Source organism: Limnohabitans sp. (assembly GCF_017848645.1).
In the GTDB taxonomy this organism is placed as follows: Bacteria; Pseudomonadota; Gammaproteobacteria; order Burkholderiales; family Burkholderiaceae_C; genus Limnohabitans_A.
This window is the reverse complement of the sequence record NZ_JAFEIF010000073.1, coordinates 1-49,166: the sequence shown is the minus strand read 5'-3', so window position 1 is coordinate 49,166 and position 49,166 is coordinate 1. Positions and strand designations below refer to the sequence as shown.

The 49,166-nt window shown below is 60.5% G+C and carries 44 protein-coding genes and 2 tRNA genes; 29 read left to right on the top strand and 17 right to left on the bottom strand.

All coding sequences use genetic code 11. The features are described from left to right. Nucleotides 1-142: 142 nt before the first annotated feature. From hemP to QZ190_RS15540, 8 genes are all read right to left on the bottom strand, one after another. The gene (gene hemP / locus QZ190_RS15575) at nt 143-376 is read right to left on the bottom strand and encodes a hemin uptake protein HemP (protein WP_291918098.1); all 234 of its coding nucleotides are present in this window, start codon (nt 374-376) and stop codon (nt 143-145) included. Further along, complete coding sequence (locus tag QZ190_RS15570) at nt 373-786, bottom strand: biopolymer transporter ExbD (protein WP_291918095.1); 414 nt, start codon at nt 784-786, stop codon at nt 373-375. The genes hemP and QZ190_RS15570 overlap by 4 nt, the downstream gene beginning before the upstream one ends. A 29-nt stretch (nt 787-815) precedes the next feature. Continuing rightward, nucleotides 816-1,544 carry a MotA/TolQ/ExbB proton channel family protein gene (locus QZ190_RS15565; protein ID WP_291918093.1) on the bottom strand — a complete coding sequence of 243 codons (729 nt, stop codon included), beginning with the start codon at nt 1,542-1,544 and terminating at the stop codon, nt 816-818. Between the two features lie 64 nt (nt 1,545-1,608). Further along, nucleotides 1,609-2,304, bottom strand: a complete 696-nt coding sequence (locus QZ190_RS15560) for an energy transducer TonB (protein ID WP_291918090.1) — start codon at nt 2,302-2,304, stop codon at nt 1,609-1,611. 55 nt (nt 2,305-2,359) lie between these two features. Next, entirely contained in the window at nt 2,360-3,460 is a 1,101-nt protein-coding gene (locus QZ190_RS15555) for an alpha-hydroxy acid oxidase (RefSeq protein ID WP_291918087.1), read from the bottom strand. A gap of 25 nt (nt 3,461-3,485) precedes the next feature. After that, nucleotides 3,486-4,175: a Fe2+-dependent dioxygenase gene (locus QZ190_RS15550; protein ID WP_291918085.1), complete on the bottom strand. Its 690-nt coding sequence runs from the start codon at nt 4,173-4,175 to the stop codon at nt 3,486-3,488. Nucleotides 4,176-4,188: 13 nt separating this feature from the next. Next, complete coding sequence (locus tag QZ190_RS15545) at nt 4,189-6,480, bottom strand: TonB-dependent siderophore receptor (RefSeq protein ID WP_291918081.1); 2,292 nt, start codon at nt 6,478-6,480, stop codon at nt 4,189-4,191. Between the two features lie 147 nt (nt 6,481-6,627). Beyond that, entirely contained in the window at nt 6,628-7,671 is a 1,044-nt protein-coding gene (locus QZ190_RS15540; RefSeq protein ID WP_291918080.1) for an extracellular solute-binding protein, read from the bottom strand. A 77-nt stretch (nt 7,672-7,748) separates the two neighbouring features. Here QZ190_RS15540 and QZ190_RS15535 point away from each other — a divergent pair, with 77 nt between their 5' ends. Then, the gene (locus tag QZ190_RS15535) at nt 7,749-8,726 is read left to right on the top strand and encodes a patatin-like phospholipase family protein (RefSeq protein ID WP_291918077.1); all 978 of its coding nucleotides are present in this window, start codon (nt 7,749-7,751) and stop codon (nt 8,724-8,726) included. 187 nt (nt 8,727-8,913) lie between these two features. Here the strand turns inward: QZ190_RS15535 and phaP are convergent, their stop codons facing one another. After that, nucleotides 8,914-9,447, bottom strand: coding sequence for a phasin family protein (phaP, locus tag QZ190_RS15530; RefSeq protein WP_291918074.1), 534 nt, complete (start codon nt 9,445-9,447; stop codon nt 8,914-8,916). Between the two features lie 186 nt (nt 9,448-9,633). Between phaP and QZ190_RS15525 the strand changes: the two genes are divergently transcribed. The 13 genes from QZ190_RS15525 to QZ190_RS15465 all read left to right on the top strand — a co-directional run bounded on the left by QZ190_RS15525 (nt 9,634) and on the right by QZ190_RS15465 (nt 26,475). Continuing rightward, nucleotides 9,634-10,563, top strand: coding sequence for a histone deacetylase (locus QZ190_RS15525; protein WP_291918071.1), 930 nt, complete (start codon nt 9,634-9,636; stop codon nt 10,561-10,563). Continuing rightward, nucleotides 10,560-11,000, top strand: coding sequence for a thioesterase family protein (locus QZ190_RS15520; protein WP_291918070.1), 441 nt, complete (start codon nt 10,560-10,562; stop codon nt 10,998-11,000). Before QZ190_RS15525 ends, QZ190_RS15520 begins: the two co-directional genes overlap by 4 nt. Beyond that, complete coding sequence (locus tag QZ190_RS15515; protein ID WP_291918067.1) at nt 10,997-11,734, top strand: nitroreductase; 738 nt, start codon at nt 10,997-10,999, stop codon at nt 11,732-11,734. The genes QZ190_RS15520 and QZ190_RS15515 overlap by 4 nt, the downstream gene beginning before the upstream one ends. Before the next feature lie 257 nt (nt 11,735-11,991). Then, the gene (locus QZ190_RS15510) at nt 11,992-13,791 is read left to right on the top strand and encodes a site-specific DNA-methyltransferase (protein WP_291918064.1); all 1,800 of its coding nucleotides are present in this window, start codon (nt 11,992-11,994) and stop codon (nt 13,789-13,791) included. Between the two features lie 5 nt (nt 13,792-13,796). After that, the gene (locus QZ190_RS15505; RefSeq protein WP_291918061.1) at nt 13,797-16,772 is read left to right on the top strand and encodes a DEAD/DEAH box helicase family protein; all 2,976 of its coding nucleotides are present in this window, start codon (nt 13,797-13,799) and stop codon (nt 16,770-16,772) included. A 15-nt stretch (nt 16,773-16,787) separates the two neighbouring features. Beyond that, on the top strand, nt 16,788-18,656 hold the full coding sequence (locus QZ190_RS15500; RefSeq protein WP_291918058.1) for an ABC transporter permease: 1,869 nt from the start codon (nt 16,788-16,790) through the stop codon (nt 18,654-18,656). Beyond that, nucleotides 18,653-19,480, top strand: coding sequence for an ABC transporter ATP-binding protein (locus QZ190_RS15495; RefSeq protein ID WP_291918056.1), 828 nt, complete (start codon nt 18,653-18,655; stop codon nt 19,478-19,480). Before QZ190_RS15500 ends, QZ190_RS15495 begins: the two co-directional genes overlap by 4 nt. After that, entirely contained in the window at nt 19,473-20,123 is a 651-nt protein-coding gene (locus QZ190_RS15490; protein WP_291918054.1) for an ABC transporter ATP-binding protein, read from the top strand. The genes QZ190_RS15495 and QZ190_RS15490 overlap by 8 nt, the downstream gene beginning before the upstream one ends. 78 nt (nt 20,124-20,201) lie before the next feature. Further along, on the top strand, nt 20,202-21,386 hold the full coding sequence (gene pncB / locus QZ190_RS15485; protein ID WP_291918051.1) for a nicotinate phosphoribosyltransferase: 1,185 nt from the start codon (nt 20,202-20,204) through the stop codon (nt 21,384-21,386). Between the two features lie 52 nt (nt 21,387-21,438). Then, nucleotides 21,439-22,860, top strand: a complete 1,422-nt coding sequence (locus tag QZ190_RS15480; RefSeq protein ID WP_291918048.1) for a sodium:proton antiporter — start codon at nt 21,439-21,441, stop codon at nt 22,858-22,860. Beyond that, nucleotides 22,860-23,846 carry a D-glycerate dehydrogenase gene (locus tag QZ190_RS15475; protein ID WP_291918045.1) on the top strand — a complete coding sequence of 329 codons (987 nt, stop codon included), beginning with the start codon at nt 22,860-22,862 and terminating at the stop codon, nt 23,844-23,846. The genes QZ190_RS15480 and QZ190_RS15475 overlap by 1 nt, the downstream gene beginning before the upstream one ends. Further along, nucleotides 23,843-25,264, top strand: coding sequence for a DNA recombination protein RmuC (locus tag QZ190_RS15470; RefSeq protein ID WP_291918042.1), 1,422 nt, complete (start codon nt 23,843-23,845; stop codon nt 25,262-25,264). Before QZ190_RS15475 ends, QZ190_RS15470 begins: the two co-directional genes overlap by 4 nt. A 47-nt stretch (nt 25,265-25,311) precedes the next feature. Then, nucleotides 25,312-26,475 (top strand): MFS transporter, encoded by a 1,164-nt coding sequence (locus QZ190_RS15465; RefSeq protein WP_291918040.1) that lies wholly within the window; start codon nt 25,312-25,314, stop codon nt 26,473-26,475. Here the strand turns inward: QZ190_RS15465 and QZ190_RS15460 are convergent. The 4 genes from QZ190_RS15460 to QZ190_RS15445 form a co-directional block, all read right to left on the bottom strand. Next, entirely contained in the window at nt 26,472-27,344 is an 873-nt protein-coding gene (locus tag QZ190_RS15460) for a TIGR00730 family Rossman fold protein (protein ID WP_291918038.1), read from the bottom strand. The two genes, QZ190_RS15465 and QZ190_RS15460, sit on opposite strands and share 4 nt — an antisense overlap. An 89-nt stretch (nt 27,345-27,433) precedes the next feature. Continuing rightward, nucleotides 27,434-27,988 (bottom strand): elongation factor P, encoded by a 555-nt coding sequence (gene efp / locus QZ190_RS15455; protein WP_062404128.1) that lies wholly within the window; start codon nt 27,986-27,988, stop codon nt 27,434-27,436. 94 nt (nt 27,989-28,082) lie between these two features. Beyond that, nucleotides 28,083-28,517, bottom strand: a complete 435-nt coding sequence (locus QZ190_RS15450; protein ID WP_291918031.1) for a DUF6691 family protein — start codon at nt 28,515-28,517, stop codon at nt 28,083-28,085. Further along, nucleotides 28,514-28,996 carry a YeeE/YedE thiosulfate transporter family protein gene (locus QZ190_RS15445; RefSeq protein WP_291918029.1) on the bottom strand — a complete coding sequence of 161 codons (483 nt, stop codon included), beginning with the start codon at nt 28,994-28,996 and terminating at the stop codon, nt 28,514-28,516. The genes QZ190_RS15450 and QZ190_RS15445 overlap by 4 nt, the downstream gene beginning before the upstream one ends. Nucleotides 28,997-29,355: 359 nt before the next feature. On the opposite strand from QZ190_RS15445, the gene QZ190_RS15440 reads away from it, so the two are divergent. The 3 genes from QZ190_RS15440 to QZ190_RS15430 all read left to right on the top strand — a co-directional run bounded on the left by QZ190_RS15440 (nt 29,356) and on the right by QZ190_RS15430 (nt 32,108). Then, complete coding sequence (locus QZ190_RS15440) at nt 29,356-30,141, top strand: DUF5677 domain-containing protein (protein WP_291918026.1); 786 nt, start codon at nt 29,356-29,358, stop codon at nt 30,139-30,141. Then, nucleotides 30,125-30,802: a hypothetical protein gene (locus tag QZ190_RS15435; RefSeq protein WP_291918023.1), complete on the top strand. Its 678-nt coding sequence runs from the start codon at nt 30,125-30,127 to the stop codon at nt 30,800-30,802. Before QZ190_RS15440 ends, QZ190_RS15435 begins: the two co-directional genes overlap by 17 nt. 169 nt (nt 30,803-30,971) lie before the next feature. Further along, nucleotides 30,972-32,108: a hypothetical protein gene (locus tag QZ190_RS15430; protein ID WP_291918020.1), complete on the top strand. Its 1,137-nt coding sequence runs from the start codon at nt 30,972-30,974 to the stop codon at nt 32,106-32,108. On the opposite strand, the gene earP is transcribed toward QZ190_RS15430, so the two are convergent. After that, complete coding sequence (gene earP, locus QZ190_RS15425) at nt 32,015-33,133, bottom strand: elongation factor P maturation arginine rhamnosyltransferase EarP (protein ID WP_291918017.1); 1,119 nt, start codon at nt 33,131-33,133, stop codon at nt 32,015-32,017. The genes QZ190_RS15430 and earP overlap by 94 nt on opposite strands. A gap of 54 nt (nt 33,134-33,187) precedes the next feature. On the opposite strand from earP, the gene uvrC reads away from it, so the two are divergent. The 8 genes from uvrC to QZ190_RS15385 all read left to right on the top strand — a co-directional run bounded on the left by uvrC (nt 33,188) and on the right by QZ190_RS15385 (nt 40,522). Next, entirely contained in the window at nt 33,188-35,128 is a 1,941-nt protein-coding gene (gene uvrC / locus QZ190_RS15420) for an excinuclease ABC subunit UvrC (RefSeq protein ID WP_291918014.1), read from the top strand. 53 nt (nt 35,129-35,181) lie between these two features. After that, nucleotides 35,182-35,751 (top strand): CDP-diacylglycerol--glycerol-3-phosphate 3-phosphatidyltransferase, encoded by a 570-nt coding sequence (pgsA, locus tag QZ190_RS15415; protein WP_291918011.1) that lies wholly within the window; start codon nt 35,182-35,184, stop codon nt 35,749-35,751. Beyond that, complete coding sequence (locus QZ190_RS15410; RefSeq protein WP_291918009.1) at nt 35,748-36,656, top strand: DMT family transporter; 909 nt, start codon at nt 35,748-35,750, stop codon at nt 36,654-36,656. Before pgsA ends, QZ190_RS15410 begins: the two co-directional genes overlap by 4 nt. An 81-nt stretch (nt 36,657-36,737) precedes the next feature. Then, on the top strand, nt 36,738-37,823 hold the full coding sequence (locus tag QZ190_RS15405) for a tartrate dehydrogenase (protein WP_291918006.1): 1,086 nt from the start codon (nt 36,738-36,740) through the stop codon (nt 37,821-37,823). Between the two features lie 227 nt (nt 37,824-38,050). Then, nucleotides 38,051-38,323 (top strand): HU family DNA-binding protein, encoded by a 273-nt coding sequence (locus tag QZ190_RS15400; RefSeq protein WP_108363140.1) that lies wholly within the window; start codon nt 38,051-38,053, stop codon nt 38,321-38,323. Nucleotides 38,324-38,337: 14 nt separating this feature from the next. Then, nucleotides 38,338-38,413: transfer RNA gene (locus tag QZ190_RS15395), tRNA-Val, on the top strand. 61 nt (nt 38,414-38,474) lie between these two features. Beyond that, nucleotides 38,475-40,391 (top strand): SurA N-terminal domain-containing protein, encoded by a 1,917-nt coding sequence (locus tag QZ190_RS15390; RefSeq protein ID WP_291918002.1) that lies wholly within the window; start codon nt 38,475-38,477, stop codon nt 40,389-40,391. A 55-nt stretch (nt 40,392-40,446) separates the two neighbouring features. After that, nucleotides 40,447-40,522: transfer RNA gene (locus QZ190_RS15385), tRNA-His, on the top strand. A gap of 117 nt (nt 40,523-40,639) precedes the next feature. Here the strand turns inward: QZ190_RS15385 and mfd are convergent. Beyond that, on the bottom strand, nt 40,640-44,131 hold the full coding sequence (mfd, locus tag QZ190_RS15380) for a transcription-repair coupling factor (RefSeq protein WP_291918000.1): 3,492 nt from the start codon (nt 44,129-44,131) through the stop codon (nt 40,640-40,642). A gap of 157 nt (nt 44,132-44,288) precedes the next feature. On the opposite strand from mfd, the gene ispD reads away from it, so the two are divergent. Then, complete coding sequence (gene ispD, locus QZ190_RS15375; RefSeq protein ID WP_291917997.1) at nt 44,289-45,014, top strand: 2-C-methyl-D-erythritol 4-phosphate cytidylyltransferase; 726 nt, start codon at nt 44,289-44,291, stop codon at nt 45,012-45,014. Beyond that, nucleotides 45,011-45,493 (top strand): 2-C-methyl-D-erythritol 2,4-cyclodiphosphate synthase, encoded by a 483-nt coding sequence (gene ispF / locus QZ190_RS15370; RefSeq protein ID WP_291917992.1) that lies wholly within the window; start codon nt 45,011-45,013, stop codon nt 45,491-45,493. Before ispD ends, ispF begins: the two co-directional genes overlap by 4 nt. 26 nt (nt 45,494-45,519) lie before the next feature. On the opposite strand, the gene mog is transcribed toward ispF, so the two are convergent. Together mog and yjgA are read right to left on the bottom strand one after the other, a co-directional pair. Then, a complete protein-coding gene (gene mog / locus QZ190_RS15365) occupies nt 45,520-46,128 on the bottom strand; it encodes a molybdopterin adenylyltransferase (RefSeq protein ID WP_291917988.1) in 609 nt (202 codons plus the stop codon). After that, nucleotides 46,121-46,780: a ribosome biogenesis factor YjgA gene (yjgA, locus tag QZ190_RS15360; protein WP_291917985.1), complete on the bottom strand. Its 660-nt coding sequence runs from the start codon at nt 46,778-46,780 to the stop codon at nt 46,121-46,123. Before yjgA ends, mog begins: the two co-directional genes overlap by 8 nt. A gap of 23 nt (nt 46,781-46,803) precedes the next feature. Between yjgA and pmbA the strand changes: the two genes are divergently transcribed. Together pmbA and QZ190_RS15350 are read left to right on the top strand one after the other, a co-directional pair. Continuing rightward, entirely contained in the window at nt 46,804-48,294 is a 1,491-nt protein-coding gene (gene pmbA, locus QZ190_RS15355) for a metalloprotease PmbA (protein WP_291917982.1), read from the top strand. 13 nt (nt 48,295-48,307) lie between these two features. Continuing rightward, nucleotides 48,308-49,166: DMT family transporter (locus QZ190_RS15350; RefSeq protein ID WP_291917979.1), on the top strand; the 859-nt coding region annotated here is incomplete at its 3' end.

Below are 49,166 nucleotides of genomic sequence, written 5' to 3'. Positions count from 1 at the left end.
GGCTGGTGTGTCTGCCCCGCAAGTGACGCTGCAGGCCTTGCAGGGTCGGGTCAAGTTTTTGTGAACTGCTATGGCTACGGCTGCCAGCGGGGATTTCCCGCTGGGTCTTGAGAACTTCACGCCCGGCATGCTTGCCGGGTTTTTATTTGGTCAGGATCAATTTGCCTTGCCGTGTGGTTTGCAGGCGATAGATTTCGCCCAAGTGGCGAATGAGCACCAGGGCCTGCTCGCCCAAGAGCTCATGGCTGTCCAGGGTGCGCGGACGGGTTGACCGGCTTGCGCTGCGGGTGTCAGTCGGCACCGACCTGGGCGTTCCTGGCGCGATGGTCGAATTGGCGGGGTCGGTCGGCGCAGTCTCAGGCGGTTTCAAGGTCATGGTTTTTGGCCCTCGGTCACAAAACCTATTTTTGCCAGACCCGCACGCTGCGCAGCGCTCATGGCCTGGGCCACATGTTCATAAGCGACTTTTTTGTCGCCCCGGATGTAGAGCTGGGGTTGCGGGTCTTTGGCTGCGTGTTTGCGCAGCGCATCTTCCAGCGCATCAGCCCCTACAGGCTGTTGGCCTAAAAAGAACTGGCCTTGGCTGTCCACGGTCAGTTGAAGGTTCTCGGGCGGTGTTTTGTCTTGGCTGCTGCTGGAGCGGGGCAGTTCCACTTTCACGGCGTGTTGCACCACCGGGATGGTGATGATGAAGATGATGAGCAGCACCAGCATGACGTCTACCAGGGGCGTCATGTTGATTTCATTCATCACGTCATCGTTGTTGTCGTTGATTTCAAAGGACATGCGGGTTTCCTGGTGGGCGGGTCAGCTGCTCACTGGCCAACATGCGCTGCAGCAAGGTGGGATGGGAGATTGGCCTGCGCCGAAGGGCTCACGCGGGCACCGGTCACGTAATAGGCGTGCAGGTCATGCGCAAAACGGTTCATGCGGGCGATGATGAATTTGTTGCCACGCACCAGGGCGTTGTAGCCCAGCACCGCTGGAATGGCCACGGCCAGGCCCAGCGCGGTCATGATCAGGGTTTCGCCAATCGGGCCGGCCACCGCGTCGATGCTGGCGTTGCCGGTGGCGCCGATGGCCACCAGCGCGTGGTAGATGCCCCAGACGGTGCCAAACAAACCGACGAACGGGGCGGTGGAGCCAATCGACGCCAGGATGGCCAAGCCGTTTTGCAGACGGCTGGTGTGGTCGTCAATGCAGTTGCTTAGGCTGCGCGTGACCCAGTCGCTCACGTCCAGACGGTCATGCAACTGTTTTTGTGCCGCCTGGTGGTGTTCTGTGGCCTCTTGCCCCACTTGGGCCAGCGTGTGGAACATGTTGTCCGGGCGGTGGCTGAGCACGGCCAAGCCTTCGGCCAGACTGGTGGTGTGCCAGAACTGTTCGCTGCTCAAGGCACTTTGTTTATGTTTCCAAACGTCCAGCGCCTTGAGCACGATGACGACCCAGCTGGTGACCGACATGCCGATCAGTGCGATGAGGATCAGACGGGTGACGGCGTCCCCTTGGGTCCAGATGTGTGTGAGGCCAAATGATTCGGGCATGAAAAAACTCCTGTGAATGGGATCGGGCAAAAAAATGGTGGGCAGTCGGGCCGTTGGGGGCGGATCAGTCCAGCACAAAGCGGATGGGCACGTTGAACCACATGGCCTCGGGCGCGCCGTTGCGTTGGCCGGGCACAAAGCGCCAACGCTGCACGGTGGAAAGGGCGGTCTCGTCCAGGCGCAAGTAACCGCTGGAAGTTCGGATTTCGGCCTTTTCGGCGCGGCCCTCGGGCGTGATCAAAACGCGAATGATGACGGTGCCTTGCTCGCCCAGGCGTTTGCTCTGGCGCGGGTAGGGTGGGGCCGGGTTGTTCAGGTAGTCGGCGCTGGTGGACGGCAGCACCACGGCTGCCGCTGTGGCGTTGTTGGCAGGGCGCTGGTTGCCAGCTTGCGGTGCGGCTGGTGTGGCCGGGGCAGGCGCAGGGCTTGGCACGATGGGCGCGGCATCGCTGGGGGCTGTGGGTGACAGCACAGGCGTGGGTTGCACGGGAGGGCTGACGGGCTTGGCCTGAGGCTGCCGCTCGGGTTGGGGTTTTGTTTTGGCCTGTATTTGGGGTCTCGCCGGTTCAGGCTTGGGTGCGGCCGGAGCTGGGGCATCCATGACCACGCTGGCCATGATCACCTTGTCGGGTGCGCCTGCGGGGACCACGCGGGTCCATAAACCGCTGCCGAGCAAGTAAGCCACGCCAACGTGGCCCAGCATCACCGCACCGGTCACGCGCCAGGTACGGCTTGGATGCGTGCGGTGGGGTCGATGCATCGGTTCTTCTAAATGGGCTGCTTGCATAAAGTGGCTCAATAAAAATCAAGGGGCGTCAAACGGGCTGCAGAGGCCACAAGCGGTCTTTGTCAATATCTTGAAGGTGCGCGCAACCCGTCAGAGCCATGGTGGCCTCGAACTCGTCGCGCATCAGGCGCAGCACATGCGCTGCACCACGGGCCCCCGCATGGGCCAGGCCATACAGGGCAGGGCGGCCAATCAGCGCGGCATCGGCCCCCAAGGCCAGCGCCTTGAACAAGTCGGTGCCGCGCCGAATGCCGCCATCGACCAGCACCAGCGCTTGCGGGTGTTGATGGCGAACGGCTTGAACGATGCGCGGCAGCAACTCGGCCGTGGCAGGCAGGGTGTCGAGCACACGGCCACCGTGGTTGCTGACGATCACCCCTGCTGCCCCCAGATTCAGCGCTTGCACAGCGTCTTGCGGGTGGGTGATGCCCTTAAGCAGCACGGGCAAACGGGTTTGCCCCATGAGCCACTGCACATCGGCCCAAGTGGGCACGGCATCGGCCAAGCCAGCGCACAGGCCTTGGGCGTGGTTTTTTGCAGGGCCGTTGTCGGGGGCCGTCCAATGCGCCGCCTTCACGCCCTCGGGCAAATGTATGCCGTGGCGGCGTTCGCGGTCTCGCACACCGTGTACCGGGGCGTCCACCGTGAGTACCAGGGCTTCAAAGCCGGCCGTTTCGATGTGTGCCAACAATTCGCGCAGGGCACCCCGGTCAGCCAGCCAGTAGAGCTGAAACCACAAGGGGCCACGTTCGGCGTCTGAAGCCACCAGCGCCGCCACGTCGTGCAAAGGCGTGCTGGTTTGGTGCGACAGCACCATGCCGCAGCCTTGCGCAGCAGCGGCCAAAGCCATGCCCGATTCCCCATCGGCATGGGCCCAGCGCTGGTAGGCCATGGGGGCCACCAGCAGCGGCATGGGCCATTCGCGCCCCAGCAGGTTGCATCGGGTGTGGCCGCCGCGCAGGTCTTGCAACACGCGGGGCGACAAGCGCAGGTTTTGCCAAGCGGCCACGTTGTGGCGCAGTGTGATTTCGTCTGCTGCGCCACCGCTGAAATAGGCCCACGCAGCATTGCCCAGCGCCGCTTGTGCGGCGTGTTCGTGGTCTTGCAGGGTGACGATGGGCGTGGTCATGGTGTGTGCGGGTTCAAAGAGCAGATCAGGTGTTGGCCCACTGGCGAAGCAGCTGGTGATACACCCCGGTCAAAGCCGTGGTTTCGGTCGTTTCGCCGTGTTGTTCGCGCAGCTTGAGCAGGTTCATGTCCAGATCGAACAGGATGCGGCGCTGCTCGTCGCTGCGCACCATGCTCTCGACCCAGAAAAAGCAAGCCAGCCGCTGGCCGCGTGTGACGGGTGTGACTTCGTGCAAGGTGTTGCCGGGGTACAGCACGGCGTGGCCTGCGGGCAGCTTCACGCGGTGGACGGCCTCTTGGTCCTGCACGCTCAGCTCGCCGCCCTCGTAGTCGTCGGAGTCGTTCAAAAAGACGGTGCATGACAAGTCTGTGCGCACGCGTTGGCCATCGGCACGCAGGCGAATGGCGTTGTCGATGTGCCAGCCGTAATGGGGGAATTCGGGGGTGTAGCGGTTGATGCGCGGTGTGAAAATTTTCAGCGGCAAAGCGGCTGAAAAGAAGGTGCTCGACTGGTCCAACCCACCGAGCACCGCGTGGCGGATTTGCGCCGCCACCGGATGGTCATGTGGCAGTTGCAGGTTGTCTTTGACCGCGCGGGCTTGGGGGCCCGCACTGCCTCGCCCGTCGGCCCAGTCGGATTCGGGCAAGGCCAGCAACTGGTCGCGGGCCTGGCGCACGGTGTCCGGGCTGAGCAATTCGGGCAGGAAACGGACCATGTGGGTGGCGTCCTCAGAATTTGTAGGACGCGGTGATTTGCGTCAAACGGCCTGCACCCGGTATGTAGTGGCCGGGGTACAACTGATCGGCATACAGCTTGTTGGTGACGTTGCTCACATTGGCTTTGAAGCTCAGGGCATCGCTGTAGGCGTATTCGGCCATCACATCGCCCACCACAAACGAGGGCACTTCAAATGCGGCACGCGTGGGGGTCTGGCGTCCCCGGAAAGTCAGACCAACGCCTGCACGCCATTGCCCGTTGATTTGGTATGTCGTCCAGGCGCTGCCGCTGTGCACCGGGGTCAGGGCCGGGCGGTCGCCCACGCGTTCACCTGCCGCGCCTTGGCTGCATGAGCCTGTGGCAGGGCAGGGGGCAGCCTTGCTGACTTTGGCATCCGGCATCCAGGTGAAGGACCCAAACACTTCCCAGTTTGGGGTCAAGCGACCGGCTACATCGATTTCCAGGCCAGAGGCATAACGGCTGCCCGTCAGCGTGACCACGGGCAACAAGGGGTCGGTGTTGCGCTCGTTTTTCTTGGTGGCGCGGAACAGGGCCAGGCGGGTGGTGAAGCGTTTGTCGGCCGAGTCGAGCTTGGCCCCCAACTCCCAGTTTTCCGATTGCTCGGGCGGCGTGTCCACGTTGGAGGCGCCCAGCGAGTAGGTGTCGCCCGAAGTGTTGAACGAGGTGCCGTAAGACAAATGGAAGGACTGCAAATCGTTCGGCTGGAACAGCACGCCTGCGCGTTTGCTCCACTCGCCCACCCTCATTTGGTAACTGGTTTTGGTGCCGTTGTCGGTGGCGTTCGTGGGGTTGCCGAATTGGTCGTAGTCACCTTTCAGGCTGTCGTAGCGCAAGCCGCCCAGCACTTTCCAGTGCGGTGCCACTTGCACCAGGTCTTGCAGGTAGGCCCCCCAGCCGGTGCTGCTGTACTGGTTGTTCACACGCAGCACGCGGGTGCTTTCGTCCACCCAGGCCCCATCGTTCGGGGTGCCAATGGTGGTGGTGGGCTTGTTGATGGTCACGCCACCTTGCACACCTGCTGTACGGGCGGCGTACACAGTTTTGTCTTCGGTGGCCAGGTCGACCCCGGCCAGCAATTCGTGTTTCAGGCCCAGCGCCTGGAATTTTTTGCTGAAATCACTTTGCACATGCAGCGTGTCCATGTCCTGAATCTTCAGGTTGTTACCCCGGTTGATGACCGTATTGGGGCCGAAGGTGGCCAAACTGACGGCTTGGCCCCCCGGTTGGCTGGCGGCATTGGCAAACCGCACAGTGCCAGCCCTTTGATCGCGTTCGTACTGACCCTTGCGGATTTGCGTTTTGAGTTCACTGTCGGCCGAGAAACGGTGGGTGTGGCTGGCCGTCAAATGTGTGGCGCTCCCCGCGTTGTAGTCGCTGGCTGCGCCGTAATAGGCCTTGGGGTCCAGCGGCAAGACGGTGGACTCCAGCGGGGAGGCGGAGGTGCTTGGGCGAATCCAGGGCAAACCATAGTTCATGCCATTGTTGTTGTTCAGGTGGTACAAGCCAAGTTGGAACTCGTCCTTCTCGCCAATGCCCCAGCGGTAAGCCCCGGCGATGCCTTCTTTGTCCAAAGAACTGCCCGAGCCGTTGTTGTCGGCTTGGGTTTTCATCACGTTCAGGCGCAGCGCAGCGCTCTCACCCGTTTGCTTGTTGAAATCGCCCACCAGCCGCACATGCTTGTGCGAGCCCAAGGTCAAGTCCACCTGGCTTTCATCCATGAGGCGGGGTGTTTTGCTGACCTGGTTGACCGCGCCGCCCGTGGAGCCCCGGCCAAACAGCATCGAGGCCGAGCCGCGCAGCACTTCCAGGCGGTCAAGGTTGTACGTGTCGCGCTCATAAAAAGCCGGGTCGCGCACGCCATCGACAAACACATCGCCTGTGGCTTGCAAAGAAAAGCCGCGCAAACGGATGTCTTCTTCGCCACCTTCGGCCGCCAAAAAGCTGATGCCAGCCGTGTTTTTCAGGGCCTCTTTGAAGGTGTCCAAGTTGCGGTCATCCATGAGCTTTTCGGTCACCACCGTCACCGATTGCGGGATGTTGCGTAGCGCCTGTTGGCCTTTGCCCATGCGTGTCTCGGTGGCGCGGACGCTGTTTTTGCCTTCGGCCATGTCTGTTTCGGCCTTGTCCTTGACGGTCACCGTTTTGAGGGTGCTCTCTTCAGGCTTGTTCTGGGCCATGGCAGCAGGCGCGGCTGAGAGCGAACCCGCCAACATGAGGGCGGCCAGCGGCAGCAATTTGGCCGGTGGCAGATTGTTTTGGACGTGATTGTGTCTTTGAGTCATGGTGATGCGAGTCATTGATGGGGTGAAAAAGGCAAAACGGGTTTGCCGACAAGTTCAATGGCTGGCTATCACCACCCGGGTGTCCGGTGTGAATGGCTGGCTGATGGAGACAAAGTGGGTCGCCCACGGCGACCACCGGGTGATGCCTTACTTGAAGCCAACCCTGTCCAACATTTGCTGCACCTTGATTTGGTTCATGCCCACGGCGCTGATCGGGAGCAATTCGCTTTTGAAGTTGCCGCCCGTCATGGCCTTGAGGGCCGGATTGTCAAAGCTCACGCCTTTGGCCGCGGGCCACTCGTTGTTGCCGTTGGCAAAGTGGTTTTGCGCCGAGGGGCTGGCCAGGTATTCGAGGAACTTGACCGCGTTGTCGGTGTTTTTGGCATGGCGGGCCACGGCACCACCGGCCACGTTCATGTGGGTACCCCAGTTGCTTTGGTTGGGGAAGACCACACCGATTTTTTCGCTCACCGCTTTGTCGGCCGGGTTGCTTGACCGCATCATGCGGGCCAAGTAATAGGTGTTGGTCACGGCCACGCCGCATTCGCCCGAGGCCACGCCTTTGATCTGGTCGGTGTCACCGCCCTTTGGGCTGCGGGCCATGTTGTCCACCAAGCCTTTGAGCCAGACCTCGGTTTTTTGTGGGCCCAGGTGCTCGGTCATGGCGCCAAACAGGCTCAGGTTGTAGGGGTGCGAGCCGGAGCGGATGCACAAGGTGCCCTTGAATTTGGCGTCGGCCAGCTTCTCGTAGCTGTCCAAGTCGGTTTTGCTGAACTTGAGCTTGTCATACACGATCACACGCGCCCGGGTGGACAGACCAAACCACGCAGTGCCACCGTTGTCGGTGGGTTTGGCGCGCAAATTGGCGGGAATGGCTTCTTCGAGCTTGGCAGACTTGATGGGCAAAAAGAGTCCATCCACTTCGGCACGCCAAAGGCGGGCGGCGTCCACCAGCAAAATCACGTCGGCGGGGGAGGCCGCACCCTCGGCTTTGAGGCGGGCGAGAATACCGGCATCATCGGCATCGACCCGGTTGATCTTGATGCCGGTCGCTTTGGTGAAGTCGCTGTACATGACCTCATCAGTGGGGTAGTGGCGTGCCGAGTAGATGTTCAGCACTTTGTCTTGCGCCATGGCCGATGCGGTGCTCAGGAGGCAGACGATGCTCAACAGGGATTTGGTCAATGTCATGGTTATTTGTCCTGCGTGAAGTGTTGGGACAAGTTTAAACCAAATGAGAATGGTTATCAATAAGATTTGAGGAATACATGCATAAAGTGCAAGGGATTGGTCAAGCGCAGGGCGGCATAGCAGCAGAACAAGCCGTGTCAGGTGGGGGGCTCCAGCGCGCTTTGCAGTTGCTGGGCTCGTTGTTGATCGGGGTGGTCTTGACGGCCTGTGGCAGCTTGCAGTCCACCAAGCCGCAAGAACCCAGTTCGGCGCCCACGGCCGAGCGGCGTGAGGTGCGGTTGGGGCTGGCGCTGGGCGGTGGTGCAGCGCGCGGTTTTGCCCATGTGGGCGTGATCCAGGTGCTGGAAGAGGCGGGGCTCAGGCCCAGCCATGTGGCGGGCACCTCGGCGGGCAGTTTGGTGGCGGCCTTGTACGCCAGCGGCAAAAACCCGGCGGAGTTGGTGCGCGTGGCCGAGTCCATGCAGGAGGCCGAGATCACCGACTGGATGCTGCCCATTTTGAACCGGGGCGCATTGCGTGGCGAGGCCTTGGCCAAGTACGTCAACACCCAAGTGGGCGGCAAGACGCTCGAGCAAATGCCCATCGCCTTGGGCATCGTGGCCACCGATCTGGGCAGCGGGCAGGCCATCACCTTCCGGCGCGGCAACACGGGCGCAGCGGTGCGGGCCTCGAGTGCGGTGCCAGCGGTGTTTCAGCCGGTGCGTTTGGGTGACCGGGAGTACGTGGACGGTGGCCTGGTCTCCCCGGTGCCGGTGCGTCAGACGCGTGAGATGGGGGCCAACTTTGTGGTAGCGGTGGACATTTCCAGCGACCCGGAGGGCAACCCCTATGGCGACACCTTCCAGATCCTGATGCAGACCTTTGCCATCATGGGCAAAAGCATCAACACCTTGGCACTCAAAGAGGCCGATGTGGTGATCCGGCCCGCTTTGTCGGGTGTCAAAAGCGCCGATTTCAGCGCCCGTTTGCGCGCGATTGAAGCGGGGCGGGTGGCGATGCGGGCTGCCTTGCCCGCATTGAAAGCGCGCATGGCCCAGTTTGAAGAGGGACGTTGATTTGAAGAGACCCCGGATCAAGTCGGGGGGCAAGGCCCACCGATGTCGGTGCGCAGCCAAAAAAAAGGGCTGATCTTGCGATCAGCCCTGGAAGGGATCCCTGTTTCCAGATGAAATTCAAAGAGATCCGAGGAGACAACTTGCAAAACGACAGGCTGGAACTTGCAATACCAGCCTGCCGGGAAAATCACTTCTTCTTGGCGGCCTTGGGAGCAGCGGTTTGGGTCACGGCAGCCAGGTTGGTCTCGGCCAGGTCAGTGGCTTGCTTGACGGCTTTTTGCACGGATTCAAAAGCCGTGTTGGCAGCGGTCACGGCACCCTTCATCATGGCCACGGCTTGCTCGGAACCGGCAGGCGCGTTTTGGGCGGCGCTGTCCACCAAGTTGGAGAACTGCTTTTGTGCAGCAGCGGTTTGGGCTTCAAAAGCTTTGGTGAACTCGCTGTTGGTGCCCGAAGCGATGTCGTACAGGTGGCGGCTGTAAGCGGCGGTTTTTTCAGCCAATGGCTGGAACAGGTTGGCTTGCATGGCCAGCAGTTCCTGGGCGTCTTTCACGCTCAAAGCGGCTTGGGTGTTATTGGCGGATTCGTCCAAGGCGGCCTTGGCCACGCTCAGGTTCAGTTCAACCATTTTTTCCACGCCTTCGAAGGCTTTGGCGGTCAGGCCAAACAGGGTTTCCACATTGGCTTTGTGCGAGGCAACGATTTGTTCGGGTGTCATCATGAGGGGCTCCAGAGATAAGTTCGGTTTCAAGAAGACTGCGCCGTAACTGGCCGGGACCGTACAACTTTGTTGCAGTGCAGCATGGGTTGGATTTTAGGGTTTCTACGGGGTATTGCAAGGGGATGGGCCCACACGTGGCTCAGTTTAGAGAGGGTTTTCTAGAATCACCTTGCTCAGAATCAAAACATGCACGCCTACTACGCCGACCACTTTGTCCTGCCCCTGCCCGAAGGCCACCGCTTTCCGATGCGCAAATACAGCCGTTTGCGCGACCGCTTGTCGCAAGAGTTGCCCGGCGTGCGCATGCGCGAGGCCCCAGCCGCGAGCGACGGTGAGCTGGCGTTGGTGCACACGCCCACCTACATCCAGGGCGTGGCCACGGGCAGCCTCGAGGCGGCTTTACAGCGCGAAATCGGTTTCCCCTGGAGCCCGGCTATGGCGGAGCGGGCGCGCCGTTCGGTGGGTGCTACGGTGGCCGCGGCCCGCGATGCTTTGTCGCAAGGTGTGGCGGGCAACCTGGCGGGCGGCACGCACCATGCCTATGCACACAAGGGCGGGGGTTTTTGTGTGTTCAACGACATCGCCGTGACGGCCCGCCTGATGCAGGCCGAGGCCTGGCGGCACCACCGCCAGCAGATGAAGGTGGCGGTGATCGATCTGGACGTGCACCAGGGCAATGGCACCGCGCATGTGTTTGCCAACGACCCCAGCGTGTTCACCCTGTCGATGCATGGCGAAAAGAACTTTCCTTTCCGCAAGGAGCCGAGCGATCTGGATGTGGGCCTGCCGGACGGCTGCACCGACGAACCTTATTTGCAAGCCCTGCACCAGGCGCTGCAGACCCTGCAGGACCGCTTTGACCCACATTTGGTGATTTACCTGGCCGGGGCCGACCCGCACGAGGGCGACAGGCTTGGACGGCTCAAATTGACGATGGACGGCATGCAGTCACGGGACCGCGTGGTGATGGACTGGGCCTGGCAGCGCAGGCTGCCGGTGGTGCTGTGCATGGGCGGGGGCTACGGCCACGACATCGAGACCACGGTGCAGGTGCAAATGCAGACCTGGGATGTGGCTTTGGGCTATTGGCAACGCTGGCACAATCTTGGGCGATGAACACGCCTGCCAAACCCCAAGCCGACGCCCGCAGCAGCTACAAGGCGTTTCGCCCCATCAGCACCCGCTGGATGGACAACGATGTGTATGGCCATGTGAACAACGTGGTCTATTACAGCTGGTTCGACACCGCCGTGAACGCCACCCTGATCGAGCAGGGCGTGCTCGATATCCACGCAGGCACCACCATCGGTTTGGTGGTGGAAACCCAGTGTTTTTACTTCGCGCCGCTGGCTTTTCCGCAAACCGTTGACGCGGGCATCCGCGTGGCCAAGCTGGGCACGTCCAGTGTGCGCTACGAGGTGGGCCTGTTCGCGCAAGGCGAAGACCTCACCGCCGCCCGGGGCCACTTTGTGCATGTGTACGTGGACCGCGAGACCCGCCGCCCCGTGCCCCTGCCTGCCGCACTCAAAAATTTTCTGGAGACTTTGACATGAGCATTTCCCCCATCGGCCCGCAGGTCAGCACCCGCGTGAACGACCCGGCCAGCGTGGATGCGGCCATCTTGAGCCGCTTTTCGGCCCGCGCTTATCTGCCCCAAGCGGTGGAGCGCAGCGTTTTGCAAGAAGTGCTGAGCGTGGCGGCCCGCTCGCCCAGCGGCACCAACACCCAGCCCTGGAAGGTCTATGTGCTGCAGGGTGCCAAGCGCGACGAGCTGGTGGCCAAGACCTGCGCCGCGCACGACGCCATCAGCGCCAACCCCGCATTGGCTTCTGAATACGCCGAGGCCTACGATTACTACCCCGAAAAATGGGTCAGCCCCTACATCGACCGCCGCCGCGAGTGCGGTTTTGGCCTGTACGGCGTGCTGGGCATTGGCAAGGGCGACAAGGCGCGCATGCACCAGCAACACCAGCAGAACTTCCGTTTCTTTGACGCGCCTGTGGGCCTGGTCTTCACCATCGACAAGGTGATGGGCCGGGGCAGTTTGCTCGATTACGGCATGTTCTTGCAAAGCATCATGGTAGCCGCCCGCTCGCGGGGTCTGCACACCTGCCCGCAGGCGGCCTGGAACGGGTTTTCCAAAATCATCCTGCCCCATGTGGGCGCGGGCGAAAACGAGATGGTGGTCTGCGGCATGGCCCTGGGCTATGCCGACGAAGCAGCGTTGGTCAACACCTTCCAGACCACCCGCGTGCCGGCCCAAGACTTCACGCACTGGGTGGATTGACGCACGGCTTTTGACAACCCGGCGCAGGCTTGCCGCTGCGCCATGTTCCTTTTTGAGTCCCCATGAGCCAACCCTTCTTTAACGCCCCAAGCCCTGCCGCTCAAAAACTGGAACTGTTGCGAGAACTGTTCCCGCAAGCCATCGAGACAGCCCCCGATGGCAGCGTGCGTGTGAACGCCGCCGCCATCCAGCAAGCGCTGGACCCGGTCAACCCCGAGGGCATTCGGGTCGAAGAAGACGGCTATGAACTGCGCTGGGTGGGCAAGCGCGAGGCGTACCACACCGCCTTTGTGCCACCGCAGAAAATCCTGAAGCCCTTGCAGGCTGACAGCAAAGACTGGGACACCACCGGCAACCTGCTCATCAAAGGCGACAACCTTGATGCACTGCGCCTGCTGCGCCAGAGCTACTTTGGTAAAGTCAAACTTATCTACATTGACCCGCCCTACAACACCCAAAGCGACGCCTTCATTTACCGCGACGACTTCAGCGCCCGGCAAGGCGAGGTGCTCAAACAATTGGGCTACAGCGCCGACAACATCGACTACATCAAAAACATTTACGGTGCCCGCACGCACAGCGGTTGGCTGAGCTTCATGTACCCGCGTTTGCTGTTGGCCAAAGACCTGCTGCGCGACGATGGTGTCATCTTTATCAGTATTGACGACAACGAGCAGGCTCAACTGAAGCTGTTGTGTGATGAGGTTTTTGGGGTAGAAAATTTTGTCGCAGAACTTGTCTGGGAAGGAGCCAACAAGAACGATGCTCGACAAATTGGAACCGTTCACGAATATGTTTTGGTCTACGCTCAAAACCGCAATGAATTGCCTCGAGAGTGGAGCCTAAAAAAAGAAGGCGCTGCCCCAGTGTTTGCGGAGGTCAAACGATTAAAAAAATTGCACGGCTCGGACTTTGAAACCATTTCTAAAGAGCTTGCTGGTTGGTTCAGAGCAATGAAAGCTAAACCATCATTTGCGCTGCGCCGTTTCCGCTATGTTGATGAAAGAGGCGCATACAAAGAGGATGACCCGACGGCACCTGGCGGACGAAAGTTTGATCTGATTAACCCCAAAAATGGGCAAGTATTGCCGCTTAGAAGAAATCGTGGCTGGGGGTTTGATCAAACCGAGTTCAATCGGTTGGTTGACGAAGGCCGTGTCTCGTTTGTTACCGATTCGAGTGTCATGATTCGTCGCTATCTGCACGAAACCGACACTATTACACCGCCCAGTGTGTACTACCAACCTGCACGCTCAGCTTCCGAGAGGTTGACACGCATGATGGACGGAAATGTTTTCGACTTTCCCAAAGACGAAACAGTGCTCAACAAGTTTGTCGAAATGGCAACCGATCCTGACGATGCCAATTGCATAGTTCTGGATTTTTTTGCAGGTTCAGGGACCACTGCACATGCGGTAATGCTGCAAAACGTTCTGGACAACGGCACCCGCCGCTTTATCCTCGTCCAGATTCCTCAGCCCATCGACCCTAAGAAACAAAAGGATGCCCACACCTTCGTGAGGGACACGCTGGGCAAGCTCGAGGCCACGATTTTTGAGATCACTGCCGAGCGCATCCGCCGCGCCGGGGGCAAGCTCAAGGCCAACAAGCCTGAGCTGGATACGGGTTTTCGCGTGTTTGATCTTGCCGACGACCCCGATGCCCTGATCTTGCAAAAACCGCTGGCCGAGGCTACTCAGGCCGACCTGGCTCTGCTGCAAACAACCATCGCCACACCCCAACCCGACCAACTGCCGCGCATTCTTTACAACCTGCTGCTGGCCGAAGGCTTGCCTTTGTCCACCCGCATCGAACCCGTGCAAGCCGACCAGCACCCGCAAGCGCTGTACCGCGCAGCCGATGTGCTCATCATCTTGCAGGCGCTGGACACCGAAGACCTGCGCCAAGCACTGGCTCAACTCAAAACTGCTGGCACCCCGGTACAACACCTGAGCGTGTATGCCCCCTGGGTGCAAGACAACAATTTTCTGTTGGGCCTGAAAACCTTGCTCGAAACGCTGGGCCTGTCGGAAGACAAGCTGCGCTTGCGGGGTTGATGCGCATGGCCGCGCAATTCCAATACACCCGCCTGGCCTACCAGGCCCAGGCGGTGAACAGCATTTTTGAGGTGTTCGCCGATGTGCGTTTTGTCGCGCCCACGGGTGTGCACGCCAATCCGACGTATGTGGCGCACGAAGCGCAAAAAACCATCCGGGCCAATATTGAGCGCATCCGTGCTGAAAACCAGGTTCAGGCGGGTGAGGTGGAGGTGGCTGGATCGCTCACACCTGCTTTGTCGCTCGATGTGCTGATGGAGACGGGCACGGGCAAGACCTTCACCTTCATCGAGACGATTCACCGGCTGCACCAGAAGTACCAGCTTTCCAAGTTCATTGTCTTGGTGCCCAGCAATGCGATCCGGCAGGGCACGGTCAAGACATTGCAGTCCACGGCCGACTTTTTTGCCAAGGAATACAACAACCAGAAGATCAACGTCTTCAACTACTCGGACAAGACGGTCAAGGGCTTCATTCACGCGGCCAATGCAGGCATTTCGGTCATGGTGGCCACTTACCAGTCGTTTGCGGGCGACGGCAAGATCATCAACAAGCGCGGCGTGGAGTCCAACTTGTTTGGCCAGGCCAAGAGCTACATGGAAGCTCTGGCCGCCATTCGGCCCGTGCTGATCATTGACGAGCCGCACCGCTTTGATGGCAAGGTGGTCAAGGAGTATTTGCCCAAGTTCAACCCGCTGCTGACCATTCGGTTTGGGGCGACCTACAAGCGGGACGAGTTCAAAAACCTGGTCTACACACTGGACAGCCTGGAAGCTTTTCGACAGCGGCTGGTCAAAGGCATCACGGTGGACACTGTGGGCACCAGTTCTTCGATGGCGCAGACTTTGCAGCTTTTGCAAGTCACAGGAACGGCCAAAGAGCGCTTGGCGCAAGTGAGCTACCAGACGAGCGCAGGCAAAACAGCCACGACAGAGCTCAAAGCCAAAGACAACTTGGGTGAAAAAACCGGTCTGGCCTATCTGGACGGCCATGTGGTCGAGAGTGTGACGACCAAGGAGCTGGTTTTTACCAATGGATTTGCCTTGCCTTTGGGCGAGGCCACGGCCTACGGCATGTTGGCCGATGAGGTGCAGTCGCTGTTGATTCAGTGCACGGTGGCTAACCATTTTGAGCGGGAGCAGGCGCTGTTCAAGCGTGGCATTAAGGCCATCAGCCTGTTTTTCATTGATGCCGTGGCCAAGTATTTGCCCGATGGAACCAAACCAGCCGTTCTGTGTGAGACATTCGAGCGCCATTACAAAACTGAGTTGGCCAGGGTGCTGGCCGATGCCGATCTGGATCCGGGTTACCGCGCTTATTTGGAGCGCACTGCAGCGGACGTGAGCAAGGTTCACAAAGGCTACTTTGCCCGCTCACACAGTGAAAAGGGCGAAGAGGAGGCCATCAAGCTGATCTTGCAGGAGAAGGAAAAGCTGCTGTCTTTCGATACGGACTTGCGTTTTATTTTTTCCATGTGGGCGCTGCAAGAGGGTTGGGACAACCCCAACGTGTTCACCTTGTGCAAGTTGGCTCCCAGCAATTCAAAGATCACCAAGCTGCAACAAATTGGGCGTGGCCTGCGGCTGGCGGTCAACCAGCAACTGGAGCGGGTGCATTCGGATGACGCGGCCTTTGACGAAATCAACGATTTGGTGGTGGTTGTCCCTGCCAGCGAGGGTGATTTTGTGCGGGCCATTCAAAGTGAAATCACCGCGCACAGCGTCAAGCGTGTGGCGGGTGTGTTTGATGATGCTGTCTTGGCCGAGTTCGGTGTGGCAGCCAGCACGCGCCAAGCCAATAAGGTTTTGGATGCCTTGGCCGCGTTGGGCGTGATCGAGCTGGATGATTTGTCCGGCCAGGCCACCATTCTTTGGCAGCGGCCGCAATACCAAGCGCAGCGTGAATCCATTGTGTTTTCGCTGAACCAAGTGACGGGCATGACGCCTGACAATGTGCAGAACATGCTGCGTTATCTGGACTTGTTCTTTGATGGGGCGGGCCAAGTCAAAGCCAAAAAGAACAAACAAACCCCTGTGTTGACGGTCAACCCTGGGCAGTATCAGAAGTTCAAACACCTGTGGCAGAACCTGAACCGCCATGCGGTGCTGCGCTACGAGCTGGACACTGAGCAGCTCAAATTGAATGTGCTGACCAACATTGAGCGTAACTTCGATGTGCGCCCTTTGTCTGTCACCGTGACCACAACTTCAGGGGTGCAAAACATGCACCAAGCGACCGCAACGCAAGGCCAGTACACGATCAAGCCACATTCGGTTTACACGTTGGCGCAGTTTGTGCGGGAACTGGCCAATATGACGCGCTTGTCCATCCACACGGTCAGTGACATTTTGTGCCGCATGCCTGCTGACAAGTTTGCTCAGATCAAACACAACGAGAACCGGGCATTGCTCAGTCTGCGGGATTTGATTCAACGCTGCATTCATGAGTTGGTCGTCAACAAAGTTTGTTATGACTTGCGAGAAATCCGGGTTGAAACGTCTTTGACCGACAAAACTGGGCAGCTGCTTAAAACGATTCCGCTGTCGCTTTGCGGAGTGGAGTCGCATGATGTTGGCAATCCAGCACTGCGAGAGCGCTCTTTATACGAAGACGCGCTCATGCCTGTGGACAGCCAAATTGAGCGCGACACCGTCGATGAGTCGAACCACAAGACGATCACGGTGTTTGCAAAGCTGCCCAAAATCAACATTCCTACGCCTTTGGGCAACTACAACCCGGATTTTGGTTATGTCATCAGTCAAGAGGGTCGGGCTCAGGCGCTGTATTTGGTGGTGGAAACCAAGGGGTACGACAACCAGCAAGACATCCCAGAGCGGGAGCGCTGGAAGATAGCGAGCGCCAAGCATTTTTTCGCGGCCTTGAAAGACAAAGGCGTTGAGGTGCATTACAAAACCAAGATCAATCACGATGCGCTGACGCAACTGATGCAGGAAATTGATCCTGTCATCGGCATTGCTTGAGGTCATTCCAAAGCTATGGGATTCGAAGCACTGGCGCTGCAACTGCTCAATGGCCTGAGCCACGCCACCACTTTGTTTTTGATGGCCTCCGGGTTGACGCTGATTTTTGGCGTGACCCGGATCGTCAATTTCGCGCACGGCAGCTTCTTCATGCTGGGCGCGTTGTGGTCGGCGCACGCGGTGACGAACTGGTGGCCCGACATGGCGGACACCGCTTGGGGCTATGGCGCGGTGATCTTGATGGGCGCTTGCGTGGCCGCCTTGCTGGGGGCCGTGACCGAAGTCTTGCTGCTCAAGCGCATGCGCCACGCGCCGCAGCTCTACCAACTGGTGGCCACCTTCGGCCTGACGCTGGCGCTGCACGACGCGATGCGCTGGTTTTTTGGCCCTGAAGAGGTGTTTGCGCCGCGCTTTCCGGGCCTCAAGGGCGCCATTCAGTTGGGCGAGTCGTATTTCCCGACCTGGCAATTGTTTACTTTGGCGCTGGGCCCCTTGGTCTGGCTGGGCTTGCACCTCTTGCTCACGCGCACGCTGTGGGGCCAGCGCGTGAAAGCCGCCACGCAAGACCGCGAGATGCTGGGCGCCCTGGGCGTGAACCCCGCGCCGCTCATGCTGGGCGTGGTGATGCTGGGCTGCGGCTTGGCGGGCTTGGCCGGGGCGCTGCAATTGCCGCGCGAGCCTGCGCACTTGCAGATGGACGTGAACGTGGTGGTCGAGACCTTTGTGGTGGTGGTCACAGGGGGCTTGGGCAGCATTGGCGGAGCGTTCGCAGCGGCGGTGCTCATTGGCGTGATCCACGCTTTGGGCCTGAGTTTTTTCCCGCAAGCGACTTTGGTGCTGGTGTTTTTGACCATGGCCGTGGTGTTGGTCTGGCGGCCGCAGGGTTTGGCCGGGTCGGCGGTGCATGCCGAGCAGCGCGAAAGCGTGCCGGTGTTTGCGCTGTGGCCTGTGGCGGGCTGGGGCCGGGCCCTGTTTGTGGCGGTCTTTGTGGGCTTGACGCTGCTGGCCTGGGGGCAGGGCGATTACGGCCGCAGCCTGGCCGAAGACGTGATGGTGATGATGCTGTTTGGCCTGAGCCTGCAGTGGATGATGGCTTTGGGCGGCCTGGTCAGTTTTGGCCATGCGGCGTTTTTTGCGCTGGGCGCTTATGGCGCGGCGCTGTCGCACCTGCATTGGGGTGTAGGCCTGTTCGGCGCTTTGGCCTCGGGCATGGCGCTGGCATTGGCCGTGGCTTTGGTCTTTGGCGCTTTGGTGGTGCGCAGCAGCGGGGTGTACCTGGCCATGCTGTCGCTGGCACTGGCGCAAATGATTTGGGCAGGAGCCACGCAGTGGGTGGGGCTCACGGGGGGCGACAACGGCCTGATCGGCCTGCGTTTGATCGCCCCCGAGTCGCGTGCACTGTGGGACGCGGCGCTGGGTGTCTTCATGCTTTGGGCTTTGGCGGGCATGGCCCGCGTGGCCCGCTCCAGCCGAGGCGCGGCTTTGCAGGCTGTGCGGGACGCGCCGTTGCGCGCAGCGGCCAGCGGTTTGCCAGTGCAGGCTTTGCGCTACCAGGTGTTTGTGGCCAGCGCCACTTTGGCAGGCCTGGCCGGGGGCTTGTGGGCCGCGTTCAAAGGCGCGGTGTTTCCGTCGGTGGCCTCCGTCGCCATGTCGGTCGATGCCTTGCTGGTCATCTTGCTGGGCGGCGTGCACCAGCTGTGGGGCTCGGCCGTGGGCAGTGCGCTCTTGGTCTGGGGCGGGGCCGAGCTGGGGCAGGGCCTGGATTATTGGCGCGGTGTTTTGGGCCTGGTGATCATGCTCGTGATGGTGCTGGCCCCCAGTGGCATGCTGGGTGGGCTGCAGATGCTGTTGGCCCGCTTTGCTTCCAAGAGGGGCCGCGCATGAGCCTTCAAACAGTTTTGCAGGTCAGCGGTCTGGCCAAACATTTTGGCGGCGTGCGGGCGCTGGACGGCGTGGACTTCTCTGTGCCTGCGGGCCAGTGTGTGGCCCTGATCGGCCCCAACGGCGCGGGCAAGTCGACCTGTTTTGCCTGTCTGGCTGGCCAGCAGGTGCCCACCGCGGGTGAGGTGCTGTGGCAAGGCCAGTCGCTGTTGGGCAAGCCGCCCGCAGAGCGTCAGCGCCTGGGCGTGGCCCGCACCTTTCAGGTGGCGCAAACCTTTGAGGCGCTCACGGTGCTGCAAAACATCCAGCTGGTGCTGCGCGGTGCAGCGCCACTGGCCTGGTGGGACCGGCTGGACCGCCGTCAGCCCGAGCGGGCGCTGCGGCTGGCCGTGCAAGCGGGCTTGCAAGCCCAGGCCCACGCCACCGTGGCCGATTTGCCTTACGGCGCCAAAAAACGCCTTGAGCTGGCCATGGCGCTGGCGGGTTTGCCCGAAACCATGCCCGGTCAGGACGCCCATGCAGCGCAGTCATTGCTGCTGCTGGACGAGCCCGCTGCCGGTCTCGCTCTGGCCGAACGGGCCGACATGATGGCGCTGGTGCGCCAGGTGGCCTCGCAAGGCGTGACGGTGCTCTACACCGAACACAACATGGACGCCGTGTTTGGCGTGGCAGACAGGGTGCTGGTGCTGATGCAAGGCCGCTTGGTGGCCGACGGCTTGCCCGAAGCGGTGGCGCAAGACCCGCAGGTGCGCGAGCGCTACCTGGGGATGGATTTCGATCTGAACGCCAACGTGAATACCGATGCGAAAGGCCTGCGCGATGCTTAAGGTTGAAGGCCTGAACGCCTGGTATGGCCAAGCCCAGGCTTTGTTCGACGTGAGTTTATCGGTGGGCGAGGGCGAGTTGGTCGTCATTCAAGGGCTGAATGGCGCGGGCAAATCCACCCTGCTGCAAAGCCTGATCGGCATTGGCCCCCGGGCGCAAGGCCGCATCACCTGGCAAAACGAACCTATCCAAACCTGGCCCGCGCACCGACGCGCCCGTGCGGGCTTGGGTTTTGTGGCCGAGGACCGGCGTTTGTTCACCGGCTTGTCGGTCAAGGAAAACCTGTGGATCGCCGCATCCTCGGGTTCTAGCGCTCAGGCCTCGCCCGCGCAGCGCTTTGAGCGCGTGATGGCTTTGTTCCCCCAGCTGCAAACCATGCTGCACCGCTCGGCCAGCCAAATGAGCGGGGGCGAGCAGCAAATGCTGGCGCTGGCCCGCACCCTCATGACCGGCCCGCGCCTCTTGCTGCTGGACGAGCCTTGCGAGGGCATTGCCCCGGTGCTGGTGGCGGCCATGCGCGACGCGCTGCTGCAGCTGGCCCGCGAAGGCGTGGCCATGCTGGTGGCCGAGCAAAACAACATCCTGGCCCAGCATGCGCAGCGGGTGCTGGTGCTGACCAGCGGGCGCATGGACTCGGCGGCATGAGCCGCGCTTGACGGGCTTAGGCATCCCTTACACTGCCCCACAACAACGAGCGGCTCCAGCCGCCAGAGACAACACACCATGATCATCACCAGCCTGCTCGACACCGACCTGTACAAATTCACCATGATGCAGGTCGTGCTGCACCAGTTTCCGGGGGCGCAGGTCGAATACAAGTTCAAGTGCCGCAACCCGGGCGTGCCTTTGGCCCCGTTTGTCAAAGAGATTCGAGAAGAGATTCGCTCGCTGTGCAGCCTGACTTTCAAGGAAGGGGAGTTGCAGTATCTGCGCTCCATGCGCTTCATCAAGAGCGACTTTGTCGATTTTCTAGGCTTGTTCAAGCTCAATGAAAAGTACATTGAAGTCACGCCTTTGCCATCGGGTGAGATCGACATCACCATCCAGGGTCCCTGGCTGCACACGATTTTGTTCGAGATCCCGGTGCTGGCCATCGTCAACGAGGTGTTCTTCCGCAACACCCAGAAAGTGCCCGACCTGATGGAGGGCCGCCGCCGCCTGGACACCAAGATCGCCCAGCTGCAGTCCCCTGACCTCGAAACCCTCAAGATCGCCGATTACGGCACACGCCGGCGTTTTTCCCGCGCCTGGCACGAAGAGGTGCTGCGTGTCTTGTCTGCGCGTTTGGGCACCGGCCCCAGTGGCCAGTTGGCCGGCACCAGCAATGTGTACTACGCCTATTTGCTGGGCTTGACGCCGCTGGGCACCATGGCGCACGAGTACCTGCAGGCCTGTCAGGCTTTGGGGCCGCGCTTGCGCGACAGCCAGATTTTTGCCTTCGAGTCCTGGGCCAAAGAGTACCGGGGCGACCTGGGCATTGCGCTGAGCGATGTGTACGGCTTCAATGCTTTCTTGCGTGACTTTGACCTGTATTTTTGCAAGCTGTTTGACGGCGCACGCCACGACAGCGGTGACCCGTTCAGCTGGGCCGAGCGCATGATCGCGCACTACCAGCACAACCGGGTGGACCCCAAAACCAAGACGCTGATCTTCAGTGACGGCCTGACCATTCCCCGCACCATCGAGCTGTTCGAGCAGTTCCGGGGGCGCTGCCAGTTGGCCTTTGGTGTGGGCACCAACCTCACAAACGACTTGGGTTACGAGCCGCTGCAAATCGTCATCAAGATGACCCGTTGCAACGGCCAGCCTGTGGCCAAGCTGTCTGACTCGCCGGGCAAGGGCATGTGTGACGATGAGAAATACTTGGCCTATCTGCGCCAGGTGTTTGAAGTGGCACCTGGCACCTGAGGCGGGTCCTTTCATTTTGACGATTTGTTTGATTCCACTGGAGATGCGTACCATGAAGATTTTGGGGACACGATGGACCGCTTGGCTGGCCTTGCCAGCGCTGTTGGCCATGTCAGGCGGGGCTTGGGCCGCCGATTTTGATGGCGCTCAGCTGTCTGTTTTGTGGGGGGTGCCTTTTGCAGGCATTTTGTTGTCGATCGCCTTGATGCCCTTGCTGGTGCCTCACTTTTGGCACCACCATTACGGCAAGGTGGCTGCGGCTTGGGGCCTGGCGTTTTTGCTGCCATTTGCCCTCGTCTTTGGACCGGCTGCAGCCGGCGTGAACGCGGTTCACGCCCTGTTTGCCGAATACATTCCCTTCATCATCTTGCTCACGGCCTTGTTCACCGTGTCGGGTGGCATTTTCATCCGTGGCAACTTGCACGGCAGCCCGGGGCTGAACACCGCCATCCTGGCCATTGGTGCGTTTTTGGCCAGCTTCATGGGCACCACGGGTGCCTCGATGTTGCTCATCCGGCCGCTCATCCGCGCCAACGACAACCGCAAGCATGTGGCGCATGTGGTGGTGTTTTTCATCTTCATTGTCTCCAACGCAGGCGGCTCTTTGACGCCTCTGGGCGACCCGCCCTTGTTTTTGGGTTTCTTGAAGGGCGTTGACTTCTTCTGGACCATCAAAACCATCTTCCCTGAGACCCTGTTCCTCGTGGGCAGCTTGCTGACCATCTTCTTTGTGCTCGACTCCTGGTACTACCGCCGTGAAGAGCTGTTGCCGCAAGACCCAACACCCGATTCCAAATCGATTGGTTTTGACGGGGCCATCAACTTCTGGTTGCTCGCAGCGGTGGTCGGCTTGGTGTTGATGAGCGGTTTCTGGAAGTCGCCCGTGTCTTTCAACATCTACGGCACCGAAGTGGGCTTGCCCGGCGTTTTGCGCGATCTGGGTCTGTTGGTGGTGACCTTTGTGTCACTCAAAATCACCCCCGCCAAAGTGCACGAAGACAACCAATTTGGCTGGGGCCCCATGGCCGAAGTGGCCAAATTGTTCGCGGGCATTTTCCTGACCATCATCCCGGTCATTGCCATGCTCAAGGCGGGTGTGAACGGCCCATTCGGCGCAGTGGTTCAGGCGGTGACCCAACCCGATGGCAGCCCTGATGTGATGATGTACTTCTGGATCACGGGCGCATTGAGTTCATTCCTTGACAACGCCCCCACTTATCTGGTGTTCTTCAACACCGCAGGCGGTGACCCGCAGGTGCTGATGACCACCTTGGCCCCGACCTTGGCTGCCATTTCGGCCGGTGCAGTGTTCATGGGTGCCAACACCTACATCGGCAATGCGCCCAACCTGATGGTCAAGGCCATCGCCGAAGACCGTGGTGTGAAAATGCCCAGCTTCTTTGGTTACATGTTGTGGTCGGGCGCTGTCCTGATTCCGTTGTTCGTTGTCATGAGTTTCATCTGGTTCCAATGATGTCCAAACCTTCCATTTTGGTGGCCCGCGCCATCTTCCCCGAGGTCCTGCAGTCTTTGTCGCAGGTGTTTGAAGTCGAGAGCAACCAGGCCGATGAGGTCTGGTCTGCCGCAGAGCTGACGCGCCGCATGCAAGGCAAAGTGGGGGCGCTCACCACCGGCAGCGAGCGCATCGACGCGGCGCTGCTGCAGGCCAACCCCCAACTCAAAATCGTGGCCAACATGGCCGTGGGCTTCAACAACTTTGACGTGCCCGCCATGACCGCTGCGGGTGTGCAGGCCAGCAACACGCCCGATGTGCTGACCGAAACCACGGCCGATTTTGGCTTTGCGCTGCTCATGGCCACGGCCCGCCGTGTGACCGAGAGCGAGCACTATTTGCGTGCCGGTTTGTGGAAAAAGTGGAGCTACGACATGTTTGCCGGAGCCGAGGTGCATGGATCGACCATCGGCATCATCGGCATGGGCCGCATCGGTCAGGGCATTGCCCGCCGCGCAGCCCACGGCTTTGGCATGAACGTGATTTATCACAACCGCAGCCGCCTGAGCGCCGAGCTCGAAGCCCAGTGCAAGGCCACTTATGTGTCCAAGCCAGAGCTGCTGCAGACCGCTGACCACGTCATGCTGGTCGTGCCCTACAGCGCCGAGTCACACCACACCATCGGCGCGGCCGAACTGGCGCAGATGAAGCCCACCGCCACGTTGGTCAACATCGCGCGCGGCGGCATTGTGGACGACGCGGCGCTGGCCAAAGCTTTGGCTGCAGGGCAAATCGCGGCAGCCGGTCTGGATGTGTTTGAAGGAGAGCCTGTTGTGCACCCTGATTTGCTGACCGTGCCCAACGTGGTGCTCACGCCGCACATTGCCAGCAGCACGGTCAAGACCCGCAAGGCCATGGCCCAACTCGCGGCCGACAACCTGGTGGCTTATTTGACGCGGGGCCAGGCCTTGACGCCTCTGAACACCTTGCCAGGTCAAGCCGCATGAGTGAATGGGCCTTGCTGGTCTTGGGCGGACTGAACCTGCTGCTCTTGGTCTGGTTGCTGCTGCGCGGCGGCAACTCGGCCAGTGCGCAGGCTGAGCAGATTGCTCAATTGTTGGCCGAGCAAAGTGCTGTGCAAATGGCCGAAAAAATGGCCGAGCAAACCGCCTGGCAGCACCAACAGTTCACAGCCGTTCAGACCCAGAGCGAGCGGCTCGAGCGCGAGCTGCGCACCGAGATCGCCCAGTCGGGCGTGCAAGGCCGACAAGAGGCCATGCAAACCCTCACGCTGTTCCAGCAATCGCTGCTGCAGCAAAGCGCCGAGGCCACCCGAACGCAAAACCAGCAAATCGACGCGCTGGCCCAGCAACTGGCCTTGCTGCAAAAAAGCCTGACCGACAGCCTGGCTCAGCAGGTCAATGCGCTGTCTGAGGCGAATGCCCGCCGCCTGACCGAAATGCGCGGCACCATGGAAACCCAGCTGTCGCAGCTGCAGCAAAGCAATGCCGCCAAGCTCGATGAAATGCGCCAGACCGTGGACGAAAAGTTGCAAGCCACCTTGCAAGCTCGCTTGGGCGAGAGCTTCAAACAAGTGGCCGAGCGCCTGGAGCAGGTGCACAAGGGCCTGGGTGAGATGAATACTTTGGCGCAAGGCGTGGGCGATCTCAAGCACCTGCTGACCAACGTGAAGACACGCGGCATGTTTGGCGAGGCGCAACTGGCCTCGTTGCTCGAGCAGGTGCTCACGCCCGAGCAATACGCGGTGCAAGTGGCCACGCGCCCCGGCGACAAAAACCGGGTGGACTTTGCGATTCGCCTGCCCGGCCGATCCGACAGCGGCCAGCCCGTGTGGTTGCCCATTGACGCGAAGTTCCCCAACGAAGACTACGAGCGCCTGCTCGAAGCCCAAGGCCGCGCCGACCCGGTGCAGGCCGAGCTGTGCGCCAAGGCCCTGGAGACGCGCATCAAGCTCGAAGCCAAGTCGATTGCTGAAAAGTACCTGGAGCCGCCGCACACCACCGACTTTGCAGTCATGTTCTTGCCTACCGAAGGCCTTTACGCCGAAGTCTTGCGCCGCCCAGGCCTGATGGAAACCCTGCAGCGCGACCACCGCGTCACGCTGGCGGGCCCCACCAACCTGATGGCCATGCTCAACGCCCTGCAAATGGGCTTCAGAACCTTGGCGCTGGAAAAGCGCTCCAGCGAAGTCTGGCAAGTGCTGGGCGCGGTCAAGACCGAGTTTGGCAAGTTTGGCGACGTGCTCGACAAAGTGCGCAACCAGACCCAAACCGTGCTCAACACGCTCGACCAAGCCCAGACCCGCAGCAACGTGATGAACCGGGCCTTGAGGCAGGTCGACGCCTTACCCGAAGCCGAGGCCCAGGCCCTTTTGCCCGGAACCGATGCGGGCGGCCATGCCTGACATGAACGGGCCATGGCGAACACGCCGCCAACACCAGCGGGTGGGCCATGCAAAGTGAACTTGCACGCCTGATTGCCGGGCAGGTGTTTTTGCATGCCTGCATGGCGGGCATGCGCATGGCCATGCCTTTGCTGGCCTTGCAGCAAGGCTTCAGCGCCCTGGCCGTGGGCGCTTTGCTGGCCTTGTTTGCCATCACACAGGTGTTTTTTGCACTGCCTGCCGGGCGCTACGCCGACCGCAAGGGCCTGAAAAAACCCATCCTCATCAGCGTGGCACTGGCCTCTAGCGGTGCGTCGCTGTCGGTGATCTGGCCGATTTTTCCGGTCATGTGCTTGAGCGCACTGGCCACGGGCGGCGCCACGGGCATGGCCGTGATTGCGCTGCAGCGGCATGTGGGCCGCATGGCCCAAACCCCGGCCGAATTGAAGGCCGCTTTCAGCTGGTTGTCCATCGGTCCGGCCGTGTCCAATTTTCTGGGGCCGGTGCTGGCGGGTTTGCTGATCGATTTTGCCGGGCCTGCTCCGGCGCATGAAACCGGTTTTCGCTGGGCCTTTTTGCTGATGGCTGTGTTGCCTTTGAGCACCTGGTTTTGGGTGCGGCGGGTGACCGAGTTGCCCACGCCACCGGCGCCTGAACATGCGGGGCCGCGTCGCGCCCTGGACCTGTTGGCCGAGCCGCTGATGCGGCGCTTGTTGGGGGTCAATTGGTTGCTGTCTTCGTGCTGGGATGTGCACACCTTTGTGGTGCCGGTGCTCGGCCACGAGCGCGGTTACAGCGCCTCGGTGGTGGGCACCATCTTGGGCGCATTCGCCATCTCGGCGGCCTTCATTCGGGTGTGTTTGCCTTGGCTGTCGCGCCATGTGCACGAGTACCAGATCATCACCGGGGCCATGGTCTGCACCGGGGTGCTGTTTGGCTTGTACCCCTTCATGCCCACGCCCTGGAGCATGGGGCTGTGCTCGGTTTTGCTGGGTCTGGCGCTGGGTGCGGTGCAGCCCATGATCATGAGCACCTTGCACCAGATCACCCCCCAGCACCGCCAGGGAGAGGCGCTGGGCCTGCGCCTGATGACGATCAATGGCTCCAGCGTGCTCATGCCCATGTTGTTTGGTGCCGCAGGGGCGGTGGCGGGTGTGGCCCCGGTGTTTTGGGTGGTCGGGGCTGCGGTGGGCTTGGGTTCGCGCGCAGCCTGGCGGCTGCGGCCCGCTTAATCCACCTTCAGCTGGTAAAACTTGCAAATCGCCTGCCAGGCGGCTTCGGGTGTGTCCACGTAGTGGAAAAGCTGGAGGTCACTCGGCGAGATCGTGCCCTCTTCAATCAGCACATCCATGTTGATCAGGCCTTTCCAGAAGGCGGTGCCAAACAGCAAGATCGGTACAGGGCGGGCTTTGCGCGTTTGCACCAAGGTCATCACCTCAAACAACTCGTCGAGCGTGCCAAAGCCACCCGGAAACGCCACCAAGGCTTTGGCGCGCATCATGAAGTGCATTTTGCGCAGCGCAAAGTAATGGAACTTGAAGCTCAGCTCGGGCGTGACATAGGGGTTGGGGTGTTGCTCGTGGGGCAGGGCGATGTTGAGCGCCACCGAAGGTGCGCCGGCCTCTTGTGCGCCCCGGTTGGCCGCCTCCATGATGCCGGGGCCGCCGCCGGTGCAGATGAACAGCTTTTCATCCTCGGGCAGGCAAGAGCAGGCCCTAGACACCATTTGCGCAAAGACGCGGGCGTTCTCGTAATGCTCGGCGTTGCGCACCAAGGCTTGCGCTTTGGCGATGCCTTGCGCCAGGCCGCTTTGCTGCGCGATCAGCAGTTGGGCTTGGGCGGCTGCCCGGTCCACAAAGCGGGCACTGCCAAACACCACCACCGTGTGCTCGATGCCCGCTTCGGCCTGGGCCAGGTCGGGTTTGAGCATTTCCAGCTGAAAGCGGATGCCCCGGGTTTCGCGGCGCAGCAAAAACTCGGGGTCGGCAAAGGCCAGGCGGTGCGCCTCGGGCTCCAGCCAGTCGCTGCTTTTGGCCTCGGCCTGCAAGTCGGCCCAAGCATGAGGGAGAGAAGGTTCTTTGAGGTTTTGAGTGCTTTGCATGGGGATCATTGTGCATCGGCCGCATGACACTAAAGCGCCCATGAAAAAAGCCCCTTGCGGGGCTTTCTCGGGGGGGCTTGACCGGAAGATCAGACGCGCTTGCGGTATTCGCCAGTGCGTGTGTCGATTTCGATCTTGTCGCCTTGGCTCACGAACAAAGGCACTGGCACTTCCATGCCGGTGGCGATCTTGGCGGGCTTGAGCACTTTGCCGGAGGTGTCGCCTTTGACGGCGGGCTCTGTCCAGGTGATCTCGCGCACCACGCTGGTGGGCAATTCGACCGAGATGGCTTTTTCGTTGTAGAACACCACTTCGAGTTCCATGCCGTCTTCGAGGTAGTTCAGGGCGTCGCCCATGTTGGTGGCTTCGACTTCGTACTGGTTGAAGTCGGTGTCCATGCAAACGTACATCGGGTCAGCGAAGTAAGAGTAGGTGCACTCTTTTTTGTCCAGAATGACCTGGTCCATCTTGTCGTCGGCGCGGAACACGACTTCGGTGCCGAAGTTGGCGATCAAGCTCTTGAGCTTCATGCGCACAGTGGAAGAGCCGCGGCCACCGCGTTGGTATTCGGTGCGCAGGACGACCATGGGGTCTTTGCCGTGCATGATGACGTTGCCGACGCGGATTTCTTGAGCGGTTTTCATAGGAATTGAGTCTGAAATGAAAGGGGGTGGCTTGAAGCCAAGCCCATTATTCTAACCTGTGGGGCCTGCTAAGGCCGAGGGCCCTTGCGGGCGCTCAGTCCCGCGCAGTGAGCCCATGGGCCAGTGCACCCAGCACAATGCCCCCCAAAGCCCACAGGATGTCGGTGTTGCCCGTGCCCAAAGCTGCAATGGCCGGGCCGGGGCACACCCCGCTCAAACCCCAGCCCACGCCAAAAATGGCCGAACCGATTACCGTCTGGCGGTTCCAGCTGGCCGGTTGCTTGAGGAACTGACCACCCAGCAAGGGGCGACCCAGCCAGCGCGGAAAACCTTTGTAAGCCAGCATGGCCAAGCCCGCTGCGCCGCCCATGACCAGCATCAAGCCCCAGTCCTGAAAGCGCAAAAAGCTCAAAACCACGTCGGGCTGAACCATGGTGGCCAGCGACAAGCCAAAGCCAAACAGGGCCCCGGCGACCAAGGTGACCAGCGCCTTGGGCAGAGAAAGTGTGTGGGGGTTCAGCGGGTTCATGCCAGGCCTTTCGTGAAGATGGCCATCAGGTTGGCGGTCATGAAAGCGGTGGCCATGAAGGTGAGCACCGCGCCCAGCGAAGGCAGTTGCAAGGAGCCGAGGCCACAAATGCCGTGACCGGATGTGCAGCCATTGCCCAAACGCGCGCCGTAGCCCACCAAAAAGCCGCCCACCAGCAGCTGCCAGGCGGGCACGCTGGTGTGCTGCGCCTCGCCGCCGGCCAGCGTGAACCGCCAAACCAGCGCCCCCAGCACCACGCCCAGCGCGTAAACCAGCCGCCAGTTGCGGGTGCTGACAAAGCGCGCCTGCTGAAAAAACGCCCGTTTGGACACAAAAGACCAACTGCTGGAAAAGACGGAACTCATGCCGCCGACCCAGCCGTTGAACAAATACAGCAGCGCCACGCCAGCGCCAATGGTGAGGCCGCCCAGCAGGTAGTGCTGCCAGCCGAGGGGGAAGAGGGTGTCAATCAGAGTCATGGGTCGGGATTATCGGGCACGCGGATCGGGTCAATTTTGCGGACATCCAGCTTGAAGGCTCCGGGGTTCAGGGGTGCCCTCAATTTTTTTATCTTGCTAGGAAGTGACTCGTGGAAATGTGGGTAATAAGGTTATAGTTTCTTTCCGCAAAGATCGACGAAGACCAGCGGATGGCCAACAAGGAGAGCCGGGTTTCATGGTGAATTTCTATCTGTACAAAAAGTCAGGCATGTGGGGCGAAGGCCTTGTTCAATGCGGTTTTCAGCCTATTTATCAAAAGAATGTATTGGCTCGGCCCGGATGTATCAACCGGGTTTTGCGGTCTATATCACGTTATGCATAAGTCATCACTGATATCAATGATCGATCGGTTTGCGCGCTTTCAGAATGAGTGTGCAGATGTATTTATTGAAACAGCTGAACACTTTCAGCCCTCGGAAGAAAAGCTCGTAGCGATATGTAGTGATCAGTTCAATTTCATCGCGAATCGCAGCAACGCAATTATTGAGCTGCTTAAAATAGATGCGCTATGGGATGCGCAAATCCTTGTTCGCCCATTGCTGGAATCATGTGTAAAAATTTGCTTTCTTTGCTTTCAGTCCAAGGCAGATCGGGCGGTAGCGTGTCACGAGTATGAGGAAATACTCGGAATCATCAATGCATTGAAACTGCACGACAAAGCCTGCAAATCAATTTCCGGGACAGATACGGAAGCGCATCCAAGCCTAAAGTCGCTGGTACTTTCAGAAAAGCAACTCTCCGAGTTACTCGCAAAAGTACCCAAAAAAAAGCTCAAGGAAGTCGAGTCTAAATGGGGCTTTACACGAATGATGGTTCAACTTGATGAGCGATTTGAAGCCGACTTCAAAATGGCGCCTTTTACTAGTTTTGCCCACACCTACGGACTATCAAGTCATTTGATCCACGCCGACGAAATGGGGCTAGGAGCAATGCGAGCAAGAGCAAAACTAAAAGAGCCTCAACGCTCTATCGTTGAGAAATCACATCATATCGCCCTGCTCGATGCCGTTGCGGGTTCAGCCATGGTTTCAGCAATGGCTCTTTCTCGAGCCGCTGAATTCAATTTGAAAAAGGCCTACGTACTTTACGAAAAATACAGGCGTGTCCATGACGGGTCATACTAATCGCAAAACCCTTCATTCCAGCGGACAGCTTTCAGCTGCCGCTGAATTAGACGGCTCACTTCCCATAGTCAAATACGTCTCCAACGCTTCTCGGAAGTATGCTGACCTTCTCTCGATCGCGGCTGACCTTCGTTCCACTGACGAGATCTGCCAACGATTGGTCAAATGCCTCGAAGATCCTACCGCTGACAGCGTTCTCATAGATGCTTTGTCAACAGCATCGCTTGTGCGATACGCGAGATGCTTTGCAACAGGCAAGCGAGCAATTCTTGATCCGCAACGCATATCTCACCTACCAGGCGACCCGATCCTTGTACACAAATACTACAAAGATCTGCGGGACAAACTAGCCGCTCACTCCGTCAATCCATTTGAAGAAACATTAGTTGGTCTAGCGCTATCAGATCCGTTGACAGAACCGCGATTGGTTCTTGGAACAGCCACACTTTCCGGACGGCATATTGCGCATGATAAGCACGGCGTCGAGCAACTCGGAAGACTGGCCCGTGAATTCCTGAAATCCCTTACAACTGAAATCGAGCAATGCCAAGCCGAGGTACTTGCCGAAGCGCAGTCGCACCCCATCGATGACCTATACAAGCTAGACCCGCTTCAATTCACTACTCCATCGCCACAACAAGCGGGCAAAGGCCGAAGGTGAAGCGATGCCTAACCCCTCGCTCAACCTGAGAGCCAACGGCATGCCACAAAGCTCGCGCCACAGAGCAGGTGTGCATTATCTGTGGCGCGGGCTTTACGTCACGCCGTTATCTCAAGGTTAGCTCGAACGTTAGGCCGCTCAATCCACCAGTTTTTCCCCGCCAACGAAGATGACACCACAAGAGCTCGAAACTGTTCTGCAAGAGCTGGACGCTTGGATACTGGAACACCAACCCGAAGCGCTGAAACGCTTCGAGCGTTTCTCTGGAAGTTCATCTGTGCACGTCCTTCATGCACACATTGGAAAGAACAACAATGTCTTCGTTGACTCCGTTCGGACACAGTTCCCAAGTCCCGATGACTTCATTGCTCGCTGGATCCAGGGACTGAGTGCGCAGTTGTCGAAGCTCCGAGCCGCTGGCAAGAAGGGCTACAACGGCCGACCTTTGAGTGAGGAAATGGTCCTGATGTGTTTGCAGGACGATCTGCTTGGCTCCTATACGATGAACTTCCTAAAACGGAACTTCTACCGGAATTTTCGGGAGCGAATTCGCGCCAAGCCGAACGATGACCTGTGGAGCCTTTGGTTTGGTGCAGGCAACCTCGTATGGGGCGTCGTCATCGCCCCAGCTCGTAGAAATGGCGAATGGACAAATGACAAGAGCCAGATGCGGCGTGAAGCCTACAACTATTGGACCGTTGGCCACATCCTGGCAACTGGTCTAATTGATCCAACGTCGAAAGAGCCGGTCCGTTTTGGAAACTTGGATGACTTCTGTGTCTTCTATCGAAGTGTACTGAAGCGTGTTTCAAACTCTCTGTACGAGCAGGGCATATGCGACAGGTACGTAGACTATCTACTTCGCTCAGGCAATCCAGCTGAGGAGCCGTTTCTCATTCCCGAGCTGAGGTACCTTGGAAAGGAGAAACGTCATGAATACCGTCTCGACTTTACGGTCTTAAATGGTCATACCTCTCAGTTCATAGGATTCGAGTTCAGTCCAGCTTCCACACACATCAATATCACAGGTGCCAAAGCCAAGACGCAGGTCGCGATCAATGAAGAACTCGCCAACGCCTGGGAGAAAGAAATGGCAAAACGCACCGCATACTTTGAAAAGTTTGGGATTCAGACGATCACGTTCACCGACCGTGATCTCAAGAATCTTGATCAGTGCTTCGAGCAAATAGCACGACAGCTTCGAGATCGCCATCAAGTCGTCGGAACCGTAGCATCTGCGCTTGAGTCACTCATGGCAACGCATGCGATGAGTTGCGTTACCAAATCAGTTTGCCCAGAAAGTTGATGACGCCTGGTTTGGGTGTTCTGGCTCCAAATCTCCAGCGTTTCGGCATTGAGCGCAGGCCATTCACTAGCTTCCATTCCATTCCAAACCCGATGCGCCTTGCGCAAGCTTTCCGGGGCCTGCATCCAATCCAGAAACGCCTCCAGCTTGGCATGGTGGGCGTTGTCGTCTTGTGGGTAGATGTGCCAGATGAAGGGTTGGCCCGCCCACAGGGCGCGCACCAGCGAGTCTTCGCCGCGCACAAAGTTCAGGTCGCAGGCCCAGAGCATCTCGTCAAAGCCGTTTTGGTCGGTGTAGGGCAGGGCGCTCCAGCTGGGGTGAGCGGACATGCCTTTAAGGGCTTGCAGTACCGCCGCCAGCGGGCGGCTGGGGGTGACGAGCAGGTGGTGGGGTGTGCCCACCAGTTGGCCCAGCAGCTGGGTTAGGGCGGCGGGTTCGTAGCAGAACAGGCTGATCAGCAGGCCGTTCGGGGGCAGGTTGGGGGCGTGTTGTTGACGCCAGGCCGAACGTTTGACAAGGTCAAAGTTTTGCTGGCGCTCCAGCAGGTCGGTTTCGCGCAGCAGGCCGCCCGTGTCCTCTGTGAAGCCCGGATAAAAGAAGGTCTTGCTCCAGCCCTTGGCCGGGCCGCTCATGATGGGCGAGGGCAGCTGGTGCATGCGGGGCACCCAGTCTTCGGCGCTCAGGTATTCGAGGTTGATCCACCAAGGTTGTTGCGCTCGGGTGGCTACACCATGCGCCACAAAGGCTTCGGGCAAGGTGCAGCCAAAGGCTTCGACCCACACATCGGCCGGGGGCAGCGCTTGCAGGGTGCTGGCTTGGCTGGCATCGGCCCACGGGCGCACTTCAATGCCAGGGTCCTGGTGGGCGGTGGGGGCCATCCAGGCCAGGGCCGAGGCGTCGTCCACCCACAGGCGCACGCGCTGGCCCGCGTCGCGCAACTGGCGCGTCAGGCGCCAGCACACGCCCAGGTCGCCGTGGTTGTCGATGACGGTGCAGAAGATGTCCCAGAGTTGGCCAGTTTGCATGCGGCGATTGTCGCTGGAGATTTCACACACATCTTTTCACAGACAATAGCCGCCATGTCGAACACCCATGATGAAGCCCTGCTCGCGCAAGTTGCCGCACTGCCCGCCTTGCCGGGGGTTTACCGCTACTTTGATGCGCAGGAGCAGCTGCTGTATGTGGGCAAGGCGCTGAACCTCAAGCGCCGGGTGTCGAGTTATTTCCAGAAGGACCACGGCGGCACCCGCATTGGCCACATGGTCAGCAAGATCACGCGCATGGAAACCACCGTGGTGCGCTCCGAGGCCGAGGCGCTGCTGCTGGAAAACAACCTCATCAAGACGCTGCACCCGCGCTTCAACATCCTGTTTCGGGACGACAAGAGTTACCCCTACCTCAAGCTCACGGGCAATGGCCGCGTGGCGCTGCCCGCGCTGGTCAAGACGCCCGAGGCGCAGCATTACCCGCGTGTGGCCTATTACCGGGGCGCAGTGGAAAAGAAGCACCGTTACTTCGGGCCGTTCCCCAGTGCCTGGGCGGTCAAGGAGTCGATTCAGCTGATCCAGAAGGTGTTCAGGCTGCGCACCTGCGAGGACACGGTGTTTGCCAACCGCACCCGGCCTTGCCTGCTGTTTCAGATCAAGCGTTGCTCGGGGCCGTGTGTGAACCTGATCAGCCCCGAGGACTACAAAGCCGATGTGCAGCATGCCGAGCAGTTTTTGCGTGGCGAGACCCAGGCGCTGATGCGCGAGATGGAAGCGCGGATGATGCAGCATGCCGACAAGCTCGAATTCGAGTTGGCGGCCGAGGTGCGCAACCAGCTGACGGCGCTGTCGCGGGTCTTGCACCAGCAGTCGGTGGACACAGCGGTGGACACCGACGCCGACATTTTGGTGGCCAAAGTGCATGGCGGCCGCGCCTGTGTGAACCTGGCCATGGTGCGCGGCGGGCGGCATTTGGGCGACCGGCCTTATTTCCCGGTGCATGTGCAGGACGCGCAGGACTTGCTGGGTCTGGAGGAGGGCGAAGGGGAAGTTGTCATCCAGCGCCCGATAGAGGTGCAGGTGCTCGAAGCCTTTTTGGCGCAGCACTACATCGGCGTGCCCGTGCCGCCGCTGCTGATCTTGAGTGCGGCGGTCGACAAATCATTGATCGCGGCTTTGTCGGCGCAGTCGGGCGTGAAGATCAGCACCGTGACGAATCCGCGCGAGCACCGCCGCGTGTGGCTGGAGATGGCCGAGAAAAACGCCGAGCTGCAACTGGCCCGCTTGCTGGCCGAAGAAGGCTCCCAGCAGGCCCGCACCCGGGCGCTGGCCGAGGCGCTGGACTTGGCCCCAGACGATTTGGACCAGCTGCACATCGAGTGTTTCGACATCTCGCACACGGCGGGCGAGAACACGCAGGCGTCTTGTGTGGTGTTTCGCCAGCACAAGCTGCAAAGCAGCGACTACCGCCGCTACAACATCGAGGGCATCACCCCGGGCGACGATTACGCGGCCATGCGCCAGGTGCTGATGCGCCGCTACGGCAAGCTGGCGGAAGCCTTGCGATCGGGCGAGGGCACGGCCCGCCTGCCGGACTTGGTGCTGATTGACGGCGGCAAAGGCCAGGTGAGCATGGCGCGTGAGGTGTTCACCGATTTGGGGCTGGACCTGTCGCGCATCGTCGGCGTGGAAAAAGGCGAGGGCCGCAAGGTGGGCCTGGAAGAGCTGGTGTTTGCCGATGGCCGCGAGAAGGTCTATCTGGGCAAGGACTCGGCAGCACTCATGCTGGTGGCGCAAATCCGCGACGAGGCGCACCGCTTTGCCATCACCGGCATGCGGGCCCAGCGGGCCAAAGTGCGCATGGGCGGCAGCAAGATCGAAGAAATACCAGGCATCGGGCCGCGCAAACGCGCCAAACTGCTTCAGCGCTTTGGCGGTGTGCGGGGTGTGGAAAGCGCCAGCGTGGAGGACTTGCTGGGCGTGGAGGGCATCTCGCGGGAGCTGGCTGAGACCATTTACAACGCTTTGCACTGAGCCCGCCGCCGCCTGTCATCAGGCTGTTGGCTGGGCGTGCCACAATGATCGCTATGTTTTTCACTATTCCCACCATCATGACCTGGACGCGCATTGTCGCGATCCCTTTGATCATTGGCGTGTACTACCTCGACAGTTTGACGATCGAGACGAAAAACTTGATCGCGACGGTGCTGTTTGTGTTGTTTGCCTTCACCGATTGGCTGGACGGTTTTCTGGCCCGCAAGCTCAACCAAACCTCGGCCTTCGGGGCCTTTCTGGACCCGGTGGCCGACAAGTTTTTGGTCTGCGCCGCCTTGTTGATGCTCGTGCAGATGGACCGGGTGAATGTGCTGGTGGCGCTCATCATCATTGGCCGTGAGATCGCCATCTCGTCCCTGCGCGAGTGGATGGCCCAGATCGGGGCCAGCAAAAGCGTGGCGGTGCACATGGTGGGCAAGCTCAAGACCACGGTGCAAATGTTGGCGATTCCCTTCTTGCTCTACAACGGCACCTTGTTCGGTGTGATCGACACCCGAGTTTGGGGCGCAGTGCTGATCGTCGTGGCCGCCGTTTTGACGGTTTGGTCCATGGTGTACTACATGCAAAAGGCCTTGCCTGAGATCCGAGCCCGCGTGAAATGAGCGGGGGCCGTTCGTCTGACGCCTGGTTGAGGGCGATCCCTGCCGTGTTCGTGTTGATCTGGAGCACCGGCTTCATCGTCGCCCGCTATGGCATGCCCCATGCCCCTCCCTTGTCTTTTTTGGCGTTGCGCTACGCCTTGTCCATCGCTTGTTTTTTGGCCTGGATTGCGTGGGCCAAGGTGGCTTGGCCCCAAGGCCGCGCGCAATGGCTGCATTTGTCGCTGACGGGCATCTTGATGCACGCGGGTTATCTGGGCGGCGTGTGGGTGGCGGTCAAGGCCGGTATGGGCTCGGGCTTGTCGTCCTTGATCGTGGGGTTTCAGCCGGTTTTGACGGCCATTTGGTTGGCCTACAGCTTGCGCGGCAGCGATCAGCCCGGCGTCTCGCGCCGTCAATGGCTGGGCCTGTTGCTGGGTTTTGTGGGGTTGCTCATGGTGGTGTGGCGCAAGTTGACGCTGGGCACGCCCCTCGACCACGTCACGCCGGCCAACATGGCTTTTGCCTTGGCCGCTTTGCTCAGCATCACCGTGGGCACGCTTTACCAAAAGCGCTTTGTCCAAGCCTGTGATGTGCGCTCGGCCAACACGGTGCAGTTGCTGGCCGCATTGGTGGTCACCTTGCCTTTTGCCCTGATGGAAACCGAAGCCATGCGCTGGAATGGTGAGTTGGCGGGGGCCATGGCTTGGTCGGTGCTGGGTTTGACCGTGGGTGGCAGTTCGCTGCTCTACATGTTGATACAGCGCGGGGCCGCTGCCTCGGTCACCAGCCTCATGTACCTGGTGCCGCCCACCACGGCCGTGATGGCTTGGGTGTTGTTTGGCGAAACCATCACATGGGTCACCCTTTTGGGCACCGCCTTGACGGCTTGGGGGGTGAGTTGGGTGGTGCGACCGTCACGCAGGTGAAATCGACCCCCTGGCTTTGTTGCTAAGCTCTCGTTTTTTCAAGTTCCGTCCATTTTTTTCCAGATTCAGAAAGTACGCCCTATGAGCAAGCACCGCATCGCTGTCATTGCCGGAGATGGCATTGGCAAAGAAGTCATGCCCGAAGGCCTGCGCGTGATGGACGCCGCAGCCCGCAAATTCGGCATCGATCTGCACTTTGACCACTTCGACTTTTCCAGCTGGGATTACTTTGAAAAGCACGGCCAGATGCTGCCGGACAACTGGAAAGACCAGATCGGTGGCCACGACGCTTTGTATTTCGGTGCCGTGGGTTGGCCCGACAAAATCGCCGACCACGTCTCGCTGTGGGGCTCGCTGCTGTTGTTCCGCCGTGAGTTTGACCAGTACATCAACCTGCGCCCAGCGCGCTTGATGCCCGGCATCATCGCGCCTGTGGTGCGCCGCGACGGGAGTGCGCGTCAGCCCGGTGAGATCGACATGTACATCGTGCGTGAAAACACCGAGGGCGAGTACTCCAGCGTCGGCGGTCGCATGTTCCCCGGCACAGAGCGCGAGATCGTGATGCAAGAGTCCATCATGACCCGTATTGGGGTGGACCGCGTCCTCAAGTTTGCCTTTGAGTTGGCCCAAACCCGTCCTAAAAAGCACCTGACCAGCGCGACCAAGTCCAACGGCATCGCCATCACCATGCCGTATTGGGATGAGCGCGTGGCCGAAATGGCCAAGGCCTACCCGGGGATCAACGTGGACAAGTTCCACATCGACATCCTCACGGCCCACTTTGTGCAGCGCCCCGACTTTTTTGATGTGGTGGTGGCCAGCAATTTGTTTGGCGACATCCTGAGCGATCTGGGTCCGGCCTGCACGGGCACCATCGGCATTGCGCCCAGCGCCAACCTCAACCCGGACCGCAAGTTCCCGTCACTCTTTGAGCCCGTGCACGGCTCGGCGCCGGACATTGCGGGCAAAGGCATTGCCAACCCGATTGGCCAGATTTGGTGCGGTGCCATGATGCTCGAATTTCTGGGCCACAAGGACGCGCACGATGCGGTCTTGGGTGCCATTGAAAAGGTTTTGGCCGCGGGCGCCGATGCGCCGCGCACCCCCGATTTGGGCGGTAAAGCCTCTACGGCAGATGTGGGTCGGGCGATTGCGCAGGCGCTTTGAGCCGAGCCATTAAAAAAACTCGCCCACCTCTTTGGAAGTACTACTTTCAAGGCTAGAATCCAACGCCAATCGGGCCAAGCCTGAATGCGATTGACAGACCCACAAGGTCTGGTTTTAATCACTTCAGGCATTAATGCCTGAATCAATTTCATCAACACGTCCACGCTGTTGATTCCGATCTCAGACCAATCGTCGGTCCTTCCGGCACTAACACCCAGGGGTTTTTTGTGAACAAAACAGAATTGATCGAACACATTGCCAAGCACGCTGACCTGTCCAAAGCAGCAGCAGGCCGCGCCCTCGAAGCCACCATTGGCGCGGTGCGCACCACCTTGAAAAAAGGTGGCACGGTTTCCCTGGTGGGTTTTGGTACATTTGCCGTGGGCAAGCGTGCTGCCCGCACAGGCCGCAACCCCCGCACGGGCGCTGCGATTAAAATCAAGAAAGCCAATGTGCCAAAGTTCCGTCCAGGCAAGGGTCTGAAAGACGCTTTGAACTGAAAGCACATGTGAGAGGGCGCTTAGCTCAGTTGGTAGAGCGGCTCCTTTACACGGAGTAGGTCGGCGGTTCGAGACCGTCAGCGCCCACCACCTCTCAAACAAAGGCGAACCCCAGGTTCGCCTTTTTTATTGACAAACCGAGACTTCCGACATGTTTGACACCATCCGCAACAATTCCAAGATCCTGATGGGCTTGCTGGTTTTGCTGATCATTCCCTCGTTTGTATTGTTCGGCGTGGACGGTTACAGCAACATGAGCGATCGCGGTGCCGTGGTCGCCAAAGTCGGCGATTTGAAAATCACCCAGCAAGAGTGGGATGCGATGCACCAACAAGAAGTGGATCGCATCCGAGCTTCTGCGCCCAACCTGGACGCCAAGCTGCTGGGCTCGGAGGAGGCCCGCTACGCGAGCCTTGAGCGCATGGTCAACGACCGTTTGATCGCGGTGGCGGCTGAAAAGCAGTTGCTGGTGACCAGTGACCAACGCCTGGCCAATTACTTGCAGCAAGACCCCTCGATCGCCGGTCTGCGCGGCCCCGACGGCAAGCTGGACATGGAGCGTTACCGCCAATTGGCCGCCAGCCAGGGCATGACGCCTGAAATGCTCGAAGCCCGTGTGCGCCGCGACCTGTCCAATCAACAGGTCCTGGCGAGCCTGCAGGCCTCTGCTGTGGCTTCGCAGCGCCAAACTGATACCGCTTTACAGGCCTTTTTGCAGCGCCGCGAAATCCAGATCCAGCGCTTTGACCCAGCTGCCTTTGCGGCCAAGGTCCAGGTCACAGATGCCGATCTGGAAAAGTTCTACCAGGCACAGTCCGAGCGTTTTCGCTCGCCAGAATCGGCCGACGTGGAATACCTGGTGCTTGATGCGGCCTCTTTGGCCAAAAACATCCAGTTGCCCGAGCAGGACGTGAAAACCTATTACGAGCAAAACCTGCAGCGACTGTCCGGCCAAGAGCAGCGCCGGGCCCGCCACATTCTGATCAATGCGGCCAAGGATGCGCCTGCAGCAGACCGAGAAAAAGCCCGCGCCAAAGCCGAAGCCTTGCTCGCCGATGTGCGCAAAGACCCCAAAGCTTTTGCCGAATTGGCTCGCAAAAACTCGGACGACCCGGGCTCGGCCGCCAATGGTGGTGACCTGGATTTCTTTGCCAAAGGGGCCATGGTCAAATCATTTGAAGATGCCGCATTTGCCCTGAAAAAAGGGGACATCAGCGCGGTGGTGGAGTCTGAGTTCGGCTTTCACATCATCCAGCTGACCGACATCAAGGCCCCAGCTGCGCCCAGCCTGGACGCCATGCGGCCGCAGCTCGAAGCCGACTTGCGTGAGCAACAAGCCAAGCGTCAGTTTGCGGAATTTGCCGAGACCTTCAGCAACAGCGTGTACGAGCAGGCCGACACCTTCAAGCCCGTGGCCGACAAGCTCAAGCTGAGCATCCAGCAAGCGCAAGGCCTGAGCCGCACCCCCACGCCCGCAACGTCTGGCGTGATGGCCAACCCCAAAATGCTGGAAGCCTTGTTCGCCGAAGAGTCGATCAGCAAGCGCCGCAACACGGCCGCCATTGAGTTGGGCAACAACACCCTGGTCTCTGCACGCATCGTCAATTACCGCGCGGCAGCAGTGCGCCCCTTTGCCGATGTCAAAGAGGCGGTGCGCACCCAATTCTTGCTGCAGCAAGCCCAAGCCTTGGCCAAGGCCGAAGGCCAGGCCCGCATGAATGAATGGAAAGCCCAGCCTGCCCAAGCCCAAGTGGGCAACGCCATGGTGGTCTCGCGTGATCAAGCTCAGGGCCAGCCCCAGGCCTTGGTCGATGTCGCCCTTCGCGCAGACCCGTCGGCCATGCCTGCGCTGGTGGGTGTGGACCTGGGCGCGCAAGGCTACGCCGTGGTGCGGGTGAACAAAGTGGTGGCACGTGAAGAGCCCAACGCACAGCAGCAAGCGCAAAGCCGCGAACAATTTGGCCGCTTGTTGGGCAATGCAGAAGCGGGTGCCTACCTGGCCCACCTGCGGTCCAAGTTCAAGGTGGAAATCCTGGTCACCAAACCCAAAGCCAAGACGGCTTCATAATTCTCGTCAGGGCCGGTATTTGACCTGAAGTTCGGGTTATAATTTTGGCTTCGCGGTGGCTGTAGCTCAGTTGGTAGAGTCCAGGATTGTGATTCCTGTTGTCGTGGGTTCGAGCCCCATCAGCCACCCCAAAATCACAAAAAAGCCCAGCCTTAACCGGCTGGGCTTTTTGCTTTGTGGCGTCACTTTGGGGGCTGTTTGAGCAAGTGGGCCGCTGTTGGGGTGACCAGCCAGCGGCAGCCTTGGCTTTAAGCCGCCATTTCCACCTTGGGCGTTCCCAAACTCCGTAGCACATCCCGCACCATCTGCGCCCTTGCCTTGGGGTCGGGCAGTTCGCGTTCGATGCGAATTTTGTCGTTGCCCGCCAGCTTGATGTGTTTGTTTTTCTGGATCAAACCAATGATGGCCATGGGGTCCACGGGTGGGTTGGGTTTGAAGGTGATCTGAATGACGCCCGGGGCCGCGTCGACCTTGATGACGCCATAGGGCTGGGTCAGCACGCGCAGGCGGTGCACGTCCACCAGGGTTTGCGCTTGCGGGGGCAGCTTGCCAAAGCGGTCCACCAGTTCTTCGAGCAGGGCGTCGATTTGGTCGCTGGTTTTGGCGGTGGCCAGCTTTTTGTAAAAGCTCAGGCGCAGGTGCACGTCGCCGCAGTAGTCGTTGGGCAGCAGGGCGGGGGCGTGCAGGTTGATGTCGGTGGTGGCGGTGAGCGGGTTGAGCAAGTCCGGCTCTTTGCCTGCTTTGAGGCTGCGCACCGCTTCGGACAGCATTTCGTTGTAGAGCTGAAAACCCACTTCGAGCATGTTGCCGCTCTGGTTTTCGCCCAGCACTTCGCCCGCGCCGCGGATCTCCAGGTCGTGCATGGCCAAGTAAAAGCCGCTGCCCAGTTCTTCCATCTGCTGGATCGCGTCGAGCCGCTGGGCCGCCTGTTTGGTCAGGCCTTCGATCTCGGGCACCATCAAATACGCATAGGCTTGGTGGTGCGAGCGGCCCACGCGGCCACGCAGCTGGTGCAGCTGGGCCAGGCCGAACTTGTCAGCGCGAGAGATCACGATGGTGTTGGCCGTGGGCACGTCGATGCCGGTCTCGATGATGGTTGAGCACAGCAAGATGTTGTAGCGCTGGGCCACAAAGTCGCGCATGACGCGCTCCAGCTCGCGCTCGGGCATTTGGCCGTGGGCCACGGCGATGCGGGCTTCGGGCAGGATTTCTTCGAGCTTTTGCTTGCGGTTCTCGATGGTCTCGACCTCGTTGTGCAAAAAGTAGCACTGGCCGCCGCGCTTGAGTTCACGCAGCACCGCCTCGCGGATCACGCCCGTGCCTTCGTTGCGCACAAAGGTCTTGATGGCCAAGCGGCGTTGCGGCGCAGTGGCAATCACGCTCAAATCGCGCAGACCTTCCAAAGCCATGCCCATGGTGCGGGGGATGGGGGTGGCGGTGAGTGTGAGCACGTCGACTTCGGCCCGCAGGGCTTTCATGGCCTCTTTGTGGCGTACGCCAAAGCGGTGTTCTTCGTCAATGATGAGCAAGCCCAAGTCGTGGAACTTGGTCGATTCGCTCAGCAGCTTGTGCGTGCCGACCACGATGTCCACCGTGCCGTCGGCAATGCCTTTGAGGGCGGCGGTGACTTCTTTGCCCGACCTGAAGCGCGAGACTTCGGCCACCTTGACGGGCCATTTGGCAAAGCGGTCTTTGAGCGTTTGGTAGTGCTGCTCGGCCAGCAGCGTGGTGGGGGCCAGCAGGGCGACTTGTTTGCCGCCTGTGACGGCCACAAAAGCGGCCCGCAGCGCGACCTCGGTCTTGCCAAAGCCGACATCGCCACACACCAAGCGGTCCATGGGGCGGGGGCTGATCATGTCTTGAATCACGCAGTGGATGGCGGCCTTTTGGTCGGCGGTTTCTTCAAAGCCAAAGTCGTTGGCAAAGGTTTCGTAGTCCTGCGGGCTGTAGCGGAAAGGGTGGCCCTCGCGTGCGGCGCGGCGGGCGTAGATGTTGAGCAACTCGGCGGCGGCGTCGCGCACCTGCTCGGCGGCGCGGCGTTTGGCCTTTTCCCATTGGCCAGAGCCCAGCTTGTGCAGTGGCGCTTCGTCGGCGCTGACGCCTGTATAGCGGCCAATCAGTTGCAGCTGGCTCACGGGCACATAGAGCGTGGCGTCGCCTGCGTATTCCAGGTGCAAAAACTCTTGCAGGGCGGGCGTGCCGTCTTCGTTTTTCTGGCCCATGTCCATGTTGACCAGGCCCCGGTAGCGGCCAATCCCGTGTTGGCTGTGCACCACCGGGTCGCCCACATTCAGCTCGCTCAGGTCTTTGATCAGCGCTTCCACATCGCTGACCTGTTCTTGCTTTTTGCGGCGGCGGGTGACCGCCCCTGCCGCGAAGAGTTCGGTTTCGGTGACCAGGTCGATGTTGTGCTCGAACCAATGGAAGCCGCTGACCAGTGCAGCGGTGGCCATGCCGATTTTTTCGTCGCTGGTCAAAAACTCTTGCAGGCTGTCGAACACAGGCGGCGTGAGGCCACTGGAGCGCACGAAGTCGAGCAAGCTTTCGCGGCGGCCATCGCTCTCAGCCAGGATCAGCACGCGGCTCGCACTGCTGCGGATGTGGGCTTGCAACCTGGCCAGCGGGTCTTCGGCACCGCGCACCACCGTCAGCTCGGGCAGTGCTTGGGCCAGGGTGTTGTCGGCCACATCGCTGGTGCCGGTGCGCAAAGCCAGTTGCGCGTGGCCGTTGGTCAGTGTGTAGAACTGCTCGGCGCTCAAAAACAGGGCATCGGGCGGCAGCACGGGCCGTTCGGGGTCGCCCTGCACCAAACGGTAGCGGTCGCGGGTGTCTTGCCAAAAGCGCTGAAAGGCGGGCTCCAGATCGCCGTGCAGTACCACGGTGGCGGCATCGGCCTGGCCTGCGCCCAGGTAGTCAAACACCGTGGCGGTTTCTTCAAAAAACAGCGGCAGGTAGTACTCGATGCCCGCGGTGGCCACGCCGTTGCCCATGTCTTTGTAAATGCGGCTTTTGGTCGGATCGCCCTCCAGCAGTTCGCGCCAGCGGCTTCGGAACCGCGCACGGGCCGCCTCGTCCATGGGGAACTCGCGACCGGGCAGCAGGCGCACCTCGGGCACGGGGTACAGGCTGCGCTGGCTGTCGGGGTCGAAGGTCCGGATACTGTCGATTTCGTCATCAAACAAATCCACCCGGTAAGGCACCAGCGAGCCCATGGGGAACAAATCGATCAAGCCGCCGCGCACCGCGTATTCGCCGGGGCTGACCACCTGGCTCACATGCGAGTAACCCGCCAGCGTGAGCTGGGCCTTGAGTTGGGCTTCGTCGAGCTTTTGCTTGACCTTGAATTCGAAGGTGTAACCCGCCAAAAAGGAGGGCGGCGCCAGCCGGTACAGCGCCGTGGTGGCGGGCACCAGCACCACGTCCGCGCTTTCGGCATGGTTGCGCTGCTTGATGCGCCAAAGCGTGGCCAAGCGCTCGCTGATCAAGTCCTGGTGCGGCGAAAACGTGTCGTAGGGCAGGGTTTCCCAGTCGGGGAACATCACGCAACGCAGATCGGGCGCAAAAAACACCAGCTCGTCCATCAGGCGCTGGGCATCGGCCGCATCAGCCGTGACGATGGCGGTGAGCTTGCCCGCTTTCTTTTCGCGCTGCGCCAGTTGGGCCAGCAGCACGGCATCGGCCGATCCGGCGGGGCGGGGCAGGGTGAATCGTTTGCCGGTGATCAGGCTGGGCAGTTGCATGGTGGAGAGGGGCAAAGGCGAGTAAAAAAGCAAAACACCCCCCGCCAAGAAGGAGGGGGGTGAGGAGGTTGTCAGACGCTTCGATTGTAGAAGGGCAAAATGGCCAAGGGCTTGTCGCAGGGCGATGTCCTTGATAGCCCACCTACAATCCAAACCCATGCCGATCACCCCAGAAACCCCCCGTTTCCATGCCCTGGTGCCCTGCGCCGGCACGGGCAGCCGCGCAGGCACGGCGCAACCCAAGCAGTACCAAACCGTTGCGGGCCAAGCCATGGTCATGCACACCCTTCAGGCGCTCGCGCGCGTGCCGCAACTGGCCAGCGGCTGGGTGATCCTGTCGCCGGGCGACAGTTTTGCTTGGCCCCAAGACGCGTGGCCTGCGCATTTCAGGCGTGAGGCTTGTGGTGGCGCAACCCGCGCCGAGAGCGTGTTCAATGGCCTGAGCGCCATGTTGCACGCGGGTGTGGCGGCCGATGATTGGGTGCTGGTGCACGACGCAGCGCGTTGCCTGATCACGCCCGAGGCGGTGTCGGACTTGGTCGAAGCCTGCCGTGATGACCCGGTGGGTGGCTTGTTGGCCTTGCCGCTGCCCGACACCTTGAAGTCACACACGCTGGACGGCGGCACGGCCCGCGTGGCCAGCACCGTGCCGCGCGAAGACAAATGGTTGGCGCAAACCCCGCAAATGTTCCGCCTGGGGGCTTTGCATGCCGCTTTGAAAGACGCAGCGGCCACAGGTTTTGCGGGCATCACCGACGAGGCCAGCGCCATGGAGCGCCTGGGCTTGTCACCGCGTCTGGTGCCCGGCTCGGCCCAGAATTTGAAAGTCACTTACCCGGCCGACTTCGCGTTTGCCGAAGCGGTTTTGAAAGGCAGAACATGAACATCCGCATCGGCGAAGGCTGGGACGTGCACGCCCTGGTGCCCGGGCGCAAGCTGATTTTGGGCGGGGTGGAGATCGCGCACAGCGCAGGCCTGTTGGGCCATTCAGACGCGGATGTGCTGCTGCATGCCATCACCGATGCGGTGTTGGGCGCAGCGGGCCTGGGCGACATTGGGCGGCACTTTCCGGACACGGATGCGCAGTTCAAGGGCGCCAACTCGTCCGTTTTGTTGCAAGAAGCCATGCGCCGCGTGCGGGGTAATGGCTGGGAACTGGTGAATGTGGACAGCACCATCGTGGCCCAAGCCCCCAAACTGGCCCCGCACATGGCGGCCATCAACGCGGGCGTGGCCCAGGCGCTGGGCGTGGCGCTGGATCAGGTGAATGTGAAGGCCAAGACGGCGGAAAAGCTGGGGCCTGTGGGCATGGGCCAAAGCATCGAGGCGCGTGCCGTGGCCTTGCTGCACAAGCCTTCTTGATGGCTTTGCGGGCCACGGGCCCGCGTTCAACGGGCAGTGCGGATCGCGGTTTTGGGCCGAAACGCTTTGCAGACCTCGTCTCGGGTTTCCATGTAGGGCCCGCCAATCAAATCCACGCAGTAGGGCACGGCCGCAAAAATGCCGTGCACCACGGCTTTGCCATCGGCGTCTTTCAGGCCTTCGAGTGTTTCGGCAATCGATTTGGGTTGTCCGGGCAGGTTGATGATCAGGCTCTGGCCCCGAATGACGGCGACTTGGCGCGACAAGATGGCTGTGGGTACAAATTTCAGGCTGATCTGGCGCATCTGCTCGCCAAAGCCGGGCATTTCCTTGTCGGCCACGGCCAGCGTGGCCTCGGGGGTCACGTCGCGCAGGGCAGGGCCGGTGCCGCCGGTGGTCAGCACCAGGCTGCAACCGGCATCGACCAACTCGATCAAGGTGGCGCTGATGCGGTCTTTTTCGTCGGGGATCAGGCGCGGCTCGAAAGTGATGGGGTTGTGCAGCGCACGGGTCAACCAGTCTTGCAGCGCGGGCAGGCCTTTGTCTTCGTACACGCCCGTGCTGGCGCGGTCGCTGATGGACACGATGCCGATCTTGACGGGGTCAAAAGGGATCGTGGCGTTGGGTTCACTCATCTTCGGCTTCCTCTTCGGGGGTCTCATCGCTCTGGCCGCCTGTCAGCACGCTGCGCACCAGCTTGAACAGCTCGCGGTAAGCGCGGCCTTGGCGTGGGGCCAAACCTTGCGACACGGCGGTATTGGTCACCGGCACGGCGTCCTTGCGGGCCTGGCGCACCAGGGCACGCAGCTGCTGGATGTCGGTTTGCGGGTGGTGTTCGATCCATTCGCCCACAGCGGCATCGTCGGCGATCAGGCGGTCACGCCAGGCCTCGGCCAGGTGCAGGGCCTGGGTGTCTTTGGCGCTGCCCAGACGCTGGATGTCGAGGGCTTCGCGCACGGCTTGCAGGGTTTCGGGGCTGAGCAGGCGCATTTGCTTGCCGATGAACTGCATCTGGCGGCGCTTGCCTTCGAAGTTGGTGATGCGCTTGGCTTCGGCCAGGCCGTCGACCAGTTTGTCAGGCAGGGCCAGGCCCTCCATCAGGTCGCGGCGCAGGGTCAACAGTTGGGTGCCCAGCACTTGCAGTTCGGTGCTTTCGCGTTTGAGTTCGGTGCGGCTGGGGCCTTCCAGTCCGAATTTGAGTTCGCGCTTGAACTCCAGGTCGAGTTCGCTGCCTTCGGCAACAAATTGACCACGGACGAAATAGCCTTTTGTGGGTTTACGGGACATGACTGGGGGGAACTCTTTTTCAGATGCAGCGCAGGGGCTGGGTGGCAAGTATCATAGCGGCCACTGCGGGCCCAGCGCCCGCCATTTTTTTTGAGAACACTTCCGTGAAAAGTTCCGTGAAAAAAAACACCCCCGCCACCGCCTCCCATGCGCATGCCCACGACGGCTTCAGCTACTCGCGTGACCATTTTGAAGAGCTGGTCGACATCGCCTTGCACCACGCCAAAAAGCTGGGCGCCACCAACGCGGGGGCCGAAGCGTCCGAAGGTTGCGGCCTGTCGGTCAGCGTGCGCAAGGGCGAGCTGGAAAACGTGGAGCGCAACCGCGACAAGTCGCTGGGCGTGACCGTGTATGTGGACCACCGCCGGGGCAACGCCAGCACGTCGGACTTTTCCAAGGCAGCGATCGAGCGCACGGTGCAAGCGGCCTATGACATCGCCCGCTTCACCGCCGAAGACCCGACCGCCGGGCTGCCCGACGAAGCCGACATCGAAACGAACCACCGCGATCTGGATTTGTTCCACCCCTGGGCCATCAACAGCGAAGAAGCCGCCAAGCTGGCTTTGCAGTGCGAGGCCGCTGCGCTCAAAACCAGCCGCCGCATCACCAACAGCGATGGTGCGGCCGTGTCGGCCCAGCAAAGCCATTTTTTCAGCGCCCACACACACGGCTTTCGCGGCGGTTATGCCAGCTCGCGCCACAGCATTTCGGTGGCCCCAATTGCCAAGCTGCCAGGCCGCAACGCCGAAATGCAGCGCGACGCTTGGTACACCTCCATGCGCTCGGCCGATGAGATGGCCTCGCCCGAAGTGGTAGGCCGCTACGCTGCAGAACGCGCCTTGTCGCGCCTGGGGGCCCGCAAAATCGCCACGACCGAGTGCCCGGTGCTGTTTGAGTCGCCGGTGGCGGCTGGTTTGCTGGGCGGTTTTGTGCAGGCCGTGAGCGGCGGGGCGCTGTACCGCAAGAGCAGCTTCTTGCTCGACTCGCTGGGCAAGAAAGTCTTCCCCAAGCACATCGACATCGAAGAAGACCCGCACCTGCTGCGCGGCAAGGGCAGCTCGCCGTTTGACGACGAAGGTGTGCGCTCGGTGCGCCGCAAGGTGGTCAAAGGCGGGCGCGTGGAGGGCTACTTCCTCTCCAGTTATTCGGCCCGCAAACTGGGCATGAAGACCACCGGCAACTCGGGCGGTTCGCACAACCTGACACTGACTTCGCGCTTGACGCAGTCCACCGACGACCTGGACGCCATGCTGCAAAAGCTGGGCACGGGCTTGTTCGTGATCGAGCTGATGGGCCAGGGTGTGAACTACGTCACGGGCGACTATTCACGCGGCGCCAGCGGCTTTTGGGTGGAGAACGGCCAGATCGCCTACCCGGTGCACGAGATCACCATCGCAGGCAACCTCAAGGACATGCTCATGGGCATCGAGGCTGTGGGCGCTGACACCTACAACATGGGGGCCAAAACGACCGGCTCCATTTTGGTCAACCGCATGAAGTTGGCGGGCAGTTAAGGCCGGCTGCGCTGTGCAGGCTGAACTTTTGGCGGCGCTGGCCGCCTTGTCGTGGGCGGTGGGCAGTTTGTTCTCGGCGGCGGCTTCCAGCCAGATGGGGGCCTTTGCCTTCACCCGCTGGCGCTTGTTTTTCGCGCTGACCTTGCTGTGGGCGCTGGCCTTGTTCACTGGGCAATGGCGCAGCCTGGACAGCTCGAATGTGGCCCTGCTGGCCCTGTCGGGCTTCATTGGCATCTTCATCGGCGACACCGCGCTGTTTGCCTGCATGAACCGGCTGGGGCCGCGGCGCAGCGGTGTGCTGTTTGCCACACACGCCATCTTTTCCACCTTGCTGGCCTGGCTGTTTCTGGGTGAAACCCTTTGGGGCTGGACTTTGGTGGGCGGCAGTTTGCTGGTTTCGGGTGTGATGGTGGCCATTGTGTGGGGCCGCCGCGAGAGCGAAACCCACGCTTGGGAAAACACGCGAGGCTCTTTGATGACGGGCGTTTTGCTGGGGCTGCTGGCAGCTGCCAGCCATTCCGCGGCCACCTTGATGATCAAGCCTTTGATGGTGGCGGGGGTGGACGCGGTGTCAGCGTCTGCCGTTCGCACATCGGCCAGTTTTTTGGCGCACTTGGCCCTGCTGTGGGCGGGCGTCAAAGTGGCACGCGTGCAAAACCCATTGAACCTCAAAACCTTGTTCAACACGGCCGCCAGTGCGGTGGTGGCGATGGCTTTGGGCATGACCCTGGTGTCCCAGGCGCTGAAAACCGGTCAGGCCAATTTGGTGGGGATTTTCTCGTCGCTCACCCCCATCTTGCTTTTGCCGCTGCTGTGGGTGGTCTACCGCCGCCACCCGGCCTGGGGGGCCTGGGGTGGGGCGGTGATGGCGG

What these genes read in the sequence shown, in the direction of transcription:
- QZ190_RS15470 (WP_291918042.1), top strand. Translation starts at nt 23,843, where the DNA reads ATGAGTGAATGGGCCTTGCTGGTCTTGGGCGGACTGAACCTGCTGCTC.
- QZ190_RS15390 (WP_291918002.1), top strand. Translation starts at nt 38,475, where the DNA reads ATGTTTGACACCATCCGCAACAATTCCAAGATCCTGATGGGCTTGCTG.
- pncB (WP_291918051.1), top strand. Translation starts at nt 20,202, where the DNA reads ATGATCATCACCAGCCTGCTCGACACCGACCTGTACAAATTCACCATG.
- pgsA (WP_291918011.1), top strand. Translation starts at nt 35,182, where the DNA reads ATGTTTTTCACTATTCCCACCATCATGACCTGGACGCGCATTGTCGCG.
- QZ190_RS15570 (WP_291918095.1), bottom strand. Translation starts at nt 786, where the DNA reads ATGTCCTTTGAAATCAACGACAACAACGATGACGTGATGAATGAAATC.
- QZ190_RS15550 (WP_291918085.1), bottom strand. Translation starts at nt 4,175, where the DNA reads ATGGTCCGTTTCCTGCCCGAATTGCTCAGCCCGGACACCGTGCGCCAG.
- uvrC (WP_291918014.1), top strand. Translation starts at nt 33,188, where the DNA reads ATGTCGAACACCCATGATGAAGCCCTGCTCGCGCAAGTTGCCGCACTG.
- QZ190_RS15515 (WP_291918067.1), top strand. Translation starts at nt 10,997, where the DNA reads ATGAGCATTTCCCCCATCGGCCCGCAGGTCAGCACCCGCGTGAACGAC.
- yjgA (WP_291917985.1), bottom strand. Translation starts at nt 46,780, where the DNA reads ATGTCCCGTAAACCCACAAAAGGCTATTTCGTCCGTGGTCAATTTGTT.
- QZ190_RS15445 (WP_291918029.1), bottom strand. Translation starts at nt 28,996, where the DNA reads ATGACTCTGATTGACACCCTCTTCCCCCTCGGCTGGCAGCACTACCTG.
- QZ190_RS15540 (WP_291918080.1), bottom strand. Translation starts at nt 7,671, where the DNA reads ATGACATTGACCAAATCCCTGTTGAGCATCGTCTGCCTCCTGAGCACC.
- QZ190_RS15525 (WP_291918071.1), top strand. Translation starts at nt 9,634, where the DNA reads ATGCACGCCTACTACGCCGACCACTTTGTCCTGCCCCTGCCCGAAGGC.
- mog (WP_291917988.1), bottom strand. Translation starts at nt 46,128, where the DNA reads ATGAGTGAACCCAACGCCACGATCCCTTTTGACCCCGTCAAGATCGGC.
- QZ190_RS15555 (WP_291918087.1), bottom strand. Translation starts at nt 3,460, where the DNA reads ATGACCACGCCCATCGTCACCCTGCAAGACCACGAACACGCCGCACAA.
- QZ190_RS15450 (WP_291918031.1), bottom strand. Translation starts at nt 28,517, where the DNA reads ATGAACCCGCTGAACCCCCACACACTTTCTCTGCCCAAGGCGCTGGTC.
- QZ190_RS15535 (WP_291918077.1), top strand. Translation starts at nt 7,749, where the DNA reads ATGCATAAAGTGCAAGGGATTGGTCAAGCGCAGGGCGGCATAGCAGCA.
- QZ190_RS15430 (WP_291918020.1), top strand. Translation starts at nt 30,972, where the DNA reads ATGACACCACAAGAGCTCGAAACTGTTCTGCAAGAGCTGGACGCTTGG.
- QZ190_RS15545 (WP_291918081.1), bottom strand. Translation starts at nt 6,480, where the DNA reads ATGACTCAAAGACACAATCACGTCCAAAACAATCTGCCACCGGCCAAA.
- ispD (WP_291917997.1), top strand. Translation starts at nt 44,289, where the DNA reads ATGCCGATCACCCCAGAAACCCCCCGTTTCCATGCCCTGGTGCCCTGC.
- pmbA (WP_291917982.1), top strand. Translation starts at nt 46,804, where the DNA reads ATGCAGCGCAGGGGCTGGGTGGCAAGTATCATAGCGGCCACTGCGGGC.
- QZ190_RS15500 (WP_291918058.1), top strand. Translation starts at nt 16,788, where the DNA reads ATGGGATTCGAAGCACTGGCGCTGCAACTGCTCAATGGCCTGAGCCAC.
- QZ190_RS15465 (WP_291918040.1), top strand. Translation starts at nt 25,312, where the DNA reads ATGCAAAGTGAACTTGCACGCCTGATTGCCGGGCAGGTGTTTTTGCAT.
- QZ190_RS15480 (WP_291918048.1), top strand. Translation starts at nt 21,439, where the DNA reads ATGAAGATTTTGGGGACACGATGGACCGCTTGGCTGGCCTTGCCAGCG.
- QZ190_RS15490 (WP_291918054.1), top strand. Translation starts at nt 19,473, where the DNA reads ATGCTTAAGGTTGAAGGCCTGAACGCCTGGTATGGCCAAGCCCAGGCT.
- QZ190_RS15560 (WP_291918090.1), bottom strand. Translation starts at nt 2,304, where the DNA reads ATGCATCGACCCCACCGCACGCATCCAAGCCGTACCTGGCGCGTGACC.
- QZ190_RS15440 (WP_291918026.1), top strand. Translation starts at nt 29,356, where the DNA reads ATGATCGATCGGTTTGCGCGCTTTCAGAATGAGTGTGCAGATGTATTT.
- QZ190_RS15565 (WP_291918093.1), bottom strand. Translation starts at nt 1,544, where the DNA reads ATGCCCGAATCATTTGGCCTCACACACATCTGGACCCAAGGGGACGCC.
- mfd (WP_291918000.1), bottom strand. Translation starts at nt 44,131, where the DNA reads ATGCAACTGCCCAGCCTGATCACCGGCAAACGATTCACCCTGCCCCGC.
- QZ190_RS15495 (WP_291918056.1), top strand. Translation starts at nt 18,653, where the DNA reads ATGAGCCTTCAAACAGTTTTGCAGGTCAGCGGTCTGGCCAAACATTTT.
- QZ190_RS15520 (WP_291918070.1), top strand. Translation starts at nt 10,560, where the DNA reads ATGAACACGCCTGCCAAACCCCAAGCCGACGCCCGCAGCAGCTACAAG.
- earP (WP_291918017.1), bottom strand. Translation starts at nt 33,133, where the DNA reads ATGCAAACTGGCCAACTCTGGGACATCTTCTGCACCGTCATCGACAAC.
- ispF (WP_291917992.1), top strand. Translation starts at nt 45,011, where the DNA reads ATGAACATCCGCATCGGCGAAGGCTGGGACGTGCACGCCCTGGTGCCC.
- phaP (WP_291918074.1), bottom strand. Translation starts at nt 9,447, where the DNA reads ATGATGACACCCGAACAAATCGTTGCCTCGCACAAAGCCAATGTGGAA.
- QZ190_RS15475 (WP_291918045.1), top strand. Translation starts at nt 22,860, where the DNA reads ATGTCCAAACCTTCCATTTTGGTGGCCCGCGCCATCTTCCCCGAGGTC.
- QZ190_RS15460 (WP_291918038.1), bottom strand. Translation starts at nt 27,344, where the DNA reads ATGCAAAGCACTCAAAACCTCAAAGAACCTTCTCTCCCTCATGCTTGG.
- hemP (WP_291918098.1), bottom strand. Translation starts at nt 376, where the DNA reads ATGACCTTGAAACCGCCTGAGACTGCGCCGACCGACCCCGCCAATTCG.
- QZ190_RS15410 (WP_291918009.1), top strand. Translation starts at nt 35,748, where the DNA reads ATGAGCGGGGGCCGTTCGTCTGACGCCTGGTTGAGGGCGATCCCTGCC.
- QZ190_RS15505 (WP_291918061.1), top strand. Translation starts at nt 13,797, where the DNA reads ATGGCCGCGCAATTCCAATACACCCGCCTGGCCTACCAGGCCCAGGCG.
- QZ190_RS15435 (WP_291918023.1), top strand. Translation starts at nt 30,125, where the DNA reads ATGACGGGTCATACTAATCGCAAAACCCTTCATTCCAGCGGACAGCTT.
- efp (WP_062404128.1), bottom strand. Translation starts at nt 27,988, where the DNA reads ATGAAAACCGCTCAAGAAATCCGCGTCGGCAACGTCATCATGCACGGC.
- QZ190_RS15405 (WP_291918006.1), top strand. Translation starts at nt 36,738, where the DNA reads ATGAGCAAGCACCGCATCGCTGTCATTGCCGGAGATGGCATTGGCAAA.